At 72.3% G+C, this 56,542-nt stretch carries 48 protein-coding genes and 1 tRNA gene (1 of these 49 running past the window's edge); 19 read left to right on the top strand and 30 right to left on the bottom strand.

Annotated elements, in window-relative coordinates; translation table 11 throughout:
• Positions 1-135: 135 nt before the first annotated feature.
• From AB0M43_RS11790 to AB0M43_RS11800, 3 genes are read left to right on the top strand one after another with little or no spacing between them, the layout of a single operon-like run.
• A complete protein-coding gene (locus AB0M43_RS11790) occupies positions 136-1,437 on the top strand; it encodes a GH1 family beta-glucosidase (protein WP_363723618.1) in 1,302 nt (433 codons plus the stop codon).
• 9 nt (positions 1,438-1,446) lie between these two features.
• The gene (locus AB0M43_RS11795; protein ID WP_363723620.1) at positions 1,447-2,145 is read left to right on the top strand and encodes a hypothetical protein; all 699 of its coding nucleotides are present in this window, start codon (positions 1,447-1,449) and stop codon (positions 2,143-2,145) included.
• Positions 2,142-3,014: a Gfo/Idh/MocA family oxidoreductase gene (locus AB0M43_RS11800; protein ID WP_363723622.1), complete on the top strand. Its 873-nt coding sequence runs from the start codon at positions 2,142-2,144 to the stop codon at positions 3,012-3,014. Before AB0M43_RS11795 ends, AB0M43_RS11800 begins: the two co-directional genes overlap by 4 nt.
• 124 nt (positions 3,015-3,138) lie before the next feature.
• Here AB0M43_RS11800 and AB0M43_RS11805 read toward each other — a convergent pair whose 3' ends face one another.
• On the bottom strand, positions 3,139-3,564 hold the full coding sequence (locus AB0M43_RS11805) for a VOC family protein (protein ID WP_363723624.1): 426 nt from the start codon (positions 3,562-3,564) through the stop codon (positions 3,139-3,141).
• Between the two features lie 78 nt (positions 3,565-3,642).
• Here AB0M43_RS11805 and AB0M43_RS11810 point away from each other — a divergent pair, with 78 nt between their 5' ends.
• Both AB0M43_RS11810 and AB0M43_RS11815 read left to right on the top strand, forming a co-directional pair.
• The gene (locus AB0M43_RS11810) at positions 3,643-6,894 is read left to right on the top strand and encodes a hypothetical protein (RefSeq protein WP_363723625.1); all 3,252 of its coding nucleotides are present in this window, start codon (positions 3,643-3,645) and stop codon (positions 6,892-6,894) included.
• A 10-nt stretch (positions 6,895-6,904) separates the two neighbouring features.
• Complete coding sequence (locus AB0M43_RS11815) at positions 6,905-7,627, top strand: SOS response-associated peptidase (RefSeq protein ID WP_363723626.1); 723 nt, start codon at positions 6,905-6,907, stop codon at positions 7,625-7,627.
• Positions 7,628-7,779: 152 nt separating this feature from the next.
• On the opposite strand, the gene AB0M43_RS11820 is transcribed toward AB0M43_RS11815, so the two are convergent.
• The 3 genes from AB0M43_RS11820 to AB0M43_RS11830 all read right to left on the bottom strand — a co-directional run bounded on the left by AB0M43_RS11820 (position 7,780) and on the right by AB0M43_RS11830 (position 12,106).
• On the bottom strand, positions 7,780-9,285 hold the full coding sequence (locus AB0M43_RS11820; RefSeq protein WP_363723628.1) for an RtcB family protein: 1,506 nt from the start codon (positions 9,283-9,285) through the stop codon (positions 7,780-7,782).
• A 173-nt stretch (positions 9,286-9,458) separates the two neighbouring features.
• Positions 9,459-10,637, bottom strand: coding sequence for a helix-turn-helix domain-containing protein (locus AB0M43_RS11825; protein WP_363723630.1), 1,179 nt, complete (start codon positions 10,635-10,637; stop codon positions 9,459-9,461).
• Between the two features lie 32 nt (positions 10,638-10,669).
• Positions 10,670-12,106 carry a sigma-70 family RNA polymerase sigma factor gene (locus tag AB0M43_RS11830; protein ID WP_363723633.1) on the bottom strand — a complete coding sequence of 479 codons (1,437 nt, stop codon included), beginning with the start codon at positions 12,104-12,106 and terminating at the stop codon, positions 10,670-10,672.
• A 262-nt stretch (positions 12,107-12,368) separates the two neighbouring features.
• Here AB0M43_RS11830 and AB0M43_RS11835 point away from each other — a divergent pair, with 262 nt between their 5' ends.
• Complete coding sequence (locus tag AB0M43_RS11835) at positions 12,369-13,133, top strand: phosphotransferase (protein ID WP_363723635.1); 765 nt, start codon at positions 12,369-12,371, stop codon at positions 13,131-13,133.
• A gap of 67 nt (positions 13,134-13,200) precedes the next feature.
• Positions 13,201-14,850, top strand: a complete 1,650-nt coding sequence (locus AB0M43_RS11840) for an FAD-binding dehydrogenase (RefSeq protein WP_363723637.1) — start codon at positions 13,201-13,203, stop codon at positions 14,848-14,850.
• 69 nt (positions 14,851-14,919) lie between these two features.
• On the opposite strand, the gene AB0M43_RS11845 is transcribed toward AB0M43_RS11840, so the two are convergent.
• The 4 genes from AB0M43_RS11845 to AB0M43_RS11860 all read right to left on the bottom strand — a co-directional run bounded on the left by AB0M43_RS11845 (position 14,920) and on the right by AB0M43_RS11860 (position 20,624).
• Positions 14,920-16,446, bottom strand: coding sequence for an alkaline phosphatase D family protein (locus tag AB0M43_RS11845; protein ID WP_363723639.1), 1,527 nt, complete (start codon positions 16,444-16,446; stop codon positions 14,920-14,922).
• Entirely contained in the window at positions 16,446-17,534 is a 1,089-nt protein-coding gene (locus tag AB0M43_RS11850; protein WP_363723641.1) for a hypothetical protein, read from the bottom strand. The genes AB0M43_RS11845 and AB0M43_RS11850 overlap by 1 nt, the downstream gene beginning before the upstream one ends.
• A gap of 200 nt (positions 17,535-17,734) precedes the next feature.
• Positions 17,735-20,071: a M4 family metallopeptidase gene (locus tag AB0M43_RS11855; protein WP_363723643.1), complete on the bottom strand. Its 2,337-nt coding sequence runs from the start codon at positions 20,069-20,071 to the stop codon at positions 17,735-17,737.
• Positions 20,072-20,210: 139 nt separating this feature from the next.
• A complete protein-coding gene (locus tag AB0M43_RS11860; protein WP_363723645.1) occupies positions 20,211-20,624 on the bottom strand; it encodes a DNA-binding protein in 414 nt (137 codons plus the stop codon).
• 86 nt (positions 20,625-20,710) lie between these two features.
• Here AB0M43_RS11860 and mug point away from each other — a divergent pair, with 86 nt between their 5' ends.
• Both mug and AB0M43_RS11870 read left to right on the top strand, forming a co-directional pair.
• Positions 20,711-21,256: a G/U mismatch-specific DNA glycosylase gene (gene mug / locus AB0M43_RS11865; protein ID WP_363723647.1), complete on the top strand. Its 546-nt coding sequence runs from the start codon at positions 20,711-20,713 to the stop codon at positions 21,254-21,256.
• Positions 21,257-21,392: 136 nt separating this feature from the next.
• Positions 21,393-22,439 (top strand): DUF3644 domain-containing protein, encoded by a 1,047-nt coding sequence (locus AB0M43_RS11870; RefSeq protein WP_363723649.1) that lies wholly within the window; start codon positions 21,393-21,395, stop codon positions 22,437-22,439.
• A gap of 258 nt (positions 22,440-22,697) precedes the next feature.
• Here AB0M43_RS11870 and AB0M43_RS11875 read toward each other — a convergent pair whose 3' ends face one another.
• From AB0M43_RS11875 to AB0M43_RS11885, 3 genes are all read right to left on the bottom strand, one after another.
• On the bottom strand, positions 22,698-25,130 hold the full coding sequence (locus AB0M43_RS11875) for a hypothetical protein (RefSeq protein WP_363723651.1): 2,433 nt from the start codon (positions 25,128-25,130) through the stop codon (positions 22,698-22,700).
• Positions 25,131-25,526: 396 nt separating this feature from the next.
• Positions 25,527-26,129, bottom strand: coding sequence for a class I SAM-dependent methyltransferase (locus AB0M43_RS11880; protein ID WP_363723653.1), 603 nt, complete (start codon positions 26,127-26,129; stop codon positions 25,527-25,529).
• Positions 26,126-28,876: a M36 family metallopeptidase gene (locus AB0M43_RS11885; RefSeq protein WP_363723655.1), complete on the bottom strand. Its 2,751-nt coding sequence runs from the start codon at positions 28,874-28,876 to the stop codon at positions 26,126-26,128. The genes AB0M43_RS11880 and AB0M43_RS11885 overlap by 4 nt, the downstream gene beginning before the upstream one ends.
• 117 nt (positions 28,877-28,993) lie before the next feature.
• Here AB0M43_RS11885 and AB0M43_RS11890 point away from each other — a divergent pair, with 117 nt between their 5' ends.
• Entirely contained in the window at positions 28,994-29,638 is a 645-nt protein-coding gene (locus tag AB0M43_RS11890) for a phosphoribosyltransferase family protein (RefSeq protein ID WP_363723657.1), read from the top strand.
• Between the two features lie 22 nt (positions 29,639-29,660).
• Here AB0M43_RS11890 and AB0M43_RS11895 read toward each other — a convergent pair whose 3' ends face one another.
• The 3 genes from AB0M43_RS11895 to AB0M43_RS11905 are packed head-to-tail and all read right to left on the bottom strand — an operon-like array spanning position 29,661 to position 31,016.
• Positions 29,661-30,053 (bottom strand): ASCH domain-containing protein, encoded by a 393-nt coding sequence (locus tag AB0M43_RS11895; RefSeq protein ID WP_363723659.1) that lies wholly within the window; start codon positions 30,051-30,053, stop codon positions 29,661-29,663.
• 6 nt (positions 30,054-30,059) lie between these two features.
• Complete coding sequence (locus AB0M43_RS11900) at positions 30,060-30,833, bottom strand: arylamine N-acetyltransferase (protein WP_363723661.1); 774 nt, start codon at positions 30,831-30,833, stop codon at positions 30,060-30,062.
• Between the two features lie 9 nt (positions 30,834-30,842).
• The gene (locus tag AB0M43_RS11905; RefSeq protein ID WP_363723663.1) at positions 30,843-31,016 is read right to left on the bottom strand and encodes a hypothetical protein; all 174 of its coding nucleotides are present in this window, start codon (positions 31,014-31,016) and stop codon (positions 30,843-30,845) included.
• A gap of 227 nt (positions 31,017-31,243) precedes the next feature.
• Between AB0M43_RS11905 and AB0M43_RS11910 the strand changes: the two genes are divergently transcribed.
• Together AB0M43_RS11910 and AB0M43_RS11915 are read left to right on the top strand one after the other, a co-directional pair.
• Positions 31,244-31,714, top strand: a complete 471-nt coding sequence (locus AB0M43_RS11910; protein WP_363723665.1) for a hypothetical protein — start codon at positions 31,244-31,246, stop codon at positions 31,712-31,714.
• Between the two features lie 105 nt (positions 31,715-31,819).
• Positions 31,820-32,869 carry a methyltransferase gene (locus tag AB0M43_RS11915; RefSeq protein WP_363723667.1) on the top strand — a complete coding sequence of 350 codons (1,050 nt, stop codon included), beginning with the start codon at positions 31,820-31,822 and terminating at the stop codon, positions 32,867-32,869.
• 63 nt (positions 32,870-32,932) lie between these two features.
• On the opposite strand, the gene AB0M43_RS11920 is transcribed toward AB0M43_RS11915, so the two are convergent.
• The 5 genes from AB0M43_RS11920 to AB0M43_RS11940 all read right to left on the bottom strand — a co-directional run bounded on the left by AB0M43_RS11920 (position 32,933) and on the right by AB0M43_RS11940 (position 37,115).
• Positions 32,933-33,793 (bottom strand): methyltransferase domain-containing protein, encoded by an 861-nt coding sequence (locus tag AB0M43_RS11920; protein ID WP_363723669.1) that lies wholly within the window; start codon positions 33,791-33,793, stop codon positions 32,933-32,935.
• Entirely contained in the window at positions 33,787-34,254 is a 468-nt protein-coding gene (locus tag AB0M43_RS11925) for a hypothetical protein (protein ID WP_363723671.1), read from the bottom strand. The genes AB0M43_RS11920 and AB0M43_RS11925 overlap by 7 nt, the downstream gene beginning before the upstream one ends.
• A 260-nt stretch (positions 34,255-34,514) precedes the next feature.
• Positions 34,515-34,895, bottom strand: a complete 381-nt coding sequence (locus AB0M43_RS11930) for a hypothetical protein (protein WP_363723673.1) — start codon at positions 34,893-34,895, stop codon at positions 34,515-34,517.
• Between the two features lie 125 nt (positions 34,896-35,020).
• Positions 35,021-36,421, bottom strand: a complete 1,401-nt coding sequence (locus AB0M43_RS11935; RefSeq protein ID WP_363723675.1) for a HAMP domain-containing sensor histidine kinase — start codon at positions 36,419-36,421, stop codon at positions 35,021-35,023.
• Position 36,422: 1 nt separating this feature from the next.
• Entirely contained in the window at positions 36,423-37,115 is a 693-nt protein-coding gene (locus AB0M43_RS11940; protein ID WP_363723677.1) for a response regulator transcription factor, read from the bottom strand.
• Between the two features lie 112 nt (positions 37,116-37,227).
• On the opposite strand from AB0M43_RS11940, the gene AB0M43_RS11945 reads away from it, so the two are divergent.
• The 5 genes from AB0M43_RS11945 (at position 37,228) to AB0M43_RS11965 (ending at position 40,790) form a co-directional block, all read left to right on the top strand.
• Positions 37,228-38,199 carry a glutathione S-transferase C-terminal domain-containing protein gene (locus AB0M43_RS11945; protein WP_363723679.1) on the top strand — a complete coding sequence of 324 codons (972 nt, stop codon included), beginning with the start codon at positions 37,228-37,230 and terminating at the stop codon, positions 38,197-38,199.
• Between the two features lie 40 nt (positions 38,200-38,239).
• Positions 38,240-38,312, top strand: a tRNA-Gly gene (locus AB0M43_RS11950).
• 192 nt (positions 38,313-38,504) lie between these two features.
• Complete coding sequence (locus AB0M43_RS11955) at positions 38,505-39,302, top strand: HAD family hydrolase (RefSeq protein ID WP_363723681.1); 798 nt, start codon at positions 38,505-38,507, stop codon at positions 39,300-39,302.
• A 57-nt stretch (positions 39,303-39,359) separates the two neighbouring features.
• Complete coding sequence (locus AB0M43_RS11960; RefSeq protein WP_363723683.1) at positions 39,360-39,680, top strand: hypothetical protein; 321 nt, start codon at positions 39,360-39,362, stop codon at positions 39,678-39,680.
• 9 nt (positions 39,681-39,689) lie between these two features.
• Positions 39,690-40,790, top strand: coding sequence for a DUF6745 domain-containing protein (locus tag AB0M43_RS11965; RefSeq protein ID WP_363723685.1), 1,101 nt, complete (start codon positions 39,690-39,692; stop codon positions 40,788-40,790).
• Positions 40,791-40,804: 14 nt separating this feature from the next.
• Here AB0M43_RS11965 and AB0M43_RS11970 read toward each other — a convergent pair whose 3' ends face one another.
• The 5 genes from AB0M43_RS11970 to AB0M43_RS11990 form a co-directional block, all read right to left on the bottom strand.
• The gene (locus AB0M43_RS11970; RefSeq protein ID WP_363723687.1) at positions 40,805-41,818 is read right to left on the bottom strand and encodes an STM4011 family radical SAM protein; all 1,014 of its coding nucleotides are present in this window, start codon (positions 41,816-41,818) and stop codon (positions 40,805-40,807) included.
• Positions 41,815-43,440, bottom strand: coding sequence for a radical SAM protein (locus tag AB0M43_RS11975; protein ID WP_363723689.1), 1,626 nt, complete (start codon positions 43,438-43,440; stop codon positions 41,815-41,817). Before AB0M43_RS11975 ends, AB0M43_RS11970 begins: the two co-directional genes overlap by 4 nt.
• Positions 43,437-44,264, bottom strand: a complete 828-nt coding sequence (locus AB0M43_RS11980) for an STM4013/SEN3800 family hydrolase (protein WP_363723691.1) — start codon at positions 44,262-44,264, stop codon at positions 43,437-43,439. The genes AB0M43_RS11975 and AB0M43_RS11980 overlap by 4 nt, the downstream gene beginning before the upstream one ends.
• Before the next feature lie 64 nt (positions 44,265-44,328).
• Positions 44,329-45,603 (bottom strand): STM4014 family protein, encoded by a 1,275-nt coding sequence (locus tag AB0M43_RS11985; RefSeq protein ID WP_363723693.1) that lies wholly within the window; start codon positions 45,601-45,603, stop codon positions 44,329-44,331.
• A 147-nt stretch (positions 45,604-45,750) separates the two neighbouring features.
• The gene (locus AB0M43_RS11990; RefSeq protein WP_363723695.1) at positions 45,751-46,683 is read right to left on the bottom strand and encodes an STM4015 family protein; all 933 of its coding nucleotides are present in this window, start codon (positions 46,681-46,683) and stop codon (positions 45,751-45,753) included.
• Positions 46,684-46,796: 113 nt separating this feature from the next.
• Here AB0M43_RS11990 and AB0M43_RS11995 point away from each other — a divergent pair, with 113 nt between their 5' ends.
• The gene (locus AB0M43_RS11995; RefSeq protein ID WP_363723697.1) at positions 46,797-47,177 is read left to right on the top strand and encodes a DUF1304 domain-containing protein; all 381 of its coding nucleotides are present in this window, start codon (positions 46,797-46,799) and stop codon (positions 47,175-47,177) included.
• Positions 47,178-47,202: 25 nt separating this feature from the next.
• On the opposite strand, the gene AB0M43_RS12000 is transcribed toward AB0M43_RS11995, so the two are convergent.
• Positions 47,203-47,862, bottom strand: a complete 660-nt coding sequence (locus AB0M43_RS12000) for a response regulator transcription factor (RefSeq protein ID WP_363723699.1) — start codon at positions 47,860-47,862, stop codon at positions 47,203-47,205.
• Complete coding sequence (locus AB0M43_RS12005; RefSeq protein WP_363723701.1) at positions 47,859-49,070, bottom strand: histidine kinase; 1,212 nt, start codon at positions 49,068-49,070, stop codon at positions 47,859-47,861. The genes AB0M43_RS12000 and AB0M43_RS12005 overlap by 4 nt, the downstream gene beginning before the upstream one ends.
• 299 nt (positions 49,071-49,369) lie before the next feature.
• Between AB0M43_RS12005 and AB0M43_RS12010 the strand changes: the two genes are divergently transcribed.
• The gene (locus AB0M43_RS12010) at positions 49,370-50,821 is read left to right on the top strand and encodes a dienelactone hydrolase family protein (RefSeq protein WP_363723703.1); all 1,452 of its coding nucleotides are present in this window, start codon (positions 49,370-49,372) and stop codon (positions 50,819-50,821) included.
• A gap of 160 nt (positions 50,822-50,981) precedes the next feature.
• On the opposite strand, the gene AB0M43_RS12015 is transcribed toward AB0M43_RS12010, so the two are convergent.
• The 4 genes in view from AB0M43_RS12015 to AB0M43_RS12030 are tightly spaced (at most 2 nt apart) and all read right to left on the bottom strand, a layout consistent with a single transcriptional unit that may run on beyond the window.
• Positions 50,982-54,080, bottom strand: a complete 3,099-nt coding sequence (locus AB0M43_RS12015) for a GH92 family glycosyl hydrolase (protein WP_363723705.1) — start codon at positions 54,078-54,080, stop codon at positions 50,982-50,984.
• A 2-nt stretch (positions 54,081-54,082) separates the two neighbouring features.
• Positions 54,083-54,889 (bottom strand): carbohydrate ABC transporter permease, encoded by an 807-nt coding sequence (locus AB0M43_RS12020; RefSeq protein WP_363723707.1) that lies wholly within the window; start codon positions 54,887-54,889, stop codon positions 54,083-54,085.
• Positions 54,886-55,773, bottom strand: a complete 888-nt coding sequence (locus AB0M43_RS12025; protein ID WP_363723709.1) for a sugar ABC transporter permease — start codon at positions 55,771-55,773, stop codon at positions 54,886-54,888. The genes AB0M43_RS12020 and AB0M43_RS12025 overlap by 4 nt, the downstream gene beginning before the upstream one ends.
• A gap of 2 nt (positions 55,774-55,775) precedes the next feature.
• Positions 55,776-56,542, bottom strand: partial view of an ABC transporter substrate-binding protein gene (locus AB0M43_RS12030; RefSeq protein WP_363723711.1) — the 3' portion only. 502 nt of this gene lie beyond the right edge of the window; 767 of the gene's 1,269 nt are visible here — the last part of the coding sequence; the start codon falls outside the window, past its right edge; it ends in the stop codon at positions 55,776-55,778.

Genomic DNA, 56,542 nt, shown 5'->3' on the forward strand with positions numbered 1-56,542 from the left:
CGGTGCCGCGCGCCCGACACTCCGGGCGAGGGCGTCGGGACCGGGCGGCACCGATCGGGCCGGCGGGACCCGGTACCCAAAATTTGAGAAGTTTTCGTCTTTCGGTGGCCGCCGCCGGCCGATAGCCTCTGATGGATGAGCGACTGGCCGCAGGTCCCGCGTTTCCCCGACGGCTTCCGGTGGGGCGCCGCGACCGCCGCGTACCAGATCGAGGGCTCCCTCGCCGCCGACGGCCGGGGAGCCTCGATCTGGGACCACTTCCCCACCAATACCGGCGACACCGCCGCCACCGCCACCGACTCCTACCGGCGCTGGCGCGAGGACATCGACCTCCTCGACGGGCTCGGGGCCAACGCCTACCGGTTCTCCGTCGCGTGGCCCCGGATCCAGGCCGACGGCACCGGCGCGCCCAACCCGCTCGGCCTCGACCACTACGAACGCTTCGTCGACGAGCTGTGCGCGCGGGGCATCGACCCGGCCGTCACCCTCTACCACTGGGACCTGCCGCAGGCCCTGGAGGACGCCGGCGGCTGGCTGCACCGGGACACCGCCGAACGGTTCGCCGAGTACGCGGGGCACGTGCACGCCCGGCTCGGCGACCGGGTCAAGCTGTGGATCACGCACAACGAACCGTTCGTGCACGCCGCCTACGGGTACACGCTGGGCATCCACGCGCCCGGGAAGGCGCTGCTGGACGGGAGCTTCCCCGCCGTGCACCACCTGCTGCTCGGCCACGGGCTCGCCACGGCCGCGCTGCGGGCCCAGGGCGCGACCGGCATCGGCATCACGCACAACCTGGCGCCCGTCTCGCCCGCCAGCGACTCCCCCGCCGACGTCCTCGCGGCGGCCCGGCTCGACGGCTGGCAGAACCGGGTGTTCTGCGACCCCGTGCTGCTCGGGCACTACCCCGACGGCCTGGAGGACCTGTTCCCCGGCGCGGCGGACGTGATCCGCGACGGCGACCTGGCCGTGATCGGCGCGCCCCTGGACTTCCTCGGGGTCAACTACTACAACCCCCATCTGGTACGCGCCTCCGACGCCAGCCCCCTCGGTTTCGAGTTCGCCGAGCACGAGGGCGTCGCGCACACCTCCTTCGGCTGGCCCATCGTGCCCACCGGCCTCACGGACCTCCTGCTCCAACTCCGCGACCGCTACGACCTGCCGCCGATCTACATCACCGAGAACGGGGCCTCCTTCCCCGACACCCTCGACGACCGCGACCGGGTCGACTACCTCGCCGGCCACCTCACCGCGCTCCGGGCGGCCATCGACGCCGGTGTGGACGTCCGGGGATACTTCTGCTGGTCGCTGCTCGACAACTTCGAATGGGCCGAGGGGTACGCGCAACGGTTCGGCCTCGTCCGGGTCGACTTCGGCACCGGCGAGCGCACGCCGCGCGACTCCTACGCGTTCTTCCGCAGCCTGGCGACCCGATAACCTGGCCGCATGACCGTACGCGTGATCTGCGCCAACCCCTGCCTGATGCTCACGGTGGACGACGAACGGGTCGCGTTCGCGTCCGCCTGGCGGGTCGACTGGTCCGAACGGGGCGCCGGCAACGCGCTCGTCCTCTGGCACGCCGGCCGGCCCCGGGTCGTCTGCGCCGACCCCGACCTGGGCCGGTGGCTCGCCGACGACTTCGTCCGGCACTTCACCGAGACCAAGGGGCTGCCCTGGGCCGGGCTGGAGGTCACCGTCGCGGACGTCACCTTCGAGCTGGACCTCGCGGTCGGGCTGCGGGCGGCCGGCGGGGGTGTCGACGTGACCATCGGGGGGCCGAAGGGGATGAGCCTGGAGCGGGCGGAGGCGTACCCGTTGGGGGAGGTCTCCAACGCCCTGACGCTCGTGTACGTGCCGTGCGGGACGGGGACGCTGAGCGTGGACGGGGTGGTCGTGGAGGGGGAGCCCACGGCGGCGTTCCTGACGGACGCGGAGGTGTGGAGCCATCTGCCGGGGGCGGTGGATGGTGGGGCGGGTTCTGGCTCGGGTACGGGTTCTGGCTCGGGTTCCGGGGCTGACTCGGGTGCCGGCGCGGGTGCCGGTCCGGGCACCGGCGCAGGTTCGGGTTCCGGCTCGGGTTCGGGTTCCGGCTCGGGTTCGGGTTCCGGCTCGGGTTCGGGTTCGGGTTCCGGGGAGGGCGCGTGAGGTTCGGGTTGTTCGGGACCGGGCACTGGGCCGCCGAGACCCAGGGCGCCGCGCTCGCCGCGCACCCCGACGTCGAGTTCGTCGGCGTGTGGGGCCGCTCCCCCGCCAAGGCCACGGCCCTCGCCGACCGCTACGGCACCCGGGCCTACACCGACGTGGACGCGCTGCTCGCCGACGTGGACGCCGTGGCCATCGCCCTGCCGCCCGACGTGCAGGGCGACCTGGCGCTGCGGGCCGCCCGCGCCGGCCGGCACCTGCTGCTGGACAAGCCGGTCGCGCTCACCGTCGAAGCCGCCGACCAGCTCGTCGCCGAGGTCGACGGCCGCGCGCTGGCGTCCGTGGTCTTCTTCACCAACCGGTTCCACGCCAACGTCGCCGAGTTCCTCGCGCACGCGGCGACCCGGCCGTGGGCGAGCGCGCGGGCGACCCTGTACGCGTCGATCTTCACCCCCGGCGGCCCGTACGCCGACTCGGCGTGGCGGCGCGCACACGGCGGCCTCTGGGACCTCGGCCCGCACGCCCTGTCCCTGCTCCTGCCCGTCCTCGGACCGGTCGACCGGGTCGAGGCGCTGGCCGGCGCGGCCGGGATCAGCCACGTGCTGCTCCGGCACACCGGCGGCGCGACCAGCACCCTGTCCCTGAGCCTGGACGCCCCGACCCCCGTCAACGAGGTCGTGTACTACGGGGCGGACGGGGCCGTGCCGCTCGTCGAGGGGCGGCCGGGGTCGTCGGCCGACGCCTTCGGGACGGCGATCGGGGAACTGATCGGGCAGGCCGGGCTGGCGGCGCCCCGGCATGCGTGTGATGTGCGGTTCGGGCGGGACGTGGTCGCGATCCTGGCGGACGCCGAGGCCGCGATCCGGGCCTGACGCGCTTTTGCGCGGAGGACCGGTCGGCTTCCGCGGAGGTTGCCGCTGGGGCCGCTCGGAGAGGCTGGGACGACCCTGCGCGACCACACGGCCACGTCGGCCCCGGGACCGCGCGCCCCTGGCGTCAGGGCTGGTCGGGGGCCACGTCGGCGGAGAGTTCGCCCAGTTCCGTGAACAGGGTGAGTTGCAGGCCGGCCGGGCCCTCCAGGCGGGAGTTCAAGGAGTTCCAGGGGGTGCGGGTCGGCGGGGCCAGCACCGTCGCGCCCGCCTTCGCCAGTTCCTCCGTGGTCGCGCGGGAGTCCGGGACCTGGAAGGCGACCCGGATGTGGCCCGCGACCCGGCGGCCCACCTCGACCTCGTCGATGAACTCCGCGTGCCCCGGGTCGGCGATCTCCAGGGTGGCGACGCCCGCCTCCAGGATCGTGACCCGGCCGTCCGGGGAGGAGAAGGCGGCGCGCTCGGGGAGGCCGAGGGTGTCGCGGTAGAAGCGCAGGGCCTCGTCGTAGTCGGCGGCGGTGACGACGAGGCGCAGTTCACGGACTTCAGTCATGATCCGATCGTAGGCACGGTTTTCCGCACAGTGGACCGTTCCGATACGGTGTCCTCTCCCCCTTTTCCCGGAGTAGGCATGCGTCGTGAACCGGCCGTCACCCTGCGCGGCGCGCTGAAGATCCTCGGCCACCACGACCGGCCCTGGCTGGACCGGATCAACGCCGCGCTCGGCGGGGCGATCCTGGCCGGTGGGGTGGGCGCTGTCGCCTCGGGCGCGCTGCCGGTTCTGGCCGCAGGGGGCGTGTTGGCGGCCGTGTGGGGCTGGGTGGACCAGAAGAACGAAGCCGCCGGGCTACTGCGCCGCTGCCTGGACGGGATCTCCGACCGGCTGTCCGGCACCCGGGGGTACGAGCGGCACCAGCTGATCGTGGCGGCGCACACGACGATCGTGATCTCCGCGTACCTCGAGGTGCTCCGCGAACACCTCGGCCGGCCCGCGTACCGGAGCCTCGCACTGACCGACCGCACCCTGGCCGGCCTGGCTATGAACACCAGGCCAGGGTCCGGCGATCGGGTCACCGCCCAGGTGTACGAGGCCGCCGTCCCCGCGCCCTCCGCCGCGCGGGGGTTCGAGGAGAACCTCGCCTTCGTCACGGACGAGTTGTCGCATCTGGACGTAGCGATGTTCGCCTACCTGCACAGACCCGTCGTGAGTCCCTCCGAGGTCGACCAATGGGACGACGGGAGACTGGCGGAGCGCGCCGCCGACCGGTACCGGTCGCATTTCCTCACCCTCGCCGCCACGGTGCCCGAGTTCATGATCTGGGCCAGTCTCGGCGAACACGCCGCCACCCGCAACGCCGTCGCCGGGACCCGGCAGGAACTCGCCGCCGCTCTGAACGGGCACGGTCGGGCACTGTCGCGGGTCGAGGACCTGTTGCGGCTGTGCGCACCGCCGGGCACGGCGGTCGGCGGCCCGTTGGAAACCCTGCGACGAACCAACCGGAGCGTTCTGGACGCGCCCGTGATCGACGCCGACACCGCCCGCCTGGACAGCGGGATCACCTTCCCCGCGATCGGCCGCAGCTACGTCGACCCGCGCTACCGGGTGACCCGCTACCAAGCGGGCGTCCGGCCGGCGGACGAGAGCCAGTGGGAGGAGTGCCCGGTCCACGACGACGTGGACCTGCTGGTCACCGGGCACGTGGTCTCCCCCGACGCCACCCGGCTGCCGCTGCTGCTCCTCGGGCACCCCGGGGCCGGCAAGTCGCTGCTGACCAAGGTGCTCGCGGCCCGGCTGCCGTCAGCGTCGTTCACGGTCGTGCGCGTCCCGTTGCGCCGGGTCGGGGCCAACGTGCCCGTGTACCGGCAGATCCAGGAGGCTCTGGACCTGGTCACCCACGAGCGGGTCAGCTGGTCGGACCTGGCCGAGCAGAGCGCCGACACGGTACGGGTGGTGCTGCTCGACGGGCTGGACGAGTTGTTGCAGGCCACGGCCAACGACCGCACCGGGTACCTGCGGGAGGTCGCCGAGTTCCAGCGCGCCGAGGCCGTCCAGGACCGGCCTGTGATCGTCGTCGTCACCTCACGGACCGTGGTGGCGGACCGGGTGGAGATCCCGACGGGTACCCCCATCGTGCGGTTGGAGGCCTTCGACGACGGCCAGATCCGGACCTGGGTCGCGGGGTGGCACGAGGCCAACGCCGACCAGATCCGGGCCGGACAGGTCCGGGGCGTCCCCGTCGACACGGCCCTGGAACTGCGCCACCTCGCCCAGCAGCCGGTGCTCCTCCTGATGCTCGCCCTCTACTGCGCCGATCCCCACGCCGACGAGCTCGACGCCGAGCTGTCCGAAGCACAGCTCCTCCAACGGCTCCTGCAGACGTTCGCGGTCCGGGAAGTGCGAAAGCGAGCACCCGGCAGACTCGTCGGTGCCGCACTGGACGAGGCAGTCGGCGCACAGCTTCGAAGGCTGTCGATCGCAGCACTCGGCATGTTCAACCGGGGACGCCAGGACATCGCCGAGGAAGAGCTGGGGATGGACCTCACCGGGCTCGGCGTGCCGCTGCCGGAGGGACTGCGGACCGATGAGCTGGGTCAGCGGGTGCTCGGGGAGTTCTTCTTCCTGCACACGGCCGAGGCGAAAACGCTCCGAGACGAGAAACGACCCCGGCGACGCTACGAGTTTCTACACGCCACCTTTGGGGAGTATCTGGTTGCGGCATACGTGGTGGACACACTCGCGGATGTCGCGGACGCGGCGTTCGGTGGGCGGCGCGAACGTGATCCCCAGGATGATCTGCTGTTCGCCCTGTTGTCCCACGAGCCGCTCGCGATCCAACAGCCGCTGCTGACGTTCATCGTCCAGCTCGTCACGGAGATGGAGGAAGCCGAGCAACGGGCAATGATCCGGACTGTGGAAATCCTGATCCGGAGGTACCGGTCGCGGCAGATCGTGCCGCAACGTGCCGGCTACCGCCCCTCCGAACCAGACCAGGTCCGCCAACTCGCAGCCTTCTGGGCGAATCTGGTGCTGTTGCGCCTCGCGCTGTCACGAGAGGGTGGCTTCGCACTGGCTGCCTTGTGGCCGGAGCACAGCCTGGCCCAGTGGCGCTCAATGGTCACCCTGTGGCGGGCGGGACTCGACTCCTCGGGATGGCGGTCGATGCTGTCCGTGGTTGTGCTGGAGGACGGCCACGTGTTCTCCACAGATTCCCGGGACGTGTTCGCCGAGCTCGACGATGTCCGCTATGCCATGCTGCTCGACGATTCGGCATTCACCGCGCGACTACGGATCGGCACGGCCGTCCGGGACGGCGCGCATTTCACCTCCCACACGACGAGTGCCACTGCCTGGTTCGACGGCATGGTCGACACCATTCTCGCCGAGGCGACCACCAATGACCGGCGCACCGGTCCGATATTCAAGGCTCCGCCTGCCGACGTGGCCCCCGAGGCGCTCCGGGCCGTCACCAAGATGCTGTGCTGGCTCGCGAGTTCACACTCCGAACGCTGGGACATCGACGAAACCGTCGTCGTCGTTCGATGGCTCCTCCGGCACGGAGACCCGCGCGCGCTCGACCCGTACTGTCTCGCGTTGTTGATCTGTCGTGCACCCGCGATCCTGACCAAAGTACCTGACCTGCGGGATCCCAAGCTCTACCGCCAGCGCCCCGGAGCCACGCTCCTTCTGGTCCTCAGCCGTCACGTGGCGGACGGCACACTCTGGCCGCTCTTGGATGAACTCATCGCGGAACTCTCCGAAACAGGCCCGCCCGCCCTTGACACGATCCCTGACTTTCTCGGCGCGACACTTGACATGATCGAGCACATGCACGCGCTTCCGCCCAACCTCCGGCAGCTTCTCCGCTCCGAGGTCGAACGGTAGGGTTGGCGGAATGTGTGGGAGATTCGTCAACAGTCGGTCGCCTGAGGATCTGGGCGTGGAGTTCGACGTCGACCAGTCGGTGCTGTCGGAGCGGCTCGCCCCCGACTACAACATCGCCCCCACCAAGAAGGTCTACGCCGTCCTCGACCGCCCCGGCGACGTCCCCGAGCGCCAGCTCCGCGTCCTGACCTGGGGTCTCGTCCCGTCCTGGGCGAAGGACCGCTCGAACGCGGCGAAGCTGTCCAACGCGCGGATCGAGACGGCGGCGGAGAAGCCCTCGTTCGCCCGGGCGTTCAAGAGCCGGCGCGCGGTCATCCCCGCCGACGGGTACTTCGAGTGGCGGCGTCAGGACGGTGGCGTGAAGCAGCCGTTCTACCTGCACCGGCCCGATGGCGCGTCCCTGCGGCTGGCGGCCCTCTACGAGCTGTGGCGGGACCCGACCCGGGAGGCCGGGCACCCTGACGCGTGGTGGTGGAGCGCGACGATCCTGACCACGGAGTCGACCGGGGAGTTGCGGGACATCCACGACCGGACCCCTCTGACGGTACGGCCGGGGGCGCTCGACGCGTGGCTCAGTACGGGGCCGAGTCATCCGGATGAGTTGCGTGCACTCCTGGCACCGTCCACGGAGGAGCTGGTGGCGCGGCCGGTGTCGACGCTGGTGAACAGTGTGCGGAACAACGGGCCGCACCTGCTGGAGGAGTACGTGGAAGCGGCCCCGACCCTGTTCTAGGGGCAGCCGCCGCCCGGGCACGCACCAGGCACCGTGAAGTGCCGCGCCAGCCCCGGCTCGCAGCCACGCGCGGGCGAGGTCCGGTGACCGGGAGCGCCGGTCGGGGGCATGGGGGCGGGAATCGGGCGCGCTCCCCGCGTACCCGTCGAGGTCTAGCCCTTGATCGTCAGAAGGGGGCGGAGTTCGGCGACCGGGGCGGCCACGTCGGCGTGCGACAGGCTCGACACCACCGGCCCGATGTCCTTGTACGCCCACGGCGCCTCCTGCTTGAGGTCCCGCCGCCAGGCCGTCATCACGTCGGAGCGCCGGTTCACGGCCGGGTCGCGGTGGTCGAGCGGGGTGACGACCCGGAAGTCGCGGAGGAACGCGTCGAGTTCGGCGTCGCTGCCCTTCGCGGACGCGCCCCGGGGCACCCGGCGGCCGGCGCCGTGGCAGGCGCTGGCCAGGGTCCGGTCGTTGCCCTGGCCGCGGAGCACGAAGCTCGCCGCGCCCATCGAACCGGGGACGATGACCGGCTCGCCCCACTGGGCGTAGGGGCCGGACTCCGCGTAGCCGCCGGCGGGGGTGGCGCCCTTGCGGTGCACCACGGAGCCGTCGTCGTGCTGCCAGAGCAGGTTGTGCGGGGCGTCGTAGACCAGGTTCGCGTCGAGGTCGCCGCACTCGGCGGCCAGGCCCGCGCGGGCCATCAGGGCGAGGAAGAACCGGTTGCCGACGGCGAAGTTCGCCGCGTTGCCGAACGAGTCCAGGTACCGGCGCAGGCGGGGGGCCGTGCGCTCGTCGAGGAGCATCGGCAGGATCCTGTTGTCCGGCAACGGCATGCCCTCCGGCCACGCGGCCCGGGCCTGGTCGGCGCCCGACGCGTTCGCCTGGTGGCCCAGGGACAGCGAGCCGCTGTGCACCATGAGGACCACCCGGCCGGGGGTCAGGCCCCAGGCGTAGGCGGCCGGGCCGTCGTGCACCGCCGCCACGTACTGCAGCTCCACGAAGTGGTTGCCGCCGCCGACGCTGCCGATGATGCTGTCGTAGCTGGTGCCGCCGGCGCTGCGGACCCAGTCGGCGAACGGCGCGGCCGTGGTCGTCGGGTAGGACGGCCGGTGGATGCGGTGCTCGCGCTCCAGGTCGCCGGGGCGCAGCGCGGACCAGATCCCGTCGGCGGGCCGGTCCGGCTCGGCGAGCAGGCCGGGCAGGCCGTCGCGGAGCAGGGCCTCGCGGTGCGCGCCGGACAGGGCGATCTGCCGGCCGCCCTCGAAGAACAGGTGCCGCAGCCGGCGTTCGAGACCGTCGAGGCGCGGGCGGACGTCGTCCACGGTCAGGGTGGTGGTCTCCAGGCGCATCCCGCAGTTGATGTCGTTGCCGACGGCCTGCGGGATCAGCGCGCCCCGGGTCCGCAGGACCGTGCCGATCGGGATGCCGGCTCCCTTGTGGACGTCGGGGGTCAGGACGACCCGGTCGAGCGTCGCCGGGTGACCGGTGGCGGTGGTGAGGCGTTCGAGGGTCTCGGCGGTGCGGAGCACGGTGAGGATCTCGTCGACGGCGCTGGACTCGACGGGGACGTCGGCGCGCGCGCAGATGTCGACGGGGACGCCCCAGGGATTGGGGAGTTCCAGCCAGTTGTCGTCGGTCCGGACGAGGCGGGGGTCCTGCTTGTGCGCTGTCATGGTGCGGCCCAGCGTAGCGGGACGTTTGCGACGTCCCCACCGGTTTTCGGCCACGCGGGCCGAGGTCGGTGGCCGAAGCGGCGTCCCTGGGCGGGTGGCCGACGCGGCGTCGCGGGGCGGGTGGCCGGCCCGGCGTCCCTGGGCGGGTGGCCGACCCGGCGTCGAGTGGCCGGTCAGGTGATCTGAAGCAGATGACGGGCCACGTCCAGAACCAGACGCTGCCAGGGGGTACGCGGGTCGCGCCCCGTGCACTCGCGCACCCTGCGCAGCCGGTACCGCAGGGTCTGGGGGTGCACGCCCAGGTGCTCGGCGGCCCCGGTGGCCGTGCCGGCGGCGAGGAACGCGTCGAGCCCGTCGAGCAGGTGCGCGTTGCCCGGGTCGGCGAGCGGGCCGAGGACCAGGTGCGCGATGTCGGCCGGCCGGGCGGCGGGGCGGCCGGCGAGCAGGGCCAGCAGGTGCGCGTCACCGGTGTCGAGGAGCCGGCCGCCGTCATGGGCGTGCGCGGGGGCGGTGTCGAGGGCGTCGACCGCGAGCCGGTACCCGGCGGGCGCCTCGACCAGGGTCGTCTCCACCCGGCAGCCGTGCCAGGCGCGCCGCGCGACCGCCGGGTCCACTCCCCCGCTCCCGGAGCCGGGCAGCAGCAGGACCAGGCGGCGACCCCGCACCGTCAGCAGGTACCGGCGCGGATCGTCCCCCGCCAGCCCCAGCTCGGCGGCCAGGTCCACCCCGTCCGCCTCGGTGAGCGTCCCGGCCGGGTCCGCCGGTTCGAGGAGCAGCAGGGTCGGCCGGGCCGGGATGTCGACGCCCAGCTCGCGGCACCGGTCGGCCCACGCGCCGGCGGACGCCTGCCGGCCGACGAGCAGGTCGTCGAGGAGTTCGCGCAGGGAGCGGCCCCGGTCGCCGGTGAGGCGTTCGGCGGCGGAGGTGTAGCCGGAGTACACGGCCTCGGACAGGGCGTCGATGCTGGCGAGCCACAGCCGGGTGAGGGCCAGGGTGTCGGCGACGTCGAGGCTGCCCCGGCCCCGGCCGACGACGATGTCGATCGCGAGGGTGGCGGCGACCCGGTAGGCGCGCAGCACGGCCGGCAGGGGTCTGCCGTCGGCGGCCCGGGCGGCCCCGATCCCCCGGAACCGGGCCAGGTCCGCGTCGTCGAGCGCGCCGTCGCGCACCCACAGGTCCACGACCCGGGTCAGCGCCCAGCCGGCGATGGCCCGGACCTCGGCGAGCTGGGCGGGGGCCAGCCGCTGGTAGGCGGGGATCCGGCCCTGGACGGCGGCAGCCAGTTCCTCGCCGATCGCGGCCAGCTCGGCGGACACCTCCCGCTGGACGGCCAGCCGCTCCCGTACACCCATGGCTTTATCATGCACTGACAAGCGGGGGCGGCCTACTTGTAGCCGAACATCTGGGTCCAGTAGTAGCGGTACGAGCCGCCGGTGGCCCGGCCGACGCCCATCGCCTTGGACGAGCAGTTCAGGATGTTCGCCTTGTGGCCCGGGGAGTTCATCCACTGCTTCATCGTGCCCTCGGCGGTGGCGTTGCCGGCCGCGATGTTCTCCGAGGACGGCTCGTTGTAGCCGGCGGCCTTGGCCCGGTCCCAGGGGCTGACGCCGTCGGGGGTGTCGTGCGAGAAGTAGTTGCGGGCCACCATGTCGGCGCTGTGGTCGTAGGCGGCCTTGCCGAGCTTCGTGTCGTAGTGCACGGGTCCGCAGCCGGCCTCGGCCCGGCGCTGATTGACGAGGACCAGGATCTGGTTCTCCAGCGAGCCGGTCGCGGCGGGCTTCGGCGGGGCCGTGGTCGGCTTCTTCGTCGGGCTCGGGCTCGGGGTGGGGCTCGGGGTCGGCGACACGGACGGGGTCGGGTTCACGTCCATCCGGGCCTCCTGGACCTCCGGGGCCGTGGCCTGGGTGCCGGCGTTGGCGGCGCCGTTCTGGCCGGGACGCAGGGCGTAGGCGCCGACGCCGCCGAGGGCGAGCACGATCGCGACGGCGGAGGCCGCGCCGACCAGGCCGTTGCGGCTCGGGCTGGCGTGCCGGGCGGCGGCGTTCTCGGCGAGCGGGGTCCGGGCGGCGACGGGTACCGGGGTGCCGCCGGGGCCGGACAGGGCGGCGTCGGCGGCGGCGTACAGGGCGATGAGGAGGGTGGCCGAGCCGACCCGGGCGCCGAGTCCCCGGCACGCGGCGCAGCGCCGGATGTGGTGGTCCACACTGGAGCGCTGCCGGGCGGAGAGCCGGGAGCTGCGCTCCACCAGGGCGTCGAGGCCGTCGCACCGGCCGTGCTGGCGCGCGACGAGCAGGGTGCGGACGGCGTTGCCGAGGGCCGAGCGGGTCCGGTGCACGAGGACGGAGGCGTGCGCGCGGCCGACGCCGAGCACCTGGCCGATCTCGGCGCTGGACAGGTCCCAGCGGACGGACAGTTCCAGGACGGCGCGCTGGCGGGGTTCGAGGCCCTGGGCGGCGGTCCAGACCAGGGCGGCGGCCTCGCGCTGTTCGGCGACGGTGTCCGGGTTGGCGCCGGGCGCGTGGTCGACCACGTCCGGGACGTCGGCGACGGGGGTCGGGCCGGCGTGCCGGAACTGCTCCATCGCGCGCCGGTAGGCGATGCCGAACAGCCACGATTTCACGGCCGCCGGGTCGCGCAGGCCGGACAGGTCGCGCCAGGCGACCAGGAAGCAGTCCTGGACCACGTCCTCCGCGAGGTGCCGGTCGCCCGTCAGTCGCGTGACGAAGCCCAGCAACTCCGGAGAGTGACGGGCATACAGTTCGCCAAACGCGCCGCGGTCCCCGAAGGACGCGGCGGTGGCCAGTGACGCGTCGGTCTGCATCTGGTACCTCCCGGCTCGTTACGGTCGTCGACACTACGTCGTGTGACGGGCCCCGGGATTACGCCCAGTGCGCCAACTTCTTTTTCAGTTTTCAGTCGGGGCCCGATCGCGGCCCCGCACGGCAGCCATGACTGACTTAACCGATATCGGCGATTCGGGCCGCCGCGTGCGCGAAGGGGTCACCTGGGCGGACGTGCCCGCCGGTGGGTGAGCCGGCCTCCCGGGGTGGCAGGGCCGGCGCGGCGCGTCTAATGTCGGCCGGATGTCCCCGACCCACGAGGTGCTCGCCAGCGGCGGCCTGCTCACGAAGAGGTACCTGTCCTGGGACCGCGACGAGCACCGCCGGGAGTGGGCCGTGCTGTCCCAGGTGCACGCGCACACCCGGGACCTGGCCCCGGTCCCGGTGTCCGCCGACCTCGACGCGGACCCGCCGACGGTGACGATGAGCCTGCTGCCCGGGCGGCCGTTGACGGGGGCGCTGTCGCCGGCCGAGCTCGACGGGCTGGCGGCGGCGCTCCGGACACTGTGGTCGGTGCCGTGCGCGGACCTGCCGCCCCGCCGCGACGCCCCCGACGAGTTCGCCGCGGCCGTCGCGGACCGCCTCGCCGCCGCCGACCGGCCCGCGGGCCCGGCCGGGGAGGCGTACGACGTGGCGCGGGCCTGGCTGCGGGACGCGAAGTTCGGGCCGGGCCACACCGAGGTGCTCGGCGGCGCGGACCCGAACCTCGCCAACTACCTGTGGGACGGCGAACGGGTCCGGATCGTCGACTTCGAGGACGCGGGCCGGTCGGATCCGGAGATCGAGCTCGCGGACCTGGTGGAGCACCTGGAGGCGCGGGCCACGGACTGGTCGGGGTTCCTGGCCGGTTTCGACCCCGATCCCGACCGGTTGCTCGCCGGGCGCCGGCTGTTCGCCGCGTTCTGGCTGCACCTGCTGCTGCCGGGTGGCCGCGCGGCGGCCCGCAACCCGCCCGGCACCCTCGAACGGCAGGCGGCCCGGGTCCTGACCCTCTTTGTCAGTACCTGATAAATCGGTTGGGGGTTTGTGCGCACGGTGCTTGCTTCGCGGGGCCGCCGGGTCCAGGCTCGTGCGCATGGACGCTGACGTCATTGTCGTGGGAGCCGGCCTCGCCGGACTGGCCGCCGCCGCCGAGCTGGCCGACGCCGGCCGGTCGGTGATCCTGCTCGACCAGGAGCCGGAGTCCAACCTCGGCGGGCAGGCGCACTGGTCGTTCGGCGGGTTGTTCCTCGTCGACTCGCCCGAGCAGCGCCGGATGGGGATCCGCGACTCGCGCGACCTCGCCTGGCAGGACTGGCAGGGCAGCGCCGGCTTCGACCGGGACACCGACGACTGGGGCCGGCGCTGGGCGGAGGCCTACGTCGACTTCGCGGCCGGCGAGAAGCGGGCCTGGCTGCGGCAACAGGGCATCGGGTTCTTCCCCGTGGTCGGCTGGGCCGAGCGCGGCGGCTACACGGCCACCGGGCACGGCAACTCGGTGCCCCGGTTCCACGTCACCTGGGGCACCGGCCCCGGGGTGGTCGCGCCGTTCGAGCGCCGGGTCCGGGCCGGGGTGGACAAGGGCCTGGTCACGTTGCGGTTCCGGCACCGGGTGGACGAGCTGACCGTCACCGGCGGCGTGGTCGACGGGATGCGCGGCACGGTCCTGGAGCCCAGCGCCGCGCTCAGGGGCGAGCCGAGTTCGCGGGTCGGGACGGGCGAGTTCGCGCTGCGGGCCCAGGCCGTGATCGTGACCAGCGGCGGGATCGGCGGCAACCACGACCTGGTCCGCAAGCAGTGGCCCGCCCGGCTCGGCACGCCGCCGGCCCACATGCTGTCCGGGGTGCCCGCGCACGTGGACGGCCGGATGCTCGCGATCACCGGCGCGGCCGGCGGGCACCTGGTCAACGAGGACCGGATGTGGCACTACACCGAGGGCATCACCAACTGGGACCCGATCTGGGCGCGGCACGGCATCCGGATCCTGCCCGGGCCGTCCTCGCTGTGGTTCGACGCGACCGGCCAGCGGCTGCCGGTGCCGCTGTTCCCCGGGTTCGACACGCTCGGCACCCTGGAGCACATCATGGGCACCGGGCACGAGTACACGTGGTTCGTGCTCACCCAGAAGATCATCGAGAAGGAGTTCGCGCTCTCGGGTTCCGAGCAGAACCCCGATCTGACGGGCAAGAGCATCCGACAGGTACTGAAGCGGGTGCTGCCCGGCGCCCCCGGCCCGGTCGAGGCGTTCAAGAAGCACGGCCCGGACTTCGTGGTCGCCGACACCCTGCCCGAACTCGTCGCCGGCATGAACAGGCTCACCGACACCCCGCTGATCGACCTCGCCGACCTGGAACGCCAGATCGTGGCCCGCGACCGGGAGATGGCCAACACGTTCACCAAGGATCTGCAGGTCACAGCCCTGCGCGGGGCGCGCAACTACCGGGGCGACAAGCTCGTGCGGGTCGCCACCCCGCACCGGATCCTCGATCCCAAGGCCGGGCCACTGATCGCGGTCCGGCTGCACATCCTGACCCGCAAGTCGTTGGGCGGGCTCCAGACGGACCTGTCCTCGCGGGTCCTGCGCGCCGACGGGACACCCCTGCCCGGGGTGTACGCGGCCGGGGAGGTCAGCGGCTTCGGCGGCGGCGGCGTGCACGGGTACCGGTCGCTGGAGGGCACGTTCCTCGGCGGGTGCCTGTTCACCGGACGGACGGCGGGGCGGGCGGCGGCGGAGGCCACGGGGTAGGCGCCCGGACCGGACGTGGGGCCGGTCCGGACAGGTGGCGGCCGGCCCACGGGGACGGCCGCCACCACGCTACCGCCGGTACTGCGCCGGCAGCCCCTTCGTCCCCGGGTCCTCGTACGCGCCGACCCGGCCCCGGTCCACGTGCCAGGTGGACACCGTGCTCATCGCGGCGTTCGGGTCCGCGCGGTCCGCGGTGACCCGCATGTGGGTGGTCCAGCGCTGCGGGGTCACCTCGTACAGGTCGTAGCCGTACCGGTTGCCCTCGAAGTACTGCAGGTGCGGGTTGCCGGCGCCCATCTTCGGCCCGTTGGTCGCGTTCCACGAGGACGAGTACGCGCTCGACGTGATGGAGTGCGCCACGAACTCGGTGCCGATCACCGGCGAGGACGTGTCGTCGAAGTCCGGCCGCAGGTCCTGCACGAACGCGCTGTGCCAGTCGCCCGTGACGGTCACGAAGTCGGCGAGCCCGGCCTGGTGCGCCCGGGTCAGGATGTCCTTGCGCTCGGCGAGGAACCCGTCCCACTGGTCGGTGAACATGTAGCCGCCGCCCGGGCCCGAGCGCAGCTGGCCGAGCATGATCGAGTTGGCCCAGCAGTGCCAGCCGCCCGAGCGGTGCTCGATCTTGTCGATCAGCCAGTTCTTCTGGGCCGCGCCGAGGATCGTGCCGCTGGTGACGTTCTGCGCGGAACGGTACTGGCGCAGGTCCAGGACGACGAGTTCGAGCAGGTCGCCCCACTGCCGGTACCGGTAGATCTGCGGGTCGGGCAGCGCGGAGTCGGCGCCGTCGATCCGCAGCGGCATGTTCTCGTACCAGGCCTGGTAGGCCGCCGCCCGGCGCGCCACGAACGGCGCTCCCCCGGCCGAGCCCGAGTAGTCGTTGACCACCTCGTGGTCGTCCCAGGTGAGGAACCACGGGTGGGCGGCGTGCGCGGCGCGCAGCAGCGGGTCACCCTTGTAGAGGGCCTGCGCCTTGCGGTAGTCGTTCAGGGTGTACTGGGTGCCCAGCTCCGTGCCCTCGTAGGTGTAGTCGCCCAGGTGCACGACGAAGTCGAGGTTGGCGTCGGCGGCGATCTCCCGCATGCCGGAGTACTCGCCGGACTGGTAGTTCTGGCAGTTCAGCGACGCGAACCGCACCTTGTTCAGCGCCCCGACCGGAGCCGTCCTGGTCCGCCCGACGACGCTCTTCTTGCCGAGCGCCGAGAACTGGTAGTGGTAGCGCTGCCCGGCGCCGAGGCCGCGCACCGGCACGTGCACGCTGTGCCCGAGCAGCACGCTCGCCGCCACCGAACCCGAGGCCACGACCTGGGTCATGCCCGGGTCGGTGGCCACCGCCCAGTCGACCTGCACGATGTCCGCGAGGGGCTGGACGTCGGCGAGCGGCTCGGGGGCCAGCCGGGTCCACAGCACGACGCTGGTGGGCAGCGGGTCGCCGGAGCCGACGCCCAGGGTGAACGGCGCGGGGTCCCAGCTGGCCCCGAGCGCGGCCGCGGCGGCGTGCGCGGCGGCCGGGCCGAGGTTCGGCATCAGCGGCCAGGCCGCGCCCATGGCCCCGGCGGCGAGCGCGCCCCGGAGGAGGTCACGACGGTGGACGGTCATCAGGCTGCTCCGATGGTGAGGTGGAGGGCGTCGGCGTACCCGTCGTTGGCCGTGCCGGAACCGTCGCGGGTGAACAGGAGCAGGACCCGGGCGGTCCGGCTGCCCGGGGGCACGGTGCCCTGGGCGGTGCGCTGGAGCAGACCCGACCTGCTGCTCCGCTCGGCGGCGGTCACGGGGCCGAGGACGACCACGCCGAGCGGGGGCCCGTCGGCCGGCAGGAACTCCACGGACAGCCGGACGCCGTCGTTCTGGGTCGCGTAGCCGCCGAGCCAGCCGCCGAACGTGAACCGGGACCGCCCGGCGTCGATGTCGGCCGTCCCCGGCAGCGTGACCAGCTGCGCGAGCCGGGTGCGGACGGAGTTGCCGCCGGTGAGGAAGTTGGTGCCCCGGTCCGACGGGCCGGGGTCGCTGGTCGTCGGGTAGCCGGACGTGCCGTACTTGACCACGGCCGCCGCGCCCTCGACGGTCGTCCAGCCGGGGATCTGCGCGCTCGGCGTGCCCGTGCCGCCCGGGCCGGCCTCGCCGGAGCCGTTGACGATCAGGTTGGACACCGTCGGACCGCCGATCGTGAGGGTCAGGGACAGGCCGTCGGCGTACCCGTCGTTGGAGGAGCCCCCGGAGCGGGTGAACACCAGGGTCAGGCGGGCCGTGCGGCTGCCGGCGGGCACGGCCCCGGTCGCGGTGCGCGCCCACAGGCCGGTGGCGTTGCCCCGGTCGGCCGGGGTGACCGGGCCGATCGCGGCCGTGGCCAGCACCTGGTTCGACGCGGACAGGAACTCGGCGGTCAGCGACGCGTCGTCGGCCTGCGAGGACCAACCCCCCAACCAACCACTCAGGGTGTACTGCGCCTGGCCGGCGTCGATCTCGGCGGTGTTCGGCAGGGTCGCGTCCTGGGAGGCGCGGGACTTCGCGGCCGTCCCGCCGGTGAAGAACGCGGTGCCCCGGTCGGGCGGGCCGGGGTCGGTCGGGGTGGGGTAGCCGCCGCCCGCGTCGTACCTGGTGACGGCCATGGCGCCCTGGAGGCTGGTCCAGCCGCTGGAGCCGGACTCGGCCCCCGGATTGACGAGAAGGTTGGGAGTTGTGTGCACAGCATCTCCGACAGTAGAGGTGAACTCATCCCAGCTTCCAGGGGTGATGGACGCTGTTCAATTCCCTGTCGGTCAACGTTGTATGAACAACTGTCGGGTAGCCAGGCGCGGATCCGGCCATCCTGTGCACACGTGCGCCGCGCACACGCGTGCGGGGGCCGGCCCGTGGATGGGCCGACCCCCGCACGTTCGTCGAAGGGCTACGACACCGTGAGGGCGGCGTCGTCGACGACGAAGTTGGTCACGAGGGAGGCGTCCTCGGTACCGGTGAAGGTGATCGTCACGGTCTGGCCCGCGTACGCGGCCAGGTCGAACGTCTTCTGCGCGTACCCGGCGGCCTTGTTCAGGTTGCTGTACGTGGCCAGGGTGGCGCTACCGACCTTGACGGTCAGCTTGTCGTACTGCACCGAGGTGGTGGTCTCCTTGGTGTCGATGTGCAGCCAGAACGACAGGCTGTAGCTGGCACAGCCGGCCGGGACCGCCACCTGCTGCGACAGGGTGGTGGTGTTGGTGGTGCCCTTGCCGCCCAGCAGCGCGAGCTTGGTGCCGCCGTGCGCCGGCTGCGCGGTCGTGCTGGCCCGGACCACTCCGGTCGAGGCGGTCCACGGGGTGGCGGTGGCGTCCTCGAAGCCCGGGTTACCGAGCTTCTGGCCGGCACCGGTGCAGCCCGGGCCGCCGTTGACGGTCAGGCTGTACGTCGCGGTGTGGGTGGCCGTACCGGTCCCGGTCACCGTGATCGTGTACGTGCCCGGCGCGGCCGAGGAGGTGGTCGCGACGGTCATCGTGGACGACGCGCCCGAGGTGACCGACGAGGGGCTGAAGCTCACGGTCACGCCGGCCGGCGCGCCGCTCGCGGTCAGGTTCACGGTCTGCGCGTTGCCCGAGGTGGTGGACGTGTTCACGGTCGAGGTCGCCGAGGCGCCCGGGTTGACAGCGCCCGACGCCGGGTTCAGCGCGAGGGAGAAGTCGTTCGACGGCGTGCCGGAGCACGTCGGGTCGGCGGTCTGCGCCGGAACGCTGACCGCGTCCCACGCGGCCTTGGTCTTGTTGAACAGACCACAGGTCGAGTCGAGGTTCTTCGCGGCGGTCAGGGTGCCGGTCCGGTACTTCGCGTGGGTCTGGCCCGACACCTTGGTCAGCATGGCGCCGTAGAAGATCTTGCCGGCGTTCTGGATGCCCATGCCCGTGAGGGTGGTGTTGTTGCAGGTCGGGCTGACCGGGCCACCGGCCGGGTTGGTGCCCTGGGACATCAGGTAGAACCAGTGGTTCAGCGGGCCGGCCGCCGCGTGCACCTCGGTGTTCGGGATGGCCGAGGAGTAGCAGTTCGGGTGGTTGTTGACCAGCGACGGGTTGGCCATGTTGCGGATCGGGCCGTTGCCGGAGAGGTTGATCTTCTCGCCGACCAGGAAGTCCGGGTCGTCGTACGGGGCGGCCTGGTTGGCGTAGGCCTCGGTCAGCGCGCCGAAGATGTCACCGGTGGCCTCGCCGAGCCCGCTCTCGTGGTTGGCGCCACCCGGGGTGTTCGAGTCGATCGCGTGCCCGTACTCGTGGCCGACGACGTCCATGGAACCGATCCACGAACCGGCGTTGTTCTTGCCGATCGACACGAACGAGCCGTTCCAGGTCGCGTTGACGGCGTTGAGGCCGACCTTGACCGGGAAGCCGGTGCCGTTGCCCTTGAAGCCGCTGCGGCCCAGCCAGGACGAGAGCATGTCCCATTCCTTCTGCGCCGCGTACAGGGCGTCGACGCAGCCGGTCTCCCTGCTGGTGCCGTCCCCGTTGCCCCAGTTGTCGTCCGGGCCGGAGAAGACGGTGTTGGTCGAGTAGTCCTGACACTCGACGCCCGTGCGGGTCGGGTCCTTCATCGTGTACGTGCCGCCGGACTGCGTCGTGTCGAAGGCGAGGGGGTTCGGGCCGCTCCACTTGGCCGTACCCGAGCCGGACACCACGTCGTCGTGCTTCGAGAGCACCTTGCCGGTCTGCGCGTCGACCCACACGTGCAGGTGGCTCGGCGACGTCTCGGTCAGGCCGGTCATCGTGGTCTCCCACGCCAGCCGGGTGCTGTCCCCGCGGACGAGGACCACGAGCCGGCTGGAGTCGACCCGGTCCACGCTGGCCAGCTGGCCGCGCGAGGTGGCCTCGGCCGCCGCCGCGGTGACCGACGGGGTGACCGACAGGTCGATCCGCGCCGAGGTCGCCGAGGTGGTGCCCTTGACCCGGCCCTGGGCGTCGGCGAGCACGACAGCGTCGCCCCCGACGACCGGGAGACCCCGGTAGGTGCGGTCGTAGTCGATCGCGAACAGGCCGTTGACCCACGGGGTCACCGAGCGCTGCGCGTACGCCTCGAACGGGCCCTTGGCCAGGGCGTCGAGGCCGCTGGCGGCGGCCCGGTCGGCGGCGGAAACGGCGAGCGAGCGAGCGTCACCGAGGTTGTGGTCGGTGGTGTTCGTCGCGGTGGCGGGTGCGGCGGCGAGGGTGAGCGCCACTCCCGCGAACACGGCCAGGGATAGCCCGGCCGTCATCGTTCTGCGCTTCATGCATTTCTCCCTTGAGGGGTGAGAGACCGCGCGTGTGCGGCAAATACATCGAAGCAGTTGCATGTTTAACGGAACCGTAACCAACCCTTATGTTGTCCATAGGAATTCGGGCGTCCGACCTCTTCGGACACCCCGGACGTCACGGGGCCGCGCGGCCCACCAGGCGCTCGTAGCGCTGCCGGGCCGCCTGCGGCGTGCCCAGCCCGAGGCCGAACGCGATCTGCTGCCAGGTCAGACCCCGGCCCCGGGCCAGCTGGAGCAGGCCCATCTCCAGCTCGTCCACACCGGCCCGCACCCGGGGGACCAGGGTCAGGGCGGCCACGAGGTCGTCGGTGTCGACCGCCGGGGCACCCTCGGCCGCCGGGCCGCCGGCCGCGCCGCGCACGACCCGCTCGACGGCCTCGACCGGCTCCAGGGTGAGGCCGAGCTGGTCGAGCCACGGGTTGGCGGGCGGGGCGGCGGAGTGCCGCTCGCTGATCCGCTGGAGGGCGGCGAACTCGCGCCAGGACCGGTTCTGCTCGGGGTCGGGCGCGGCGAAGGGGTTCTCGGTCATGGGTCCACCCTGACGGCGTACACCCATTGTTGTCAACTAAATGTTGTGAACGATCTGTTCAAGTCATGGCGGGCTACCATCCACGGATGGACAAGCCCACCCCCGCCGAGGTCGCGGCGGCCGCCGGCCGGACGATCCCCGACGTGCTCGCCCCCGACCTCGACGTCGTGTTCTGCGGCATCAACCCGGGCCTGTGGTCGGCGGCCGTCGGGCACCACTTCGCCCGGCCCGGCAACCGGTTCTGGCCCGTGCTGCACCGGTCCGGGTTCACGCCGGAGCAGCTGTCCCCCGCCGACAGCGGCACCCTGCCCGACCACCGGCTCGGCCTCACCGACCTCGTCGCGCGCGCCTCCGCCCGGGCCGACGAGATCGGCTACGAGGAACTGGTGGCCGGCGGGAAGACCCTGGTCGCGAAGTTGGAGGAGTACCGGCCGGCGTGGCTGGCGGTGCTCGGCGTCGGGGCGTACCGGTGGGCGTTCGGCACCCCGGCCGCGACGGTCGGCCCGCAGCCCGCGCCGCTCGGCGACACCCGGGTATGGGTGCTCCCCAACCCCAGCGGGCTCAACGCTCACTGGACTACACCCAGGCTTGTGGAGGCGTTTCGCGAGCTGCGAGAGGCCACGGACCAGTAGACCATCCAGCAACATGCGCTGCTCAGCACCTGTTCGATCTTGCAGCAGGGCATTTGCGCTGCGGCGAGTCGAGTGAATCCCGCGTCCCAGGGAGGCCGTAAGTGCGATCCTTCCTTTGAGGCGAAGGACGCACGACATGGCATACGCTCGGTGGCACCACATCCTCATGGAGTCGCACCGCCATGCCCTGAAGGCAGTTGACGAGTGGAACCTCTCAGGCGGCGACTTCTCCGACTTCCTCACGCACATGCACAAGGCATGGCACTACCTCCTTCACGCGGAGTTCCATAAGGCGAAGATCGACTACCACTACAGAGACTCCAAGACCGGCCAGCTCGTCTTGATCGACGGAGAGCCGAAGGCATGGGACCTGGAATGGTGCCTGAAGCAGCGCTACACCAACAGTGCCGACGCCGTGCGCCTGAATGCAGAGCTCTTCGTGGCACTCCGCAACAAGGTGGAGCACCGGTATGAGCACAACCTGAAGATCGCGACAGGTGGCAAGGCGCAGGCGCTCGTCATGAACTATGAGCAAGAGATGGTGGCGCACTTCGGCGTCATGTACAGCCTGGCTGATCGGCTCCGCTTTCCGATCTCCGTGCAGGCACTCACCGCTGATGGACGGGAACAGCTTCAGGAGGCAGCGAAGAAGCTCCCCCAGAAGACCCGCGATCTCGTGGCGAGGTTCGAGGCCGCCATCGACCCCGCCGTCCTCGAAGATCTCAAGTACGACTACCGCGTCCGACTCATCCCCATCGTCGGCTCGAAGACGGACGCCGACCTAGCAATAGATTTTGTCAAGCTCGACGACCTGAATGAGGCGGAGCGGACGATCATGGTCGAGGCTGGACGCCTCGGCACGGTGATTACCAAGGTTAAGCATGTCGAGGTGGCGGACAAAGACAAGCTGCTTCCAGGGCAGGTCGCTCGCCTTGTAGAAGAGCAGCTCCCCTTCGAGTTCCACGTTCATCCAGAGCACACGGAAATGTGGCGGAGGCTCGGTGTACGGCCCGCCCAAAATTGTGCAGACCCGTATGGCACGGACGCTCGGTATTGTGTCTACAGCGAGACGTTCAAGACCTACACCTACAAGGCCGCCTGGGTGAAGAGGGTCATCAGTGAGGTCGGCACAGTCGAGAAGTACCGCAACTTCTTCGGCAAGGAACCGCGGGTGAAGAGGTAGTCCCTCTACCCAAGCAGGCAACCTTTCAGCACTGAGCAGAGAGAGTCTTACATGCACGGCATGAGCACCTGAATTAGACGCCGCCCAGCGGACTCAACGATCGATGGACCGACACCAAGCCTGGTTGATGTGTTTCGCGATCTGCGAAGGGCCACCGCTCAGTGGGCCATCTGGCAACGCGCGCCGCTCCCGCGCCATGATCCGCAACGAACGCACGGAATTTCCCCACAAGGAAGTGGGTTGCTGAATCAGCGGCCTCTACACAGGGCGGATGGGTCGCGATGAAGCTCTTTTCATCTTTTCGAGCGGCACAAGGTTCGCTACAGCTTTGTCGAGAACTGGATCTGTCCCTATAGGGCGGTTGTCATACAGCAACCGCAGGAGTTTCGTGCCTGTAGGGTCGAAGAGCATACAGGCAGCGCGGTGCGCGCGCGCCTGATGCTTCTTGGCCTGCAGGTAGTCCACCAACGAAGAAGCTGCATTGTCTGCACTTTCGTCCAAGCCGTGGCATACCCAGACCAGCAGTACATGCTTTCCGGAGACTTCAGCCATGAGGTGCGTCACCGAATGGCGTTGCCGATCTCGACGGACGTGCTTTGCGATGTCTGCAGCATGCCTCCCGAATGTCTTTTGCACCCTTCCATCCCCCTCCAAAAGGGATGTGGCTGTGGCGAGCCAACCGGATTCTTTGGTTTTGATAACCATGTCTACAAGGTCGAGAAGCCGCTGGTCTGCGGCGAGCTTCGGCTTTTCCACCAGCTCGCCCTTCGAATCGAGTTGCGCTTCATACCAGGCGTCGAGTGGTTCGGTGTAACTGCGGATCATCTCTGGGCCTTGTGCGGCAAATCGGCGCAGATCTGCCGTCGTTGGCGGCCCAGACCACGGCGCTGATGCTGCCAGCTTGTTCGGGTCGGGTTCAACATAGAGGCCCCGCGTCAGGAAATGGAGAAAAAGGTCCAGCTCATCTACTGCTCGATATTTCCAAGTCGCCTCCGCCTGGGTCCGGCGCCGAAGGTAGAGCAACAACTCGCTAGGACGATCAAGCAACTCAGTCACGATTCTCAAATCGTGAACCGATACAGTCCAGGGTATGTTGTCCGACTGAAGCAGTCCTGCCGCGATCAGCATCGTTGTCGCAGTTGTAACACCAGAGAGATCTTCGAGGCCAACGGCGATTGTGTGCGTCTCGCGAACACCACTGACATCGATCCACTTACCGTCATCGAGTCGAATCCGGCCATCTGTGATGATGCGCTCTCGAAGTCGCTCCGCCTGGTTGGCTGCCGCCGTGATGATATCGCGTAGCTTGCCTCTCAGGCGGCGGACTATACCGCCACGCGCTTCAGCTGTCAGCGCTACAGACTTCACCTCAATGATTAGTGCAACATCATCTATGATGATGAGCCCATCACCTTCGACTCGCTTCGTGAATTTTTCCGGGCTGGTCTGTGGCGTAGTTGCAGCCGGGTCAGGAATATAGTAATTGAATGCTCGGTAGACTTGGGCTGACGGAAACACACTGGCTAGTAGATCTAGAGCGTCGTTCTCAACCCATTCGCCACGGTGCTCTTCGTAAGCGATCATCCGACCAGCCGCTTTGAGTCTTGTCTCGATGACTTCCCGAATTGCCGGTAGCGTCAACGCTTCATGAACGACCATTCGCCGTCCTTGCGGGTCGGCCACAATCGGCGCAGTTCGCAATGGGTTGTCACCCCGGAAGAACCGCTCGAATGTCTCATCTACATCAGTTAGACCGACAAGAGTGAATACGTCGAGTACGGCATCCACTGTGGCGCGTCCATAGCCGGTGCGCTGGGCGACAGCGTCCGCATCAATGACAGTTGCCTGGTCAATATTCGATGTGAGATCCTGTACAGCCTCATACACCTCCCATGCGGCAGCGCGAGCCTCCTCTGACTGCGGCTGGGTTTCATCCCACGCCTCGATGAACGGGACGCTCGCATCTCTGGCGTCCAGCATCCGCTTGAAGCGCTGGCCTAACTCCGCCACCGAGAACACCCAGACGGCCTCCATTACATTGACTGCTTCCAGACCAGTGAACCCGAGCACTGCTTGGCAGTCATGATTCACAGCCGCACTACCGAACAGTCCACGCAGAGTGTCGAGCAGCATATGTGGATACACTGGATTGCGAAGGTAGATCTCGCGTTGCACTGAATAGACGAGCATCTTGCTGTCTGGATCAGATCGCGGCGTGTCAAAGAGAACGATCATGCTGCCCACCGCCAGAGCCTCTTGCGCTGCAGCCTCAAGTGCAGGCGGCAAGAACCTGGACGAATCCACTTCGGTCATAACATCGCCGCTGCCGCTAGCTGAGTCCCGGCAGACCAAAGCCAACGCGATAAGTTCCAGGCTGGCAACCGCCTGATCAGCGCCGGTAAGGGAACGTTCCATGATCATGGCTACTCGGGCGGCAGAAACAGCCTTGATTACATCGAGACCGCAGGCCAGTCGAGCAACGTTGTCGATCTCAGCCCTCAGGTCCGTCCGGGCGTTCTTGGCCGCCTCCGCGTCGCTGCTGGCAGCACGCACGTATCTGGCAAGCCGGCTAGCTGCCTCTGCGACAGGTATCTCAGGGGACCAAGTAAGGCCCAGATGCGAGGCTGGTTGCCGCTTGCTGGCATACCGTCGCTTCGCGTGACGCGATTTCCGCTGCCGCTTGCTGCTCATCGAGTCCTCACTTCCGCAACATACATCCCAGATCCGTCGGTTGTGCCTCCTCCGTCCCTCTAGTTCAGCTTGCAAAGTTCACTTTAGGCAATTGGGCTCGACCTACGTATTTGCAGTTCGAGCCCAATTGTCTGAAGGTTCGAGCGTTGGCCGTCAGACCTTCCACTTGACGTCGATCATGCTGGGATCGAATCGATGTCCGCCCCAATTCGTCTTGTCCTGATGTCCTGGCCGAACGATGATCTTCTCCGCCAGCAGCTTGACGACGTCGCGCCTCCAAATTGATGTTCTCGCTCCCCGCCGTCCGTAACACCAGGTGTTCAGCGGCCTCAACGCGCACTACACGGTGGAGCGGCTGGTGGAGGAGTTCGGGAAGCTGCGGGCGGAAGTGGGCGCCTAGCCGGCCAGGCGGTGCACGCTCACCGCGTACGGGCCGCCGTCGTAGGGCGCGCCCTCCCAGGTCGCGTACCGCTCCGTGGGGAGCAGGCCCGCGTCGGCGCACCAGGTGTCGTAGGCGGCGAGGTCCACGGGGGCCGACGCCAGTGGAAGGTGCGCGGGGTCCAGGCCGAAGCCGGCGACCAGCAGGCCGCCCGGTCGCAGGTGCGCGGCGAGCCGGGCGACGGCGTGCGGTTCCGTGCCGGGCGCCAGCAGCGGCACCACGTTCCCGGCGGCCACCACGAGGTCGAAGTCGCGGACGGGCAGGTCGAGATCGGCGAGGTCCGCGAGGACCCAGCGCAGGTCGGGGGCCGCGCGGCGCGCCTCGGCGAGCATGGAGGCGTCGAGGTCCACTCCGACGCACGCGTAGCCGAGTTCGGTGAGGCGGACCGTCACCCGGCCGGTGCCGCAGCCGGCGTCGAGCACCCGGGCCCCGGGCGGCACCAGTCGGGCGCACAGCCGCGCCTCGCCGTGCACGTCGGCCCCCGAGGCGGCCAGGTCGGCGAACCGCGCCGCGTACCGCACTCCCGGGTCCCCGCCCGCCACCTCGCTCCAGCGACTCATGGGCTGACCGTACCGTGCACGACGAGTTCGGAGGCCGATACGTACGTGCAGGCCGAGAACGCGCCGGGGCAGGTGCCGCCCGCGTCGGCCAGCTGGTTGCCGGCCATCGTGAACCGCATCCACCGGACCCCCGCCCCGGTCCCGGCGGCCAGCGGCACGGCGGTGGGCCGGTTGCGGTCGGCCACCCCGAAGTGCCCGCTGGCGGCGGCGCGCCAGGTGACCCCGTCCGCCGAGGTCTCCAGCCGGTAGTCGCCGACCGAGCCGCTGGGGCCGACCCCGCACGCGGCGGCCGGGTCGACGGTGACCTCGGTGACGTCCACGGCCGAGGGCAGGCCGAGGGTCATGACCCGCGGTTCGATGCCGCCGGGTACGGCCACCGCGTCGGCCACCCAGCCGTTGCCCAGGGACTGGTCCAGCAGCCCGCCCGGCCCGCAGCCGTCGCCGGAGTAGTCGTCGCCGGTGAACGCGCCGAGCGTCGCGCCGCCGGAGGTCGCCGCCCAGTCGCGGCGGAGCGCCCAGTCCCGGGTGTTGGGGCCGGCGGCCACGGTCAGTAGGTCGCCGGAGCGGTCGTAGCCGGGCGCGGTGGCGGACACGGCCGGGTACCGACCGGGACGGATGTTGCGGACCTGGTACGTGCCGTCGCCGTCGGCCACGCCCACGTACCCGCCGGCCACGGTCTGCCGGTGCCCGCCGAACACGACGGTCGCCCCGGACAGCGGCTTCCCGGTGCCCGCGTCGGTCACGGTCCCGGTCAGGGTGCCCGGCTTCCCGGCCGGCGGCGGGGTGCTGAAGTCCTCGACGGGCGCGGTGTCGTCCACGTCGTACGTGCCGGCGTACCAGCCCATCCCGCGCGCGGCGAACACCTTCCAGATCGCGGCCGTGTTCCGTCCGCCGGAGACGAGCCGGTCGGCGCGGAGGACCGCGTTGCGTTCGTCCAGGTAGGACGGGTTGGCCGGGGACAGTTCCATGGCCCGGGTGACGAGGTTGCGGGTCAGCGGGCCGCCGAGCGCGGTGCGCAGGTCCCACAGGGTCTCGGCCCAGATTTCGCCGTCGGCGTGCGACTCGGGCCGGCCGGCGACCTTCGCGTACTTCCCGTAGGTGTACCCGCCCTCCGGGCACGCCTTCGAGACCTTCCCGACGGTGCAGTCCAGCGGCTGGGTGCGCAGGGCGTCCTCGCCGTGGCTGATGTAGCGCCCCATGGCGACATCCCCGTCGGCGGGCGTGTCGGCGACGTCACCCTGGCTGACGAGCAGGTCCATCGCGTACCAGTCGCTCCACGCCTCGCCCAGGGCCGTGGCCTGCAGCCCGCCGAGGGTGGACACCCCGTTGACGTCGACCACGAGCCGGTTGGACAGCCCGTGCGCGTACTCGTGGTAGACGATGTCGGCCACGTCCCCGGAGTTGGCGGCCACGTACGGGTCGTCCTGGAACAGGTACATCCGCATCCGGGGCGGGGTGCCGTCCGGGAAGGTGGACATGTTGGCGTTGTTGCGGTGGTCGGCGTCGGGCAGGCCGTCGAGGGTGGCCGCGCCGTCGAGGGCCGCGATGGTCACCGCGTCGCCGTCGCGGCCGTCGAAGTTGCCGGCGGCCCGGGAGAAGCCGATCGGGGCGGCGGCCAGGTGGTCGTGGAAGACCCCGGCGAAGTAGAGGAGCTGGACGGCGTTCTGCGCGGCGTTGGCCTGCCAGGACCTCGCCTTCGCCGGATCCCACGTGCACGGGTACGCCGCCGCGCACGGCGTGCCGACCGCCTTGTTGGTGTCGCGGAACGGGTAGTGGAACCGCCCCGGCGCGCTGGGTCCGATCTCCTCGGCCGGGGCCGCCTCGCCGTCGTCGTCGAGGTCGAGGTGCACGTGGGCGACGTTCCCGTTCAGGGTCTTCGCGCCGGCCGGGAGCCAGCCGGGGCCGGTCAGGTCGCGGACCTGCTGCTTGCCGCCCTTCGGCGCGCCGGGGTGGTTCGACCAGGCCAGGCCGGTGTCGTGCTGGCGGAGGTCGCGCCGGAACAGGATCCGCCCGGTGTCGGCGTCGACCACGTGCAGGTAGCTCTCGGCGCGCAGGACGGTGCGCCAGGCGAGCCGGGGGCCCTCGGCGGTGGGGAACACGACGGGCTGGGCGTCGGCGGGGGCCCGTGACGTGCCGGACACGTCGCGGGCGGCCGTGGCGCGGGCCTCGGCGGCGGTCAGGCGGGGCGCCGGGAGGCGGGCCGGCAGCAGCCGGACCGGGGAGCCGTCCACCTGGGCGAGCCGGCCGTCCCGGGACACGTGCGCGCGGACCCCGTTGCCGAACACCGGCACGCCCCCGACGTGCTGGGTGAAACTCAGATGACGGGTACCCTCCGGGTCGGTGTGCTCCCGGCCGACGGCCAGGGCCGCCACCTCCCGGGGCGACAGTCCGAACAGGTCGGGATGGTCGCGGAGGTAGTTCAGCGCGACCGTGGCGGGTTCGGCCCGGCCCGGCCCGGTCAGGAACCCGTCGAGCGGGGCGACGAGCCGGGGCGTACCCGTCAGGGGGTCGATCTGGATCTCGTCGCGGGCGGTCCGGGGCGTGCTGGCCTCGGGGCGCGCGGTGACCTGGCGGGCGTCGTAGTCGCCGGGCCGGGCCCCGGGTTCCGGCGGGGTCCACGCGCCGGGCGGCATCCCGGGCGGGGCGGCCGGCGGCGCGGCGCTGACGGGGGCGGCGGACAGTGCCGCGCCGAGGAGGGCGGTGACCATGACGGCGACAGCTGCCCGCCGCGTCCGGGGTGTACGCATTGCGCCTCCTCATCCAGTTTCGCCCACTCTACGACTGGAATGGGCGATTTCCGGAGGGGAACACGCGGGGCTGGCCATTCCCCCGCGAGGCCCCGGGGCGCGGCGTAGAAAAGGGAGGTGAGGTACCGCGACCGCGAACACGCCGGGCTCGTCCTCGCCGAACTCGTGGCCGCCGAGGCCGACCTGGGCCCGGAGCCGCTGGTCCTCGGCCTGGTCCGCGGCGGGGTACCGGTGGCCGCCGCCCTCGCCGGCGCGCTGCGCCTCCCCCTCGACGCGCTCGTGGTCCGCAAGCTCGGCGTGCCCGGGGCCCCGGAGGTCGCGTTCGGCGCGCTCGGCCCGGGCGGGGTCCGGATCGTCAACGAGGACATCGCGGTGCACCTCGACGAGCGCGAGATGGCGGCCGTCGAACGGCACGAGGCGGCGGAACTGGTCCGCCGCGAGGGGCTCTACCGGGCCGGCCGGCCCCCGCCCCGGCTCGGCGGCCGCACCGCCGTGGTCGTGGACGACGGCCTGGCGACCGGGGCCACCGCCCGGGCCGCCGTCGCGGTCGCCCGGATCCTGGGCGCGGAGCGGGTGGTCGTGGCCGTGCCGGTCGGCTCCCCGGAGGCCATGGACCTGGTACTGGCGGAGGCGGACGGCGTGATCTGCCCGGAGGTGCCGTGGCAGTTCCTCGCCGTCGGCCTGGGCTACGAGGACTTCGAGCAGGTCACCGACGCCGAGGTGCTCGAACTCCTGGCCCCCGGACACGCGCCGGCCCCGTGAGGTACCGGGCCGGCCGCGCCCGTCAGACCAGCCGGAACCGCACGCACACCACCCGGGACCGGTCGTCGACCTCCTGGCCGCGCTTCGCCCAGTACTCCTCGTAGGTGCGCCGCCACTCCAGCACGGTCGTGAACCCCTCGCCGAGCGCGTCCGCGAACTCCCAGGTCACCTCCCCGAGCCGGGTCAGCTCCACGTCGGTCACCTCGACCTCCGCGACCCGGTCGCCGACGTCGTCGACGAGCACGAGGCGCTCGCCGACGTGTTCGGGCCGCTCGGCCTCGTCCAGGTAGTCCAGGTCCATCAGGCCGGCCGTGGCGCGCTTGCGGCCGAGCAGCACCAGGGCGTTGAGCCGGGTGCGCAGGTCACCGGGCGTGCCGAGGTCCAAGGTGCGCAGTCCGTCGATTCTCCCCCACATGGCTCGTCAGCCTACGGGACCGGCGACGGAAGGGATCCGGTCCAGAACAACCCCGAACTCCCTTGTGTACGCGGCGAGCACCTCGTCGGGCGCCAGGACCCGCTCGGTCCGGTCGTCGCCGGCCGTGTGGATCAGCGTGGAGCCGCTCAGGGTGACCCGGCCGGAGCCGGTGAGCCGGGAGCAGACGAGCGACCGGGTGAAGTGCGAGTCGGGCGAGGTCTGCTGGTACCAGCACGTCGGGGCGAAGTCGGCCAGCGCGCGGGGCCGGGCCTCCAGCCGGTACTCGGGGCGGCCGTCGCGGAGCACCTCGGTGTCGCCGAACTCGGCCGGGACCAGCCGGAACACCCCGTCCGGGTCGGCCTGGTCGCCGGGCACGTCGAGGCTGAGCGGGTAGTGGCTGTGCCGGCCGAACCCGACGTCGGCGAGCCACAGCCCCTCGGCCCGCACGGCGAGGGCCAGGTGGTCGAACGGCGGGCCGTAGCCGTCGCCGCCGTGCACCTTCGCCGACAGCAGGGTCACAGGGAAGCCGAGCCCGGTGAGCAGGGCGGCGAACAGCCCGTTGAGCTCGTAGCAGAAGCCGCCGCGCCGCCGGGTGACGATCTTGTCGTAGAGCGCGTCCTCGTCGAGGCCGATCGGCTCGCCGAGGTGGATGCTGAGATTCTCGAAGGGAACGGCGCGCAGGTGCCGCACGTGCAGCTCCCGCAACGCCGCCCCGTCGACCCGCTCGGGGCGGGCCGCGTCTATCCGGTCCAGGTACGCGTCGATCTGTCGCTCGTCCACCCGGTCATGCTAGGCGGGCGGGGCCTCGCGTACCCCGAAAGGGTCCGGTCTTTCCGCACTGACCAGCCGGAACGTCAGCGCGACCGGCCGCCCGCGCCGCGCCCCGGTCAGGACGAGCCGGGCGGTGAGCGGCCCGGGATCCCCGGCCCGGGCGGGCCGCCCCGGGCAGCCGTGGTGCGTCACGGGCGGCCACCCCAGCATCCAGCGCCCCCGAGGCGCTGGCCCACGCGGCGCGCGACAGTGCCGACCACCGCACACCTCCCCCGTTCCGAGCGCCGCCCGCTCGACGCCCCGTCAGTGTGCCGACCCGCGCTTACATCCGACTTACACGCGGACCCCACGCCCCCTTGAACGCGTTCAAAAGAGCCCTGCTACGTTACTTGAACACGTTCAACTGAGAGGTGGCCGCAATGCGGACGATCCGGTTCTGGCTGGTCCTGTTCATGATCGGACTGGTGGCGAGCGGGCTGACGGCCTTCCCCCTGGAGACCGAGACCCGGTGGCTCGCGGCGGTCCTGCACACCCTGCCGGCACCCGACTTCCTCGTCACCTGGATCGACCACGTCACCGAGGGCATCCGGGTCACCAACCGCGACTACCCCTTCATGGCGTACGGCACCGACTGGCTCGCCTTCGCCCACCTCGTGATCGCCGTCGCCTTCTGGGGCCCGCTCCGCGACCCGGTCCGCAACATCTGGGTCGTCCAGTTCGGGATGATCGCGTGCGTCGCGATCGTGCCCCTGACCCTGATCTGCGGACCGATCCGGGGCATCCCCGGCTGGTGGCAGCTCGTCGACATGTCGTTCGGAATCCTCGGCCTCGTACCGCTGATCATCGTCCACCGTCGCATCAGGACACTCGAACGCCTCACTCATCCCTAGTGGACAGAACTGCCATTGACTCGGGAGTGCGCGCATCGCTACCTTGCGTTGTCGGTGCCCGAAATGCCACGACGCCGGCCTTCACCCTCCCGGAAGGACCCAGACGTGCGACTCGAGAACGCGAACCCACTCACGCCCGACGACCTGACACTCCTGCTGTTCGGCGCGGCGGCGTTCCAGCAGCTGCGGGCCGGTTGTGAGCTCGGCCTCTTCGAGTTGCTGCACACCGAACCGGGTCGGACCCGCGAGGAGATCGCCCGCCGGCTGGGCCTCGCCGACCGCGCCGTGGACACCCTGCTGCTCGGCACCACCAGCCTGCGGCTGACCACCCTGAGCGCCGGCTCCTACAGCAACTGCGCCGTCGTGGACGCCCTGTTCGCGTCCGGCGACTGGGACCGGTTCGCGCACGTCGTCGGCTTCGAGCAGTACGTCGTCTACGCCGGCCAGGTCGACTACACCGAGTCCCTGCGCGCCAACGCCAACGTCGGGCTGCGCCGGGTGCCCGGCGAGGGCCCGGACCTGTACCACCGGCTCGCCGAGGACGAGTTCCTCGGCGGCGTGTTCTACCGGTACATGCGCTCCTGGTCCGAGCTCGCCAACCGGTCGCTCGTGGAACGGGTCGACTTCGACTCCGTGTCCCGGGTGCTCGACATGGGCGGCGGCGACGGGGTCAACGCCCTCGCGCTGGCCGAGGCGTACCCGCACCTGTTCGTCACCGTCGTCGACCTCCCCGAGAACCTGCACGTGGCCCGGGGCCGGGTCGAGGAGGCCGGGCTCACCGACCGGGTGACCGTGCACGCCGCCGACATGTTCACCGACGACCTGCCCCGCGGCCACGACTGCGTCCTGTTCTCCCACCAGCTCGTCATCTGGACGCCCGAGGAGAACGTCGCGCTGCTGCGCCGAGCGCACGAGGCGCTGGAACCCGGCGGCCAGGTCGTCGTGTTCAGCTCCATGTCCCGCGACGACGGCACCGGGCCCGTGATGGCCGCCCTCGACAGCGTCTACTTCACCGCGATCCCCGCCGAGGGCGGCATGATCTACCCCGCCGGGCGGTACCTGGAATGGGCCAAGGAAGCCGGCTTCGACAACGCGGAGTTCACGGACTGCTCGGCGTGGACCCCGCACGGGATCGTGCGGGCCACCCGGGTCTGAGGCGGTGGGGGCGGGCCACGACCCACCCCCACGACCCTCGTTCGGGTACCGCGGGGCCGCGCCCTACTCCGGCGCGCGGCCCGAGGTGACCGTGGCCGCCCGGTACAGGATGATGGCGTCCTTCTTCGCCAGGTCCTTCACCAGCCGGTCGTGGAACTCCGCCCGCCGGTCGGCCGGCAGCCGCTCCAGATAGGCCGCCGAACCGTGCGAGGACAGCCACCGCCAGAACGTCTCCGGGTCGGGGACCGGGATCCGCACCTCGATGTGCTCCTCGCGGATGTCGGTGAAACCCCCGTCCACCAGCAGGGCGCGCGCGTCGAGCGGCGCCCCCATCGTGCAGCCCTCGCCCTGGTGCTCGGCGAACTCGCCGAACAGCTCCCCGGCCAGGTCGGTCGGGCCGTCCGCGTCGAGCGGCTCCGCCGGGGTGGTCAGCGCGAAGACCCCGCCGGGGACGAGGACCCGCCGGACCTCGCGGGCCGCCGCACCCGGGTCGTCGAGGAGCGAGAACACGAAGCTCGCCGCCACGGTGTCGAAGGAACCGTCGGGGAGGTCGAGGACGTGGGCGTCCATCACCCGGGTCTCGAAGGCCCCCGGGTGCAGCCTCGCGACCCGGTCGACCATGGCCGGGGCCGCGTCGACGGCCGTGACCCGGCAGCCGGCCTCCAGCGCCCACCCGATGAGGGCGCCGTGGCCGCAGCCCAGGTCCAGGAACCGGGCCCCCGCGCCCGGCCGTAGGACCCGGAGGAACTCCCGGCCGAACTCGGTGAAGAAGGGAAGATGCTCGTCGTAGTCCCCGGCGAGGCGGTCGAAGACCTGGGGCACTGTCTCGGTACTGGACACGTCCGCCACACAACAGCATCTGCCCAGCTCGCGCCACCCGTTTAGCTCGGGCTGGAAGTACAGCAGCAGACTCGGACCTACCATGACGGAACTCCTGACGGGACGGCGTCGACGGAGGCCGCGACGGTGTGGAGGGGTGGACCGCGAGGGGGGAGCGGGGCGGCCTCCACCAGGGAGCGGGGCCGCTCGGCGGTGGAGGTGGGGCTGGCCACGACGGGGAGGTCCGTCCGGCGGCCGCGCTGGGCGGCGGTGACCTGGTGGACCATGAGGGCGCAGCACAGGGCGGCGAGGGCGTAGACACCCAGCGCGGTGAACTCGGCGGTGTCCGACGCCGCCAACGCGGCCTTGTATTCCGCGACAATGCCCAGTTCGTACGCTTCGAGCGCCGCCGCGCCGTAGTCGGCGGCGACGAAGAAGTAGAGGAAGAGGGCGGCGGCCAGGCCAGTGTGGACGACGGCCGCCCACCCGCCCGGGCCGAGCAGCCTCGTGGCGGGCGCTTCGGGCGGCGGGCAGACGAGGCAGCGCGGCGACTCCGTGGGCGACACGGTTCCACACGTCCGGCAGGGCACGGGACTCCTCGGCAGTGACTGTCAGGTCCGCACACGTTACGTGCGGCCTGAGACGTCTCACATCGCCGGAAGGGCTCAACTTTCCCGACGGCACGGTGGAGTTCGCGGGTTCGTCGCACCGTCCACACGGGGTGGAGCCGGACCCCGCGCGCGGTCCACCCGTGGGGCACCCGACGAAACGGCTCCCGGCGGGACGCGACCTTCGTCGGGTACCGGGCCGGGAGCCGGGGCGGAAACTACTTGGCGGGGAAGCCGTTGGCCGTACACCAGGTGATGGTCTTGTCGAGCCTGGTCTTGCGGGTCTCGATCTTCTTCGCCCGGTCGCCCCGCTTCGTGGCCGCCGCGTCGAGCTTGTCCGCCTTCTTCGTGTCGCCGGCGGCGCGCGCCCTGGCCGCCTCCGCCCTGATCCACGGCACGGAGCCGCGCTGGGTGGCGTCGCCGTTGATGATGGCGAGCCGGTCGTCGAGGACGGGGCGCAGGTCGCGGGCGAGCTGGCAGCCCTTCGCGTCCCGGGTGACCGGTTTGTCCCCGCCGCCGGGGCCGGCGAGCGCCGGGATGGCCGCGCCGCCGAGGACCACCAGGGCGGTACCGCCGACGATCGCCAGTTTCTTGTACATCGTGTGCTCCTCGTCGTCGGAGTCCGGTCGCGCCGGCCCGTCCCTGACGGTAGGGGTGTTCCTTGGGGAAATACTGGGAGGTCAGAAGCCTATCCGGTGTCCGGCGGGCCCGCCCGGCCCCCAGGTCAGGATCCGATCCGGAGCCAGTCCACGGGGGCCGGGCCGCCGGTGGCCGGGAACCGGACCTCGAGGCGGGCGCCGCGCTCCCCGCCGATGGTGACCGTGCCCCGGTGCAGTTCGGCGACCTCGGCGACGAGGGTCAGGCCGAGGCCGGAGCCGGGGCTGCCGGGGCGGCGGTGGAAGCGTTCGAAGACGCCGACCCGGTCGGACGGGGGGATGCCGGGGCCGGAGTCGGCGACGCTGAGGGTGACGACGCCGCCGGGGGCCGGCGGGCCGCTGGCCCCGGGTGCCGGGCCGGCCGCGCCGCTGGTCGCGGGTGCCGGGCCGGCCGCGTCGGAAGTCGCGGGGCCCGCCACGGAGATCTCCACCGTCACCGGCGAGGCCCCGTGCAGCACCGCGTTGTCGAGCAGGTTGTCCAGGCTCATCCGGATCCCGTCGGGCCAGCAGTCCGCGGGCACCGGGCCCTCCCCCACCAGCCGGAACTCCGCCGCCGGATGCCGCCGCCCCGCCGACTCCACCGCCGCCCCCGCGATCTCCACCAGATCCGTGCGGACGAACTGCTCCGGCTGGGCCAGCTCCGCGTGGGTCAGCGCCCGCAGCACGCTGAGCAGCCCCAGCATCCGGGCGTGCTCGGTCGTCAGGTCCGCGAGCACCTCGCCGCGTTCCGGTTCCGAGAGCCGGGGGTGGGAGAGCAGTTCCAGATTGGTACGCATGCTGGTCAGCGGCGTGCGCAACTCGTGCGCGGCGGCGGCGGCGAACGAGCGGGCCGCCTTCAGCGCGTGCGCCGTGCGGGCCTGCTGGGCGTCGCGCTGGGCCAGGCTGGTGTCCAGGGCGCGGGCCAGGTCGTCGACCTCGGCGACCCCGGTGTCCAGGTCCATCCGGGAACCGGGCTCCCGGCCGGCGACCGCCGCGCGCCGCTGGAGCCGGCGCAACGGCCGGGTCGCCGCGCTGCCGAGGACGAAGCCGGCCAGGGCGGCGAACGGGACGGACAGGCCCGCGACCACGTACATCCGGCGGCGTTGCTGGCCGAGCCGGTTCGTGAGGGCCGCGTTGGGTTCCAGGGCGTAGGCGCGGCGGTCGTCGGGGCCGGTGACGGCGTACCCGCGCCAGACCTGGCCGCCGCTGGTCAGGGTGAACGGGCCGGTCCGGTTGGGGAGGCGGCCACCGGCGGGGACCTCGCCGACCGCCCGCTCCCCCGCCCGGGTGCCGACGATGACCCCGCCGGCCCCGACCACGCTGGCCACGTCGGGGGCGGCGAAGGCGGCCACGGCCCGGTCGCGCAGCCGGTCGTCGCGTTCGAGGCGCAGGTCGGCGCGCAGCCAGGCGAGCAGGCCGAAGCTGGCCGTCAGGACGAGGACGGGCACCGCGACGGCGGCCAGGAGCGCGAACCGGGTGGACAGCCGCATGTCACCAGTTCCCGTCGTCGCGGAGGACGAAGCCGGTGCCGCGCACGGTGTGCAGGATCCGGCGCCGGCCGTCGGCCTCCAGCTTGCGCCGCAGGTACGAGATGATCGTGTCCACCGCGTCCGTGCGCACGTCGAAATCGTAGCCCCAGACGCGTTCGAGGACCTGGGACCGGCCGAGGACGATGCCGGCGTTGCGGGCGAGGAGTTCCAGCACGTCGAACTCGCGCCGGGTCAGCTCCACCGGGGTGCCGTCGAACGTGACCCGGCGCGCGTCGGTGTCGACCACGAGCCCGCCCACCCGGTGCACGCCGTGCGGGGCGGCCCCGACCCGGCGGACCAGGGCGGCCAGCCGCAGTTCGACCTCGGCGATCGCGAAGGGCTTCACCACGTAGTCGTCGGCCCCGGCGGCCAGGCCGGCGACCCGGTCGTCCACCTCGTCGAGGGCGGAGAGCATCAGGACCGGCAGGTCACAGCCCGCCGCGCGCAGGCGGCGGCACACCTCGATGCCGGAGATGTCCGGCATGGACACGTCGAGGACGACCGCGTCGGGGGCCGCCGAGGCGACCAGCTCCAGGGCCTGCCACCCGCCGGAGGCCAGCTCGACGACGAAGCCGGCCAGGGACAGGCCCCGGCCCAGCGCCCGGCCGATCGCCGGGTCGTCGTCCACCACCAGGATCCGCCACGCCCGTGTCACGCTCTCATCATCCCGCACGCGCCCACGGGTACACCCTGGTCGGAGATCTTGGGAATTTCCTGTGGCTCTCTGCGAGTCGTCGGCGGGCTTTCCATCGACCTACAGTGATCTCATGCCTGTGGCCAGCCCGGTGGACTTCGCGACGTACGGCGACTACGCCTTCACGCCCCCGGCCGGCCCCCGGGACGCGCCGCCCGGCCACTTCCTGGGCCGGGTCACGGCCGACGGGAGCAGCGGCTGGCGCGCCGAGCCGGGCAGGTACCACCTGTACGTGTCCCTCGCCTGCCCGTGGGCGCACCGGTCGATCATCGTGCGCGCCCTCAAGGGCCTCGACGACGTGGTGGGCATGACCGTGCTCGACCCGGTGCGCGACGGGCGCGGCTGGGCCTTCCGGGACGTCGCCGACCCGGTCAACGACTTCGCACTGCTCCGCGACGCCTACCGGGCCACCGACCCCGGCTTCGACGGCCACGTCTCCGTGCCCGTGCTGTGGGACCGGGAGAAGGGCGTGATCGTCTCCAACAACTACCCGGACCTGAGCCTCGACCTGGGCCGCGCGTTCGACGCCTGGGCCACCCCGCTCGACCTGTACCCGGCGGCGCTGCGCCCCGGGATCGACGCCCTCAACGCGAAGATCTACACCACGGTCAACAAGGGGGTGTACCGGTGCGGATTCGCCCGCTCGCAGGGCTCCTACGACCGCTTCGTCGCCACGGTGTTCACGACCCTCGACGAGCTGGAGGAGCGGCTGTCGACCCGCCGGTTCCTGTTCGGCGACCAGCTCACCGAGGCCGACGTCCGGCTGTACGTGACCCTGGCCCGCTTCGACGCCGTGTACGCGCCGCACTTCCGGGCCAGCCTGCGCCGCCTCGCCGACTACGACCACCTGTGGGCCTACACCCGCGACCTGTACGCGATCCCCGCGTTCGGCGGCACCACCGACCTCGACCACATCCGCCGGCACTACTTCCGCACCCAGCCGGCCCTCAACCCGTCCCGGATCGTGCCGGCCGGCCCGGTGCCCGACTTCACCGCCCCGCACGGCCGGGGACCCCGTTTTGTCCCCGGTGCCGAGGTCCGGTAAAGTTCACCCGTCGGCAAGGGGCACCTGACCGGGCCGACACGCGGATGTAGCGCAGCTGGTAGCGCATCACCTTGCCAAGGTGAGGGTCGCGAGTTCGAATCTCGTCATCCGCTCTTCTGATCGACCCGGGCCCGTGGCCACTTCGGTGGCGGCGGGCTTTCTCGTGTGGTGGGCCGGCGCGGGTGGCCGGCGCCGGGTGGGCCGGGCGCACGGTCGTCGCGGTGTGGGCCGGGCGCTCCCTGCTCGCCGTGTGGGCCGGCCGCTCCGGGGCGCGGGCCGGTCGCCGGTTCTGGTTGACTGCCCCCGTGACCCCTCCCCGCGTCGTCGCCGTGGACCTCGACGGCACCGTGCTGCGCCCCGACAAGTCCGTGTCCGCCCGCACCCGGGCCGCGCTCGACCGGGCCCGCGCCGCCGGGGCCCGGGTGGTCGCCGTCACCGCCCGGCCGCCCCGGTCCGTGGACCTGCTGGTGGCCGCGACCGGGCTGGCCGGGCTGGCGGTGTGCAGCAACGGCGCGATCGTGCAGGACCTCGACGCGGGTACCGCCCGGATCCTGCACCCGCTGCCCCTCGACGTCGCCGAGCGGGCCGCCCTGGCCGTCGCGGCGGCGCTGCCCGGGGCCGGGTTCGCGGTGGAGACCGGCTGGCGGGTGCTCTGCGAACCGGCGTACGGCCACCACGGCACCCTCGACCCGTCCCGGATCCCGGTGGACTCGGTCGCGCGGCTGTGGGCCGAGGCCGAGTCCGCCGTGAAGCTGCTGGTCTGGGCCCCGGACACCGGGGTCGACCCGGCGCTGGAGCTGCTGCGCGCGGTGCCCGGGATCGCGTGCACGCACTCCGGCGCGCCCGGCGTCCTGGAGATCAGCGCAGCCGGGGTGTCGAAGGCGGCCACCCTGGCCGAGCTGTGCGCCGGGTGGGGCGTGGCCCCCGGCGAGGTGCTCGCGTTCGGGGACATGCCCAACGACCTGTCGGTGCTGCGCTGGGCCGGGACGGCGTACGCGATGGCCAACGCGCACCCCACCGTACTGTCCGAGGTGGAGCGGCACACCGCCAGCAACGCCGACGACGGCGTGGCCCTGGTGCTGGAGGAGTACTTCGGGCGCTGAGAACTGTCGGGGGGTCCCGCTACGGTTCGGGCAACTGCCAGGACAGGGAGACCCAGGGTGTACCGACAAGGCGATGTGCTCGTCGTGCCGATCGACGCGGCGGAGCTGCCGCAGAACCTGGTGGCCGCCCCGCGCGACCACCGCAACCGGATGGTGCTGGCCCGGGGCGAGGCCACCGGGCACGCGCACGTCGTCACCGGCGAGCGGGTGTCGATGCTGTGCCCCGCCGACGAGCCGGGGCGGTTCTACCTCCTGATCGAGGGCTACGGCCGGCTCGGCCACGAGGAGCACGGCCCGATCGCGCTCTCCCCGGGGGCGTACCGGGTGCTCCACCAGCGCGAGTACGTGCCGGGCGCGGTCCGTCCGGTCGCGGACTAGGGGGCACCGGTGGACGACGTGACCCTGGCCGGCGCGGCCGAGGACTGGACGGAGGCGGGGCTGTCCTGCGCGCCCGCCCGGCGGAGGTCGGCCGAGACGGCGGTGCGCAAGGCGTACACCCTGGCGGGGTTGAAGGCCCCCTCGCGGATCGTGTGGCTGGACTCCCCCGAGGCCGGGGCCCTGGCCGTGGCGCTGCTCGCCGAGCCCCGGACCGCGCGGTTCGCCGGGCCCGGGGCGGCGGCGCTGGCGGAGTTGCGGGCCCAGTTCTGCGTGGACGTCCCGCTGGGCAGGTCGGTGCGCCCCCTGGTCCGGACCCGGCCGTGGGCGCGGGCCCGGGCCGAGCTCATGCGGGACCTCGGGCCGGCCGGGTTCGCCCGGCACTGGGCCGCCGCCGCCCGCCGACCCTGGCAGCAGGTGATGGAACAGCTGGTCACACCCCTGCGGACCAGGCTCGACGCCCAGTTCGCGGTGAACACCCACCCCGTGCACGTGGCCGCGCGGGCGGCGCTGCTCGACGTGGTGCACGGCCAGCACGACGCGGCCTGGCTCGGCGCGTTCCCCGCGTCCCCGGCGCTCGCCGGCCTGGCCGGGGTGGCCCGCTCGGCCGGCTGGTGGTGGGCCTACGAGAACGTCGCCGTGCTCACCGAGCGGCCGACCGCCGTGCACCGCGACAACGTCGGCCGACTGCACCGGGGCGACGGCCCGGCACTGTCCTATCCGGACGGCTACGGGCTGCACGCCTGGCGCGGCATGCCGATCCCGCCCGAGGTCGCCGACGAACTGCCCCGGCTGACCGTGGCCCGGATCCGCGCGGAGGACAACGCCGAGGTGCGCCGGGTGATGCTCGAACACTTCGGCTTCGACCGGTACCTGGCCGAGTCCGGGGCCACGAAGGCCCATTCCGACGGGTACGGGACCCTGTGGCGGGTCGACCTCGCCCGCGACGAGCCGCTCGTCATGGTGGAGGTGCTCAACGCGACCCCGGAGCCGGACGGCACCCGGCGGACCTACTTCCTGCGGGTGCCGCCGGGGACCCGGACGGCGCGGGCCGGGGTGGCGTGGACGTTCGGGCTCACCGAGGAGGAGTACGCGCCGCTGGCCCAGACCTGACGGTCCCGCGCGGCCTAGGTGACCGGGCGGGCCGAGATCCGGACGGGGGTCGGGGTGCCCCGGGTGGCAGGGCGGGCCGTCGCGGCGTCTCCGGTGACCGGGCGGCCTGTCGGGGCGTCTCCGGTGGCCGGGCGGAGCGGGACGCCCCAGGTGGCCGGGTGGGGCGGGGCCGTCGGGGCGGGCCAGGCGGCCGGGATGCGTTCCAGGACGCCGCCCGCGAAGATCTGGTGCAGGTCGAGGCGCTTGAGGTGCACGTACCCGATGTGGCAGTCGCACTCGGTCTTCGGGCAGGCCCGGGGGCCGAGCGCGCGGCGGTAGGAACCGTCGTAGAGGTTGCCCAGCGGGGTCTGTACGAAATGGCAGCGCCGGACCGTGCCGTCGCCGATCACCGACAGCGCGGTCTCCCCGGCCCGGCACTCGTGGCCGGCGGAGGCGTGCGGCCGGACGCTGTACCCGAAGAGGGGGTCGATCTGTGTCCAGTCGGCCTCGGCGGGCGCGTCGTAGGAGTACCCGTCGGCGGCGTTGATCCAGAGGTAGGTCTCCGGGGGCAGGGCCTCCCGGAGCGCCCGGGCCTCGGCCAGGTGCTCCGGGAGGCCGACCATGCCGACGGACAGCCGGATGCCGTGCGACGCGGCCGTGGCGCACGCGCGGAGGAAGCGGTCGCGGGTCACCTGGCCCGGGTGGTACGTCGCCCACAGCGCCAGGGTCGCCGGGTCGGCGTCGGCGAGCCAGGTCAGCCGGCCGGCGAGGTTGGTCTGGATCGCCACCCGGTCCACGTGCGGGAGGTGGGACAGGGTGACGAGCGCGGCCCAGTACCAGGAGCGGGTCAGGCCCTCCCCCCACGGGGTGAACAGGACGGACAGCCGGTCGCCGTGCGGGTTGGCGGTCGCCCAGGCCACGAACCGGGCCAGGGCCGCGCGGTCCTCGCGGAGCTGGGCGGTGCTGTCGCGGCGCTTGGCGAAGGGGCAGTACGGGCAGTCGTAGTTGCAGCTGGACAGGGGGCCCCGGTACAGGAGGGAGAGGTTCATCGGGGGGTGTGTCCCGCCATCGCGGCGCGGACCTCGCCGGAGACCAGCCACGGGCCGATCAGGTCGCCGTGCGCGAGGCCCTCGTCGGTGAGGACGAGCCGGTCCGGGGCGGTGAGGGCAGGCCGGCCGGGGCCCGCGCCGGGCGCGGCGGACGTGGGCTGTGGCAGGGCCGGGGCGAGGGGGACCGTGCCGGGCGCGGCGGGGTCTGCGACAGACGTGGGCTGTGCCGGGGCCCGGGTGCCTGTGCCGGGCGCGGCGAGGCCTGCGACAGACGTGGGCTGTGCCGGGGCCGTGGTGAGCCAGTCGCGGTCGGACAGGGCCGTGAGCTGCGGGAAGTCGTGGGCGACGGTGGTGCCGAACCGGGCGGCGTATCCGGCCGGGTCGACGCCCTCCGCGCGGAGCAGCGACTTGAGCAGCCAGCGGCGGCGCTGTTCGGTGCCGTCGAGGGTGAAGCCGAACTCGGCGTGCCGGAAGTCCCCGGCCGGCCGGCTCACGTAGTCGTCGATGATGGCGCGCACCTCGCCGACCCCGACGGCGTAGTCGAAGGAATAGTGCAGGTCCCGGGTGTACGAGCGGGCGCCGCAGCCCAGCCCGACCATGCCGTCGTCCTGGCAGCAGTAGTCGGCGCCCTGCGGGTCGGGCACGTCGGCGCGGCGGAACTGGCGCATGGACAGTTGCCGGTAGCCGGCGGCGCGCAGGGTGTCGCGGCCCTGGCGGTAGAGGGCCAGGCGGGCGGCGTCCCAGGCCGGGTCGAAGTCGGATTCGCCGGCGCGGCCCGTTGCGACACCCGGATCGTTGGTCAGGCCCGGACCGGTGGCCAGGCCCGGGTCACCAACCCGGGTCGGATCGTCGGCCCGGCGGCCAGGCCCGACGAGCAGGTCTCCGGCGCGCCGGCCGAGACCCGTCAGCGGACGCACGTACAGCGGATAGAGGTAGATCTCCTCCGGGTGCCAGGTCAGGGCCGTGCGCAGCGACTCGTCCCAGGTCCGGGCCGTCTGGCCGGGGATGCCGTAGATCAGGTCCAGGTTGAGGACGGGCAGGGCCGCCTCCCGGATCGCGCCCAGCGCCCGGTCGACCTCCGCGCGTTTCTGCGGCCGGCCGGCGGCGTGCGCCTCGGCGTCGAGGAAGCTCTGCACGCCGATGCTGACCCGGCGGGTGTGGTGGGCGGCCAGCACGGCGAGCCGGTCGGGGGTGGCCGTCGCCGGGGAGGTCTCCACGGACAGTTCGGCGCCGGCCAGGTCCACGCCGAGCACGTCGGTGAGGATCGAGAACAGGTCCGTGAGCTCGGCGGCCGTCAGGTAGGTCGGGGTGCCGCCGCCGACCGCGGCCCGGGCGAACGTCGCGTCGCCGAGTTCGCGGGACACGACGGCCGCCTGGGTGCGCAGCTGGGCCAGGTACGCCGACACCTGCTCGGCGGGCGGCCGGGTCCGGGTGAACAGGTTGCAGAAGCCGCACCGCATTTCGCAGAACGGGATGTGCAGGTACAGGAACAGCGCGGCGCGGTCCTCGGCCGCCCAGACGTCGCCGAGCGCCGGGCGGGGCCGCAGGGGCCGGTACGCCGTCTTGTGCGGGTACGCGTAGAGGTAGCCCTGGTAGGGCGAGCCGTCGAGCAAGGTCGTCACCAGTCCCCCGGTCGGAGCGTGAAATGCGCGTACGGCACGGTCCACACGATCTCGTGGCCGAGCCGGTGCCCGTGGTGGCCGTCCTCCCCGTACGCCGTGCCGTGGTCGGAGCACAGGATCGCCAGGCAGGGCCGGCCGCGCCGGGTGGCCAGCGCGAACAGTCGGGCCAGGTGTCCGTCCACATAGGCCAGGGCCGCCGCGTGGCTGTCGCGGGTGTCCTCCAGCGCGCCGGGCAGGTGGTGCCGGTTGGGCTGGTGCATCGCGGCCACGTTGAGGAAGGTGAACAGCGGTCGCCCCGGCGCGGTGTCGGCGACGACGCGTTCCAGTTCGTCGAGCTGCGCGGTCAGCGGGTCCGGGGACGTGACGCCGAACTCGGGGCGCCAGTGGTCCTCGGCGAACAGGTCCGGCAGGACGCTGCCGAGGGCCGACCGCCGGTTGAAGAAGCCGACCCCGCCGAGGCACACCGTGTGGTACCCGGCGCGGGACAGGCCCGTGACCAGGTCCGGGGCGTCGAACACCCAGGTGCCGTCGGTGGTCGACTCGCTGCCGGGGAACGCCGCCGCGAACAGGCGCGGGTGCGGGCCCGGGCCGGTCGGGGTCGGCAGGAAGCCGGCGAAGAAGGCGTGGTGGGCGGCGTAGGTGAAGCTGGCCGGGGAGTGCCGGGGCTCCCACCGGCCGCCGGGGAGGACCCGGGACAGGGTGGGGGTGCGGCCGGCGGCGGCGAGCTCGGCGGCCACGTCGTGGCGCAGGGTGTCCAGGGTGACGAACAACAGGTCATGGGTACCGACGACGGCGTTCATGTCCACCGGTGCGGAGACGGTCACGGGTGCCCTCCGGAAAAGACAGGACCATGTGACGGGTACGCGCGGCGTCGCCCGCCGTGCACGGTCATCGGATGCTCTCCCGTCCCGAGGAGACGTCCGCGCTGGTCGCGTCGGTGCCGGCGCCCGGGAGGAGGGCCGCGGCCTCGACCCCGGGCGTGCCCGCGCTGGTGGGTGCTCCGGAGGCCACCGACTCCGTCCCGAGCCTGCCGGCGCGGGTGCGGAGGGCCGCGACCTGGGTCTCGTAGGGGTCGCGGCCGTCGACGAGCAGGCCCGGCAGCAGGTCGCCGAACGCGTTGACCTCCGCGACCGCGTGCCGGGTCCAGCCCGGGGCGAACATCAGGTCCACGCCGACGTGCGGGCTGCCGGGGAACTGGGCCGCGACCCGCGCGCAGGTGGCCATCGCCGCCGCGTACGCGTCCGGGCCGGCGGCGCGACGGAGGGCGTCGAGGTCGCCCCGGGTGCCGCCGAGGTGCAGATTCGTCATCGGGGAGTGGCTGGCGCGCACGACCACGTGGCCCGGTCGGCCGGCCAGGACGAGGACGCGCAGGTCGATGGTGCGGCCGTCGAGGCCCGCCTTGGGGAACCAGCGTTCGACGTGCAGGCCGTCCGGGGCGAGGTGGTCCACGATGGCGGCGACGTCGCGCTCGTCGCGGTAGGTGCGGACCCGGAGCGAGTTGAACAGGCGCACCCGGTCGCCGTCGCGGACGAGTTCCACCGAGGTGGTGGCCCAGGTCCGGCCCGGGGCGCGGCGCAGGGCGAGCACGCCGGACGCCGAGGACCCGTGCCGGGGCTTGACGAACACCCGCGACCAGCCGACCGCGTCCAGCGCGTCCCGCAGCTCCTCCCACCCGCTCCCGGGCGTTGCGGTACCCGGCCGCGCGTCGCGCCTGGGGGCGGACGCGGCGGGCCGGGCCAGTACCCGGCCGGTCGTGGGCAGGGCCGGGGGCACCGGGATGCCGGCGGCGGTCAGGCGGGCGTGGCAGGCGGCCTTGTCGAAGAGGACGGCGATCTCGGCCGGGTCGCCGAGCAGCGTCGCCCCGGCGAGGTCCGCCGCCGCCCGCAGCCGCCCCAGTGCCCGGCACAGCCCCAGATACCAGGCCCGGCCGCCCACGATCTCCCCGTGTCCGGCGACGCCGCCCGTGAACAGCCGCCGGACCTCGGCGTCCTCCCCGGGCGACTCGATCCGCACCAGCGCCCCGGAGGCGAACGCGAACGGCTCCCCGGCGGCGACGACCCGCCACGGCAGCACCTCGGGCGCGAGCGACCCGGCCGCGACGACCGCCGCCGAGAACAGGGTCACCCGCCGGTTGTCCGGGTTGCCGACGATGGTCAGCCGCACGGGACAGTCACTCCAGCACCCGGCGGGCGGCGGCCGCACCGGACGGCCACGCCAGGACCCGAGGAGCGTCGGCCGCGCCGGACGGTCACGCCGGGCCCCGGCGAGCGGACGGACACGCCGCAACCCGGCGGGCGCCGGCCCGGGTCGTCACTCCGAGACCTCGATATAGCGCTCGTCCACGTCGTCGGGGTCGCCCGCGTCGGACAGGTCCACCTCCACCCCGGCCGCGACCAGCTCGGCCGTGATCCGGTCGGTGACGGCCGCGCTGAGGTAGTGGTGGTGCAGGTCCAGGACCGTCAGGTGGGTCAGCGGCTGGCCGGCGAGCAGGGCGGAGGCGCCCGTGTCGGTGAGGATGCCCATCGACAGGTCCAGTGACTCCAGCTGGGCGACGACGCCGGCACCGGCGAGGGCGGCGGCGACGTGGTCGACGATCTCGGCGTTGCGCAGGCCGAGGTGGCGCAGCGCGGGCAGCCGGGTGCCGGTGAGCAGGGGGGCGACGTCGTCCACGGTGGCGTCGCCGCCGTACTCCTCCGTGCCGAGCCACAGTTCGAGGCGGGCGAGCGCGGGGAGCTCGGACTCGCCGAGGGCGCGGACCACGGAGGCGGGCAGGCCGCCGCACTCGATGGTGAGTTCGCGGAGCCGGTCGTGCCGGACGGGCTTGAGTTCGAGGTTCTCGCCGCCGCGCACGCCGAGGACCTCCAGTGCCGGGTACGCCTCCAGGAGGGGCGTGATGTCGCCCTGCTGGATCCAGGAGATCTCCGACTCCTCCATGACCTGGTCGCCGAGGAACAGGGCGCGCAGGCCCGTGAGCCGGTCGGCCGCCGCGACGAGCTGGCCGATCGGGGCGGAGCAGTCGTAGGCGTTGTCGGTCCACTGGCCGATGACCAGGGCCTCGACCCGCCCGGCCCAGTCGGCGGCGAGCAGGGCGTCGAGGCGCAGCGCGAACAGGGCGTCGCCGCCGTCGTAGTCGGTGTCGACCCGCCAGGCGCGCGCGGCCGGGTCGGCGGGCGGCGCGGCGTGCGGGTCGAACGCGGCCACGGGCAGGCCGGCGAAGACACGGAGATGCTCGTTGATGGTCATGCGGTCTCCACGGCGGTCGGGTCGAGGTGCCAGGACCCTAACAGCCCCCTCCGACAACCCCGGTTCCGCCGGTCCCCGGACCATGGGGCGTGCCGGCGTAGATACTGACCACCATGAACATCGCCGCTCAGGTCCTCGTGGTCGTCGCCGGCCTCCTGCACGTGCTCATCTTCGCGATGGAGAGCGTGCTGTTCCGCCAGCCGAAGGTGCACGGCCGGTTCTTCGTCCGCGCCGACGAGGTGGCGTCCGTCCGGCCGTGGGCCCTCAACCAGGGCTTCTACAACCTGTTCCTGGCGCTGGGCGCGCTCGGCGGGGTGGTCGCGGTGCACGTGGCCGACCGGGCGACGGCCGGCGCGGCGATCGCGCTGTTCTCGGTGGCGTGCATGCTGGGCGCGGCCCTGGTGCTGCTGGTGACGGACCGGCGGATGGCGCGCGCGGCGGTCATGCAGGGCACGGCCCCGCTCCTGGCCCTCCTGTGCGCGGCGGTCTTCTAGACCTGGGTTCCGGCGGCCGGTGGCGTCACGCCGGGTGGACGAGGCGGCTGTCGTACGCGAAGACGACGGCCTGGGTCCGGTCGCGCAGGTCGAGTTTGTGCAGGACGCGCCCCAGGTGGGCCTTCACGGTGGCCTCCGCGAGGAACAGCTCGGCCGCGATCTCGCTGTTCGACAGGCCACGACCCACCTGGACGAGCACCTCGCGTTCACGGGCGCTGAGCCGGCCCAGCCGTTCGCCGTGGTCGGTGCCGCCGTCGGGAGGGTACGGGCGGAGGCTCTCCAGCAGGCGTCGGGTGATCCGTGGCGAGACCACGGCGTCCCCCGCGTGCACGGCGCGGATCGCGGTGAGGAACTCCTCGGGCCGGGTGTTCTTCAGCAGGAAGCCCGAGGCTCCGGCGCCGAGCCCGGCGAAGGCGTACTCGTCGAGGTCGAAGGTCGTGAGGATCAGCACCCTGCTCCGTGGGGAGACCTCGAGGACCCGCCGGGTCGCCTCGATCCCGTCGGTGCCGGGCATCCGGACGTCCATCAGGACGACGTCGGGGCGCAGTTCCCGGGCGCGGTGCACGGCCTCGTCGCCGTCCGCCGCCTCGCCGACCGGCGCCATGTCGGGCTGGGTCTCCAGGACCGTGCCGAAGGCCATCCGGAGCAGCGCCTCGTCGTCGACGATCAGGACGCGGATCGTCACGCGCCCCCACCCCCGTCGAGCACCAGACGGGTACTGACCCCCCAGCCGCCGCCCGGCAGCGGTCCGGCCAGCAGGGTCCCCCCGTAGCCGGCCGAGCGTTCGCGCATGCCGGGGATGCCGTGGCCGGACGGCGGGCCGGCCGCCGCCGACCGGGGCCCGTTGTCGGTGACGTCCACGGTGACGCTCGCGGTCGAGCACCGGATCCGGACCCGCGCGCGCGTACCCGTCGGCGTGTGTCTGAGGGTGTTGGTCAGGGCCTCCTGGACCAGGCGGTAGACGGTGAGTTGCGCGGTGGCCGGCAGGTGGGCGTGTCCGCCTCGGACGTCGAGGCTGGTCGGCAGCCCGGCGGCGCGCATCTGGTCGGCGAGGGTCCCCAGTTGCGCGATGCCGGGCGGCGGGTGGCGGTCCGCGTCCGGCTCGTCGGTCCGCAGGACGCCCAGCGAGCGCCGCATGTCGGTCAGGGCCTGCCGGCCCGTCTCCGAGACCTGGAGCATCGCGGCGGTGGCCCGCCCGGGCGACCGGTGCTGCGCGTAGACGGCGGCGTCGGTGAGCGCGACCATGACGGACAGGTTGTGGGTGACGATGTCGTGCATCTCCCGGGTGATCCGGGCCCGCTCCCCGGCCACGGCGAGCCGGGCCTCCTGGTCCTGTTCCCGTTCCCGGCGGGCGGCCCGTTCCCGCACGGCCGCGAGGTAGGCGCGGGTGGTCCGCGCGTTCACGCCGAGGACGGCGGCGGCGACGACCATCGCGGTGACCGCGACGAAGAGGGTCGGGAACGCGCCCTCGCCCGCCCAGCGCAGGCAGGCCAGCAGGACCCCCGCCTCCACGACGGCGCAGGCCAGGAGCGTGCCGCGCCGGCCCACGCGCGCGGCCACCGTGTAGAGGGCCACCAGCACGGCGATGTCCGCCGGCAGCTGGACGTCGGCCAGCCACTGGACGAAGGCCGCTGCCGCCACGAGGCCGAACACGGTGAGCGGGAACCGGCGCCGCCACAACAGGGGCAGCGCGAGGGCCGCGGTGAGGGCCACGGTCAGCGGCGGCTCGTGTGGGGCGCGCGCGGTCACGGCGTCGACGAGGAGCAGCGTCGGCAGCAGCGCGTCCCATGCCATGGGCGGCGGCCGGGAGCCCCAGCGGCGGGCGATCGCCGCCAGTCGCGCCGCCCGGTCGGGGTGCCTCGACCCCGCCGGATCCGCGACCGCCTCGCTCATCGCACGTCCTTGTCCGTTCAGCATCATGGTGGCCCCGCCGGATCCCCGCCACCCGGCGGATACCACGGTAGGCGCCGGGTGGCGGGCGGCGCATGGGTCCACCGTCGGACGGCTCCGTGCCGGGGTACGACCTCAGGTGGAGCCCCACCACCTCCCCCGGTCGCAGTGCGGCCGCAGATCCGGCGTGCCCGACTGCCGCTCCGGTCGCACGGCACCCGGCACGGAAGGCGACCACGGTCGAACCCTGGGGCGACCCCGGACCGATGCGGCGGCCCGTACCCCGCGCCGAGGATGGACGGGTGACCGACACCATCCCTGGACTGCCGATGTCCCCCCTGGAAATCCTCGCCCTGCTGGGTGCCGTCGCCCTGGTGACGGCGCGCTGGACTCCCCCGGCCGCCCGCCCCCGCGTCACGATCGCGGCGGGGGCGGTCCTCGTGCTGTCCGTGGTCCCGCTGGCCGTGACGGGGCTGCGCTGGCAACTGCTGCCCGTACTGGCCGGCGCCGCCCTCGCGTCCCCGTTCACCGTCGCTCCGCTGCTGCGGCGCCGCACCGGCCGGCCGGCGTGGCGGGCCCGCTGGTGGCTGGCGTTGCCGGCGACGGTGGCCTGCGTGGGCCTGATCGCCACGGGCCCGGTGGCCGCGTGGGCCCTTCCCGTGCCCGTGTTCCCCGCACCGTCCGGCGGTTTCGCGGTCGGCACCCGGGTGGAGCAGTGGACCGACCCGGCGCGCCCCGAGACCTTCACCACCGATCCGGACGACCGGCGTACCGTCGTGGTCCAGCTCTGGTACCCCGCGCGGCCGGGCCCCGGGCACGTGCGGCGGGCCCGGTACCTCGGGCGCACGGAGCAGGAGGCGCGCACCGTCTCCGACGCGCTCGCCCGCTCGGCCGGCCTGCCGGGGTTCCTGGTCGACGGGGTTCCGCTCGCCCGCACCCGGGCGGTCGTCGACGCCCCGGTGCAGCCCGGCGGCGAGCGGTTCCCGGTGGTGCTGTTCTCGCCCGGGTCGGGCGGGGTGCGCACCCAGAACACGGCGTGGGCGGAGGAGCTGGCCAGCCACGGCTACGTGGTCGCCGCGCTCGACCACCCGTACGACTCCGCCGCCGTGGTCCTCGCCGACGGCCGGACGGTCACCACCCGACTCGCGTCCACCGGCGACCCGGCCAGGGACGACGAGCTGGCGGCCGGCTGGACGGCGATCCGGGCCGCCGACCTCAGCTTCGTCCTGACCCGGCTGGACGGTCTGGACCGGGAGGGGAGCGCCCCGTTGGGCGGGCGCCTCGACATCGGGCGGGTCGCGGTGACCGGCCACTCCATGGGTGGGGCCGCCGCGTTGCAGGCGGCCCGGCAGGACCGCCGGTTCGACGCCGTCGTCGACCTGGACGGCTACCCGCACGGTCCCGCGTCACCGGCCCTCGACCAGCCGACGCTCGCGCTCACCCAGGCCGTCACGGCGGACACCGATCCGCGCTACCTGCCCCGGCTCGCCGAGGCGCTCAGGTCCGGCACCGCGACGAGCTACCGGCTCACCGTCCCCGGCGCCGCGCACCTCACCTTCATGGACGGTCCGCTGTACCTGCCGCCCGTGCCCTCGATCGTCGGCTCCCTGGGCCGCACCGGAGGCCTGCGCGTGACGGCGGGGGCCACCCTCGCCTTCCTGGACTCCGTCCTGCGGGACAGACCCGGCGACCTTTCGGGGGTACTGCCGGCCTACGGCGACCTCACCGTCTACCGCCCGGACACGAGCCGCTGACCAGCCGTTCCGGGACACGTGCCCGGGACGAGGACGAGGACGACGGGATCGTCGACCGGACCGGCCGCGCTCCGACCGCTGGCAGGCGGCCACCCAGCCGACCGTGACGAGGCCACAGCCCGGGAGCTGAAGCCTCGTCACGGTCGGCACCGCCCACCTCTCAGGCGTACACCTCCACCTCGTAGATCCGGGCGGCCGCGTCGGACGTCTGCGTGGGCGTCACCACGTTCACCCGGACATAGCGCCCCGACCCGCTCACCGGATGGCTGGACACGTCGGCGGTGTTCCCCCGGACGGTCGCCACCGTGGTCCACCCCACCCCGTCCGCGCTGACCTGCACGTCGAAGTCCCGGGTGTTCCAGCTGGCCGACTCGCCGCCGGCCCCGGCGTGCCGCACGGTCACGTTCCCCACGGGCACACTGCCGCCCAGGTCCACCTGCCACCACTTCGTGGCCCCGGCCGAGCACCACTTGTCGGTGGTCCCGCCGCCGACCGTCCCGTTGACGGCCTTGGCGGGTCCTTCGTTGGCGTTGCACGAGGAGTCGGCCGTGGCGGGCCGGTTGAGGGCCAGGTTGACGGATCCGGGGGCGTACACCCCGAACTCGTAGATCCGGGCGGCGGTGTTGCCGTTGTTCGTCGGGGTGGTCACGGTGAGCCGCACGTAGCGGGCGGTCCGGCCGGTCACCGAGTGGTACGTCCGGCTCGCCCGGGACCCGGTGACCGTGGCCGCCGTGGTCCAGGTGGTGCCGTCGGTGCTGGTCGCGACCGTGTACCCGCCGGTGTTCCAGCCCGTGGTCTCCCCGCCGAGCCCGGCGTGCTCCAGGACGAACTGCCCGACGTTCACCGCGCCGCCCAGGTCCACCTGGAGGAACGCCCCCGAGGCGGTGGAGCACCACTTGCTGTTGTTCGCGAGACTGCCGTCCACGGCCTTACCGGCGGTCTCCGTGGCGGAACAGGTCGCCGAGGACGTGGTGGCCCTGCCGAGGGCCAGGTTGGTGCCCAGGGTGGGCGCGGCGGGCACCGGGGTGGCCCCGTCGTCGAAGGACGGCGGCACGTCGCCTGCCCCGGTGCCCCACGATCCGGCGGTCGCGCCCATCGTGTACGCGAGGGTGCCGCCGGCCGCCAGGTCCGGGTAGCGGACGTAGTTGCGGCTGGTGGCCGTGCCGTTCACCGTCAGGCCCTGGACATGGGGGCCGGTGCCGGTGGCGGTGAGCGTGACGTTGCCGGCCGCGCGCTGGATCAGGACGGACGGGAACGACGGGCCGTGCAGGGCGAGGGTGTCGGCGCCGGGGGTGACCGGGTACATGCCGAGCGCCGCCCACACGTACCAGGCCGACGTCGCGCCGAGGTCGTCGTTGCCGGGCAGGCCGCCCGGTCCGGTGGTGAAGGACTCGGCCATCACCCGGCGGACGGCGGTGGCGGTGCCGGCGGGGTGCCGGGCGAAGTTGTACGCCCAGGGCACGTTGTGTTCGGGCTCGTTGCCGATGTAGAAGTACGGCCGGGTCAGGCCGCCGTTGAGCTCGGTGAAGTGGTGGTCGAGCCGCCGGACGGTCTGCGCGGGCCCGCCCATGAGGTTGACCAGCCCGCCGAGGTTGTACGGCACCATCCAGGTGTACTGCGACGCGTTGCCCTCGGTGAAGTTGCTGCCGCTGGCCGGATCCAGGGGCCAGGGCCAGGAGCCGTCGGCGTTGCGGGTGTGCACGTACCCGGACTCGGGGTTGTAGACGTTGCGCCACCACTGCGCGCGGGTCATGTAGGTGGCGTACTTCGCGGTGTCGCCCTGGGACTTGGCAAACTGGGCGACGGCGAAGTCGCTGGCGGAGTACTCCAGGGAGTCGGAGGACTCGCCGTTGATGAAGTGCTGGTTGACGTACGTCGACTGCCGGCCCCGGATCGCCCCGCCCTGCGCGGTACCCCCGTTGGAGCTCCTGTCCATCAGGGCGAGGGCGGCGGCGGTGTCGAAGAACCGGGCGCCGAACGCGTACATGCTGCCGACGATGATCGGGCCCGGGTCGCCGGTCATCACGAAGTCCTCGTTGGTCTGCTGGGACCACTTGGGCAGCAGGCCGCCCTGCTGGCCGTCGAGGACCATGGACTTGGCGATGTCGCTGGCCTCGGCCGGGGCGACGAACGCGATCAGCGCGGCCCAGGACCGGTAGATGTCCCAACCGGAGTAGTTCTGGTACACCGGATGGTCCGCGGTGTGCACAACGTTGTCAAAGCCGAAGTACTGGCCGTTGACGTCCGAGGAGATGTTCGGGTTCTGGAACACGTGGTACAGCGCGGTGTAGAACTTCTGCTGGTCGGCGGCCGTCCCGCCGGTGGCCTGCACCTTGTTGAGGACCGTGTTCCACGCGGAGTCGGCGGCGGCGCGGGTGCCGGCGAAGTCGAAGCCGGCGATCTCGGCGGCCAGGTTCGCGCTCGCGTTGGCGACGCTGACGTAGGACACCGCGACCTTGACCTGCACGGTGCGGTTCGTCGAGGTGTCGAACGTCAGGTAGGCGCCGGTGTTCACGCCGGAGGCGGACGTCGAGCCGGCCGTGACCGTGCCACCGTTCCAGGTGCCCGAGCCGGTCGGGGCGCGGTCGGCCTGGAGCGCGAAGTAGATCCGGTAGGTCTTCGAGGAGCCGCAGAACCCGCCGGCCGTGACGTAGCCGGTGACCTGGGAACCGTTGACGGCCACGCTGCCCGACCGGTTGCCGGTGGCGCTCCGGGAGGTGTTGATCAGGACCCGCGAGGTGGCCGACGCGGGATAGGTCAGCTTCGCGAAGCCGGCCCGGGTGGTCGCGGTCAGTTCCACATCCGTGGAGTACCGGTCCAGGCGGGTTCTGTAGTACCCGGGCGCGGCCTGCTCGTTGGCCTTCGCGTACGCCGAGGCGTAGCCCGTCCAGCTGGTGCCCGGGGAGGTGCCCAGCGCCCCGGTCACCGGCAGGATCCCGAGGTCCTCGTTGTTCGCGCAGCCGGCCCCGTTGAAGTGCGTGAGGGAGAACTCCTCCACCGTGGAGTCCGAATACCGGTACCCGGACGGCGAACCGTTGGGCGTGTCCGGGCTGAACTGCACCCCGCCGAACGGCACGGTCGCGCCCGGATAGGTCGAGCCGCCGGCCCCACCGGGAACGGGGTTGGGCGAGTTGCTGTCGTCGGTACCGATGAAGGGATTGACGTGTTGGGTGAGATTGAGGGGCGCGGCGGCCGAGGCCGTGCCGGGCACCAGGAGCGCGCCGAGCAGGACAGCGGCGGCGAACAGTGGACGTCTCATGGTCAACCTTTCAGGGCACCCGCCATCAGGCCGCGCATGAAGAACCGGCCGAGGAGCAGGTACACGAGGAGGGTGGGCAGGCTCGCGAGGAGCGCGGCGGCCATCGCCTGGTTGAACGGCACGGTCTGCGCTCCCGCGATGTTGTTCAGCCCCACCGTCACCGGCCAGAACTCGGTCCGGGTCAGGATCAGGCCGAACAGGAAGTCGTTCCACGCGGACGTGAACTGCCAGATCATCGACACCGCGAACGCCGGGGCGGCGATCGGCAGCGCGATCCTGAAGAACGTGCGCAGCATGCCCGCGCCGTCGATCTCGGCCGACTCGACGAGTTCGTCGGGCAGGCCGAGGAAGTAGTTCCGGAAGATCAGGGTCGTGATCGGCAGCCCGTAGACGACGTGCACCAGGATCAGGCCGTCGAGTCCGCCGACGAGTTTCAGGTCGCTCATCGTCTGGAACAGGGGAATGATGATCGCCTGGTAGGGGATGAACATGCCGAACAACATCACCGGGAAGACGACGTCGGCTCCCGGGAAGCGCCACTTGGCCAGCACGAACCCGTTGGCCGCGCCGAGGAACGAGGAGATCAGGCTGGCCGGTACGGCGAGCAGCACGCTGTTGACCATGCCGCCCCGCAGCTTCGGCCACACGACCGCGAAGGTGTCCAGGGACAGGCTCCGGGGCAGCGCCCACATGTGCGCGACGTCCACCTCGCCCGGGGACTTGAACGCCGTCACCAGCATCACGTAGACGGGCATCAGGAAGAAGCAGGCCAGGGCGAACAGGGCCAGGTGGCGCAGCGTCCTGCTCATCGGGTCCGCTCCTTGCGCGACGTGTACCAGATGTAGGGCACGACCACGACCGCGATCGCGAGGAACAACAGGGTGGCGATCGCCGCGCCCCGGGCGAAGAAGCCGCCCCGGAACGAGGTGAGCCACATGTACAGCGCCGGGGTCTCCGTCCGGGCGTCCAGCGGCGCGATCGCGTAGATCAGGTCGAACGTCTTCAGCGAGATGTGCGCGAGGATCACCAGCGCGCTCATCAGCACCGGGGTGAGCATCGGGCGGACCACCGACCAGTAGACCTGCCGCTCGGAGGCCCCGTCGACCCGGGCCGCCTCGCGCAGTTCCTCGGGGATGCCGCGCAGGCCGGCCAGGAACAGCGCCATCACGTACCCCGACAGGGCCCAGCCCGCCGGCAGCGCGATCGCCGTGATCGCGCCCGCCGACGGGGACTTGTGCCAGTCGGAGTGCAGCCCGAACCAGTCGAGGACGGTGTTCAGCCCGGTGGTGCCCGCACCCGGGTCGCTGTTGAGCAGCCAGCGCCACACGATGCCCGTCGCGATGAACGAGATCGCCATCGGGAACAGGAACACGCCCCGCCACACCGACTCCCCGCGCGCGCCCTTGTCGAGCAGCAGGGCCAGCAGGATGCCCATCAGCAGCGCGCCGCCGATGAAGACCACGGTGAACACGAGCAGGTTGCGGGTGTCGTTGCGGAACGTCTGGTCGGCGAACAGCTCCCGGTAGTTGGCCAGGCCCACGTAGGTGTCGCTGGGCGTGAGGCCCTTCCAGTCGGTGAGGGACACCTTCGCGTTCCAGCCGATGAAGCCGTACACGAAGATCCCGAGCAGGACCAGGGACGGCGCCACGAGCAGCAGCGCCGGCCCCCAGGAGCGGAACTTCCTCTTTCGCATGGCTACTTGTTCGCCGCGTACGCCTTGGCGACGGCGTCGGCGAACGTGGCCGTGTTCTTGTCCTGCACGAACACGCCGTACGCCTTCTCGATCTCCGACTTCCAGGCGTTGTTGGCGACCACGCCGTGCGTGAACGAGCCGACCACGATCGTCGTGGTGTTCTGCCACTCGGCCAGCGCCCAGGCCAGGTAGTCGGTGTACTTGGACTTGTCCGAGTCCAGCCGCGCGGGCACCGAGCCCTTCTTCGGGTTGAACAGGTCCTGGCCCTCCGCCGACGCGCACAGCTTCAGCCACGCCTCGGCCTGCGCCCTGTGCGGCGCGCCCTTGGGCAGGGTGAACGAGTCGGCGAGGAAGTTGTAGACGCCGGTGGAGCCCGGGGCGGCCACCACGTCGTAGTCCGTCTTGTACTTCAGGGCCTTCGCGCCCTGCAGGTAACCCGCGGCCCAGTCGCCCATCACGTTGTACGCGGCCGAGCCGGCGACCACCTTGTCGATGGTGGGCTGCCAGTCGTCGGTGGACACCACGGCCACCGCGAGGATCTTCTTGAAGGTCTCCAGCGCGGCGGTGACCTCGGCGGACTTCCAGTCGGTCTGCCCCGTCCACAGCCCGTTGTACTTCGGCACGCCGAGCTCGCCGAGCAGCACGTTCTCCAGCAGGTGCAGCTGGGTCCACGTCTGGCCCACCGACAGGGGCACGATGCCCTTCGCCTTGAGCGCCACGGCCTGGGTGAGGAACTCCGACCAGGTCTTCGGCGGGGCGGTGATCCCCC

It is taken from the genome of Longispora sp. NPDC051575, from assembly GCF_040681875.1.
Lineage (GTDB): Bacteria > Actinomycetota > Actinomycetes > Mycobacteriales > Micromonosporaceae > Longispora.

Coding starts and splice junctions, on each gene's coding strand:
- AB0M43_RS11790 (WP_363723618.1), top strand. CDS start 136: ATGAGCGACTGGCCGCAGGTCCCGCGTTTCCCCGACGGCTTCCGGTGG.
- AB0M43_RS11795 (WP_363723620.1), top strand. CDS start 1,447: ATGACCGTACGCGTGATCTGCGCCAACCCCTGCCTGATGCTCACGGTG.
- AB0M43_RS11805 (WP_363723624.1), bottom strand. CDS start 3,564: ATGACTGAAGTCCGTGAACTGCGCCTCGTCGTCACCGCCGCCGACTAC.
- AB0M43_RS11810 (WP_363723625.1), top strand. CDS start 3,643: ATGCGTCGTGAACCGGCCGTCACCCTGCGCGGCGCGCTGAAGATCCTC.
- AB0M43_RS11815 (WP_363723626.1), top strand. CDS start 6,905: ATGTGTGGGAGATTCGTCAACAGTCGGTCGCCTGAGGATCTGGGCGTG.
- AB0M43_RS11820 (WP_363723628.1), bottom strand. CDS start 9,285: ATGACAGCGCACAAGCAGGACCCCCGCCTCGTCCGGACCGACGACAAC.
- AB0M43_RS11825 (WP_363723630.1), bottom strand. CDS start 10,637: ATGGGTGTACGGGAGCGGCTGGCCGTCCAGCGGGAGGTGTCCGCCGAG.
- AB0M43_RS11830 (WP_363723633.1), bottom strand. CDS start 12,106: ATGCAGACCGACGCGTCACTGGCCACCGCCGCGTCCTTCGGGGACCGC.
- AB0M43_RS11835 (WP_363723635.1), top strand. CDS start 12,369: ATGTCCCCGACCCACGAGGTGCTCGCCAGCGGCGGCCTGCTCACGAAG.
- AB0M43_RS11840 (WP_363723637.1), top strand. CDS start 13,201: ATGGACGCTGACGTCATTGTCGTGGGAGCCGGCCTCGCCGGACTGGCC.
- AB0M43_RS11845 (WP_363723639.1), bottom strand. CDS start 16,446: ATGACCGTCCACCGTCGTGACCTCCTCCGGGGCGCGCTCGCCGCCGGG.
- AB0M43_RS11855 (WP_363723643.1), bottom strand. CDS start 20,071: ATGAAGCGCAGAACGATGACGGCCGGGCTATCCCTGGCCGTGTTCGCG.
- AB0M43_RS11860 (WP_363723645.1), bottom strand. CDS start 20,624: ATGACCGAGAACCCCTTCGCCGCGCCCGACCCCGAGCAGAACCGGTCC.
- mug (WP_363723647.1), top strand. CDS start 20,711: ATGGACAAGCCCACCCCCGCCGAGGTCGCGGCGGCCGCCGGCCGGACG.
- AB0M43_RS11870 (WP_363723649.1), top strand. CDS start 21,393: ATGGCATACGCTCGGTGGCACCACATCCTCATGGAGTCGCACCGCCAT.
- AB0M43_RS11875 (WP_363723651.1), bottom strand. CDS start 25,130: ATGAGCAGCAAGCGGCAGCGGAAATCGCGTCACGCGAAGCGACGGTAT.
- AB0M43_RS11880 (WP_363723653.1), bottom strand. CDS start 26,129: ATGAGTCGCTGGAGCGAGGTGGCGGGCGGGGACCCGGGAGTGCGGTAC.
- AB0M43_RS11885 (WP_363723655.1), bottom strand. CDS start 28,876: ATGCGTACACCCCGGACGCGGCGGGCAGCTGTCGCCGTCATGGTCACC.
- AB0M43_RS11895 (WP_363723659.1), bottom strand. CDS start 30,053: ATGTGGGGGAGAATCGACGGACTGCGCACCTTGGACCTCGGCACGCCC.
- AB0M43_RS11910 (WP_363723665.1), top strand. CDS start 31,244: ATGCGGACGATCCGGTTCTGGCTGGTCCTGTTCATGATCGGACTGGTG.
- AB0M43_RS11920 (WP_363723669.1), bottom strand. CDS start 33,793: ATGGTAGGTCCGAGTCTGCTGCTGTACTTCCAGCCCGAGCTAAACGGG.
- AB0M43_RS11930 (WP_363723673.1), bottom strand. CDS start 34,895: ATGTACAAGAAACTGGCGATCGTCGGCGGTACCGCCCTGGTGGTCCTC.
- AB0M43_RS11935 (WP_363723675.1), bottom strand. CDS start 36,421: ATGCGGCTGTCCACCCGGTTCGCGCTCCTGGCCGCCGTCGCGGTGCCC.
- AB0M43_RS11945 (WP_363723679.1), top strand. CDS start 37,228: ATGCCTGTGGCCAGCCCGGTGGACTTCGCGACGTACGGCGACTACGCC.
- AB0M43_RS11970 (WP_363723687.1), bottom strand. CDS start 41,818: ATGAACCTCTCCCTCCTGTACCGGGGCCCCCTGTCCAGCTGCAACTAC.
- AB0M43_RS11990 (WP_363723695.1), bottom strand. CDS start 46,683: ATGACCATCAACGAGCATCTCCGTGTCTTCGCCGGCCTGCCCGTGGCC.
- AB0M43_RS11995 (WP_363723697.1), top strand. CDS start 46,797: ATGAACATCGCCGCTCAGGTCCTCGTGGTCGTCGCCGGCCTCCTGCAC.
- AB0M43_RS12005 (WP_363723701.1), bottom strand. CDS start 49,070: ATGAGCGAGGCGGTCGCGGATCCGGCGGGGTCGAGGCACCCCGACCGG.
- AB0M43_RS12015 (WP_363723705.1), bottom strand. CDS start 54,080: ATGAGACGTCCACTGTTCGCCGCCGCTGTCCTGCTCGGCGCGCTCCTG.
- AB0M43_RS12020 (WP_363723707.1), bottom strand. CDS start 54,889: ATGAGCAGGACGCTGCGCCACCTGGCCCTGTTCGCCCTGGCCTGCTTC.
- AB0M43_RS12025 (WP_363723709.1), bottom strand. CDS start 55,773: ATGCGAAAGAGGAAGTTCCGCTCCTGGGGGCCGGCGCTGCTGCTCGTG.